Source organism: Gallaecimonas pentaromativorans, from assembly GCF_003751625.1.
In the GTDB taxonomy this organism is placed as follows: domain Bacteria; phylum Pseudomonadota; class Gammaproteobacteria; order Enterobacterales; family Gallaecimonadaceae; genus Gallaecimonas; species Gallaecimonas pentaromativorans.
The window spans coordinates 284,888-341,589 of sequence record NZ_RJUL01000006.1; the positions used below are offsets into that span (position 1 = coordinate 284,888).

A 56,702-nucleotide genomic window follows, 5' to 3' on the forward strand; every position below is an offset into this window, starting at 1 on the left:
ACTATCCTTTATTAACCAACCCTAAAGTTAATGGAGAGCGATATGAAAGACCCATACCAAGGCCCGGAGCGCCGGTTTCACGAGCGTCGCTGCGGCCATGAGCGCCGCGAAGAAATGCGTTGGGAGCCCGACAAAGAAGACCGTCGGCGCAGCGAAGGCCGCCGCAGTTGCGATAAACAAAACAGTTTGTGGCAACGCTAGGGGCTTGTATTTGGTTTCGCAAAGCTCCATAACGTACTCATAGGCATTTTTGAAAGGCAGTATCTGATGTTCTCCTTCTCCCCGGCTCTTCGTAGCGTAACCTGGGTCATCCTGATGACCCAGCTCGCTTGGCTGAGCCTGGGTGAAGCGGTAGCCCAATCCCAACAAGATGGCTATCAGCAGAGCCAGTTACTGGATCAGAACGCCAGCCCCGACCTGGACTCGTCCCTCCCCGGTACCCTTTCTCTCAGCCCCTGTAATGTCTTGGCCTGGACGCTGGCAAGAGAAAGCCATACCGAGCCCATGTCTTCGGCGCGGTGCCAACTGCCCCCTCCCCGGGCACCGCCGACTGACCTCACCGGTTTTTAGTCAAGCAGTCAAAAAAACAGTTAGGTTCAGTAGAGGTAGTTATGAACAATTTCAGCGCCATTCCCACCGTCGCAATGACCGACGTAGACCATTTTGTTGATGCCGAATATCCCGCTCAATTGAGCCTGGAAAGCCCGGCCGCCTGGATCACCACCGACTTTGCCCGCCGCGCCCCTTTGGTTATCGAGCATGACGTCAAGGTTGACGACGCCCTGTACATGATGAAAAAGGCCCACGTCAAAGCCAAACTGGTGGTGGATGCCAACAACCGTTTCTTAGGCATCGTCAGTGCTTCTGACTTGCAGAGCCACAAAGTGCTGATGCATGCCACCAACAAGGCCATCCATCGCAACGAGGTCACCGTGGGTGACGTGATGGTCGACAAGGCCCACCTGCACGGTTTTGCCTACCAGGAGCTGGAAAGCGCCACCATCGGTGACGTGCTCTACACCCTGCAAGAGCTGGGCGAGCAGCACATCCTGCTGCTGGATAAAAAGATGAACAGCCTGCGCGGCATGATCTCCGCTGCCGATATCGCCCGCGCCCTGCACATCCCTATCGATATCACCCAACGCGCCTACAGCTTTGCCGAAGTATTCCATGTGCTGAAATCCGCCTGATTACGCACAAACCAACGTCTTATGTTGACCGGCCTGATGGCCGGTCTTTTTTTGGGGCGTAATAACCCATCCAGCCCAAAGCCAGGCACAAAAAAGCCGGCCTTGAGGCCGGCTTTTTGACTGCTCTCACTTAGGCATGTTCTTCGATGATTTTCTCCATCTCGTCGAAGTGGCCACGCATCGCCTCACTCGGCGCCGGCGTCACCAAGCTGACCACCACAATGGCAATTGAGCTCAGGATAAAGCCGGGCACAATTTCATAGAGGTAGGCTGACAGCGGCTTGCCGTCGATGGTAACAGGGCCGTAAATCCAGAACAGCACCGTTGCCGCGCCCACCAGCATACCGGCCAGAGCGCCCTGGCGAGTCATGCGCTTCCAAAAAAGCGCCAGGATGATCACCGGGCCAAAGGCGGCACCAAAACCGGCCCAGGCGTTACTGACCAGGCTCAAAATGCTGTTTTCCGGGTTCCAGGCCAAGACGATGGCCACCACCGAAACCAACAACACTGACAAGCGCCCTACCAACACCAGCTCCTTTTGGGTGGCGTCGCGGTGCACGAAGGCCTTGTAGAAGTCTTCGGTCAGGGAGCTGGAGGTGACCAGCAGTTGCGACGAAATGGTGCTCATGATCGCCGCCAGAATGGCCGCCAGCAAGAAGCCGCCAATCAAGGGACTGAACAGGAATTGGGAGAACACGATAAAGATGGTCTCCGGGTCATCCAGGGTCATCTTCGTCTTGGCCACATAGGCAATGCCCACAAAACCGGTTGCCAGGGCGCCGATGATGGACACCACCATCCAGCTGATACCGATGCGGCGGGCAGTTTTGATGTCGCTCACCGAGCGAATGGCCATAAAGCGCACGATGATGTGCGGCTGGCCAAAATAGCCAAGGCCCCAGGCCAGCAGGGAAATGATCCCCAAGGTCGACACGTCTTGAAGCACACCGGATTTGGCGGCGTCTTTGAAGAAATCAAGATACAGCGGGTTAAGCCCTTCAACCTTGTGCACCGTCGCGCTCACGCCACCCAAATCGGTAAAGGCAACAATGGGCACCAGCACCAGGGCGATAAGCATAATGCAGCCCTGCACAAAGTCGGTCATGGAGACCGCCAAAAAGCCGCCAAAGAGGGTATAGGCGCACACCACGGCAGCAGTAACGATAAGGCCGGTGCCGTAAGACATGCCAAAGGAGCTATCGAACAGCTTGCCGCCGGCGACCAAGGAAGCCGAGGTATAGAGGGTAAAGAAGATGATGATCACCACCGAGGACAACAGCCGCAAATGGCGTTTGTGGTCTTCAAAGCGGTTACCGAAGAAATCGGGAATGGTGATGGAGTCATGGGCGACTTCGGTATAGGTGCGAAGCCGCGGCGCCACGATGATGTAGTTAAGAAACGCGCCGATGACCAAACCCACTGCAATCCACAACTGGGAGACACCGGAGACATAAATGGCACCGGGTAGACCCATCAGCATCCAGCCGCTCATATCAGAAGCGCCGGCAGAAAGCGCCGTTACCGCAGGGCCAAGGCCGCGACCGCCCAACATGTAGCCTGACACATCGTCCGTTGATTTTTTATAGGCATACAAACCAATGCCCAGCATGGCAATAAAGTAGGTTGCCAGCGAAATAAGCGTGCCTGTTTCCACTCTGCACTCCTGTTTTTATTGGGTGAGTGTTGTGCTTACGTCTCGGCAAAAACGACAATATCGGCCGACAAACGCGCACATTTCATTCGAGTTCAAACAAATACCTTAACATGGTGGAAGAATAATTTCTCCCCCGCATCCGGGCCGCTGCCGGGGCTATGGCAAGCACCCCAGTGGTGGCGGCAAAGATTATGGTGTCAAAGCCTCAAAATGCGCAGTTACCACCAGCAAGGCAATAAAAACCCCGGCGACAACATGACGCCAGGGCATATAAAAGGCAAGGGCACTGGGCCCTGTCAGGCCGGTAAAGCCATTAAATGCGGATACCTCCGTCAATTTCCAGTACCCGAGCGGTGAAATAATCATTTTCAAAGATGAATTTCACGCCATGGGCAATTTCGTCGGGCAAACCCATTCGCCTTAAAGGTATTACCGACTCCATCCGCTCTATGGCTTCGGGCTTCATTTGGTCGGTCATGGCGGTTTTAACAACCCCAGGCGCGATGGCGCCGGTGCGAATACCAAAACGGGCCAGCTCCTTGCCCCAGGTCACCGCCATGGTGGCCACAGCCGCCTTGGAGGCCGAGTAGTTGGTCTGGCCCATGTTGCCAGCTCGGGACACGCTGGAGATGTTGACTATCACCCCTTGGGCGCCATTGGCCACCATGGTGGCTGCGGCTTCACGGCCACACAGAAACGTGCCCACCACGTTGACATTGATGACCGACTGGAACTGCTCCAGGCTCATCTTGCTCACCTGGCCGTCACGGACCTTGAGCAGCATACCGTCGCGCATTACCCCGGCGTTGTTGATAAGGCCGTTAAGGGTGCCAAAATCGTCACCGATGCGTTTGAAGGTGGCCTCAACAGCCGCCTCTTCGGTGATATTGCAGCCGTAGGCCAGGCCCTGGCTGCCGGCTTTTTCAACCAGACCCAGGGTCTGGGCTAGGTCAGCCTCGTTGATGTCAATCAGCGCCAGCTTGGCGCCCTGCTCGGCCAGCATTACTGCCATGGCCTGGCCCAGGCCGCGTCCGGCACCGGTAACGGCAATCACCGCGTCGTTCAACTTCATGGTTACTCCTCGAAAAGCGCCAGCAGGGACGAAAAGTCCTTGGCGCCATTACCTTTCTTGTTATGCATTTGATAGAGGGAGCGGGCCAGGCTGCCCATGGGCACCGGTGCGGCCACTTCACCGGCCGCCCCCATGGCCAGTTCCAGATCCTTGCTCATCAGCTGGCTCATAAAGCCGCCCTGATAACCGTTGGACGCCGGGGCGTTGTCCATGACCCCGGGCACCGGGTTGTATTTTTCCAGCACCCAGTTGCCGCCGGAGCTGACCTTCATGATGTTGGAGAGCACCAAAGGGTCCAGGCCGTGAGCCATGCCCAGCTTCAGCGCCTCGCAGGTACCGGCCATCAGCACCGACAGCAGCATGTTGTTGCAGATCTTGGCCACCTGCCCTGCCCCGCCGAGGCCGGCGTGAAAGATGTTGGCGCCCATGGCATCCAGTACCGTTTTGGCCCGTTCAAAGGCCTGGTCGCTGCCACCGACGATAAAAGTGAGAGTGCCAGCATTGGCGCCAGCGGTGCCGCCGGAGACCGGCGCATCGACAAAATCGATACCCTTCTCGGCCGCAGCTTGATGCACCTTCTTGGCGGTGGCGGCGTCGATGGTGGAAGAGTCGATAACCAGGGTGCCGGCTTCCAGTTTGGCCAGCAGCCCGTTATCGCCAAGGTAAATACCGGCCACCTGGTGCCCTGCCTGCAACATGGTCACCACCACCGGGCAGCGGCAGGCACTGGCCAGGTCGCCGGCTTCGGCGCCGGCTGCCACTAGTTCGGCCACCGCCTTGGCATTGAGATCCACGGCCAGCACTTCATGGCCGGCCTTGAGCAGGTTTTTGGCCATGGGGCCGCCCATGTTGCCAAGACCGATAAAGGCAATTTTCATAACCACTCCTTAGATATCTGCCAGGGGGTGCTGCCCCCAGGGACTCTCGAAGAATCGCGCCAGCACCTTGGGGTCCACTTCGGCAACGCTGCCAAAACGCCAGCGCGGCGCCTTGTCTTTATCCACCAAGAGCGCCCGTACCCCTTCCAAAAACTCGCCAAATTCGCCGCAGCGCCAAGAGAGCCCCGCCTCCATGCGAAACACCTCGGCAAGGCTCATGTCTTTGCCGCGCTTGAGCTGCTCGAACACCACCGCCGCCGACAGCGGGCTGCCGTTTCGCAGGGTGTCGCGGGCGCGGGTAAGCCAGGGGTCGTCGGTTTCAAGACCGGTAATGGCCTGGACGATGGCGGCAAGGTCACCGCCCTTGCAGAGGCGGTCGATGGTGTCCTGGTGGGCTTTAACCTGGCCACGGGGCAACTTAGCCCGGGCCGGCATCTCCAGGGTTTTAAGGGCCTGGGTGAGCTTTTCGTGATTGAGGCTCAAGGTCTCGCCCCAATTGACATGGCAAAGGGCGTCAAAGAGCCGGCCTTTGTCTTCGGCGGGAATAAAGTGGTCTGCCAAGTCCACATAGAGGGCGTCGGCGGCGTTGATGTTGGCACCGGTCAGGCCCAAAAAGAGCCCGCTTTTACCCGGCATGCGCGACAAAAAGTAACTGCCGCCCACATCGGGATAAAGGCCGATGGTGATCTCCGGCATGGCGATGCGGGCGGTCTGGGTCACCACCCGGTGGGAGGCGCCGCTCATCAACCCCAGGCCGCCGCCCATGATGATGCCGTGGCCCCACACCAGTACCGGTTTTTTCAAACAATGGATTTGATAATCAAGGCGATATTCTTTGACAAAGAACCCCTCCACCGCCTTGCCGCCGTCGTCACTGCCGTTCATGGCGTTATACAAGGCCACCACGTCACCGCCGGCGCAAAAGGCTTTGTCCCCTGCCCCTTCCAGCACCACCATGGCGATGCGCGGGTCCGCATCCCAGGCCGCCAGCTGCGGCCCCAGGGCGTCAATCATGGCCTCGCTGAGGGCATTGAGGGATTTTTCACTGTTCAGGCGGGCCACACCGATGGCTTTGCCGTTGGCGGTGTCCAGTTCTTCGATTTGCAGGAATTCGGTCATGAGTTTTGCCACTTGGGTTGTCTTTTTTCCAAGAAAGCCTGCACACCTTCGCGTTGATCTTCGCCGTCAAAGAGTTTGACGAAGTATTCGCGCTCAAGAGCGCGACCCTTTTCCAGGGGCGCATGGCGGCAGGTCTGCACCAGCTTCTTGCAGTAGGCAACAGCCATGGGGCTCTGGTTCCCCACTTCTTGGGCCAAGGTCATGGCGGCGGCAAAGCTGTCGCCGGTGGCCACCACTTCTTCGACCAAACCGATCTCCAGCGCTTTGCGGGCCGTGACCTGCTCCCCGCAAAGGATAATGCGTTTTGCCCAGCCCTCCCCTACCAGGTGGGTGAGCAGTTGGGTGCCGCCAGCGCAGGGCAACAGCCCCACCCGAGCCTCGGGCAGCGCCATCAGCGCTTGCTCTTCGGCCACTCGCAAGTCGCAGGCCAGGGCCACTTCCAGGCCGCCGCCCATGGCATAACCGTTGATGGCGGCGATGGACACCCCGCGAAAATCGGCAAGGGTTTCAAAGGCGCGGCCAAAAAGGTGGGCCATCTCGCCCGCCACGTCTTTATCGCCGTCGGCAAAGACCTTGAGATCGGCGCCGGCGCTGAAGAACTTTTCGCTGACCGAGCGCACTACCAGCGCATAGACGCTGCGGTTGGCGTTGAGCTCTTCTACCGTGGCGGCAAGGCCGCGCAGGCTCTCGGCTGTCCAGGTATTGGCCGGCGGGTTGTTGAGGGTCAGCACGGCAACGTGGCCGTCTATCTGCAAATCCAGTGGCGATTTCACGATGGCTCCTTAGACGATGGGGTGGCGGTGCTCGGCGAGCAGGCGCCGGCCGATGATAAGACGCATGATCTCGTTGGTCCCTTCGAGGATCTGGTGCACCCGCACATCCCGAAGATGGCGCTCCAGCGGGTACTCACGGATATAACCGTAGCCGCCGTGCAGTTGCAGCGCCTGGTTGCACACCTCAAAACCCACGTCGGTAGCAAACCGCTTGGCCATGGCGCAATAGGCGGTGCGTTCTGGGTCTTTCACGTCCAGCTTATAGGCCGCCAGGCGCACCAGTTGCCGGGCCGCCACCAGTTCGGTGGCCATGTCCGCCAATTTAAATTGCAGCGCCTGGAAGGCGGCCAGGGGTTTGCCGAACTGGCTGCGCTCGGTCATGTAGCGGGTGGCCGTGTCCAGCGCCTGCTGGGCGGTGCCCACCGAGCAGGTGGCGATGTTAATGCGGCCGCCATCGAGCCCCATCATGGCGAATTTAAAGCCCTCGCCCTCTTCGCCCAGGCGATAGTGTTTGGGTACCCGCACCTTGTCGAAGGTAACCATCCGGGTGGGCTGGGCGTTCCAGCCCATTTTTTCCTCGGCCTTGCCGTATTCGATACCGGCGGCATCGGCCGGTACCACAAAGGCGCTAATGCCCGACGGGCCGGCCTCACCGGTACGGGCCATCACCACTAGCACCTGGGTGCTGCCGGCGCCGCTGATAAAGACCTTGGCCCCGGACAGCAGGTAGTCGTCACCGTCTTTGTCGGCGCGAGTACTGAGGTTGGCCGCATCGGAGCCGGCGCCCGGCTCGGTCAGGCAGTAAGAGGCGAGTTTTTCGCCGGTGACCAGCGCTGGGCAAAACTCGTCAATCGCCTCCTTGGTGCCAAAGCTTGCCACCATCCAGGTGGCCATGTTGTGGATGGTCATAAAGGCAGTGGTGCTGGTGCAGCCCATGGCCAGTTGCTCGAACACGATGCTGGCATCGAGCCGGCTAAGGCCAAGGCCGCCGGCGGCTTCCGGGGTGTAGAGGCTTAAAAAGCCCAGCTCACCGGCCTGCCTTATCACCTCAACCGGGAAATAATGTTCTTTGTCCCAGCGGGCAGCATGGGGCGCCAGCTCACTGCTGGCAAACTGACGGGCGGTATCTTCAAAGGCCTGCTGATCGTCGGTCAGATGAAAGTTCATGGCTCACACTCTTTTACTTCAGGTGGATGGTCATGTTGGGGCCAGCCGGGATGTCTCCTTCGAACCAGCGGGCGGTAACGGTTTTGGTTTCTGTGTAAAAACGCACCGCTTGCTTGCCGTAGGCGTGCTGGTCGCCATAGAAGGAGCCCTTCCAGCCGGTGAAGCTGAAAAACGGCAGCGGTACCGGGATAGGCACGTTGATCCCCACCTGGCCGACGCTGATTTTGTGCTGATACTTGCGGGCGGCAGCGCCGCTGGCGGTAAAGATGGAGGTGCCGTTGCCATAGGGGTTGGCGTTGACCACCTCAATGGCCTCATCCAGCGAGTCGACGTTCATCAGGCACAATACCGGCCCGAAAATCTCTTCGTTGTAGATGCGCATGTCGGTGGTTACGTCGGCAAAGAGGGTCGGGCCAACCCAGTTGCCCTGCTCATAGCCCTTGACGGTAAAGGCCGAGCCGTCCAGCAGGCAGCGTGCGCCCTCTTCTTTACCGGCCTTGATGAGTTCCAGCACCCGCTCTTTGGCCTTGGGAGAAATCAGCGGGCCGTAGGCCGCCTGGTTATCGTTCCAAAGGCCAGGGGTCACCTCGCCTAGGGCTTGTTGGATGTCTTCGGCCCAGGCCTGGGTTTCACCCACCAGCACCACCACCGAGATGGCCATGCAGCGCTGGCCGGCGGCCCCGACCGAGGCACCGACGATGTTGCTGATCACCTGCTCTTTATTGGCATCGGGCATCACCACCATGTGGTTTTTGGCGCCGGCAAAGGCTTGTACCCGCTTGAGGTTCTCGGTGCCGCGCCGATAAATATATTGGCCAACCGGCACCGACCCCACGAAGGACAGCGCCTTAACGGCCTGGTGGTCGAGCAGGAAGTCTACCTGCTCCTTGCCGCCGTGAATCACTTGCAGCACCCCTTCAGGCGCGCCGGCTTCCACAAAGAGCTCCACCAACCGGGTTGGGGTCATGGGATCTTGCTCTGAGGGCTTAAGGATAAAAGTGTTACCGCAGGCGATGGCCAGCGGGAACATCCACAGCGGGATCATGGCCGGGAAGTTAAACGGCGTGATACCGGCGCACACCCCAAGAGGCTGGGTGAGACTGTAGCAGTCGATGCTGCGAGCTACGTTCTCCACCGTTTCGCCCATCATCAGGCTGGCGATGTTGGCGGCATGCTCCACCACCTCAATGCCGCGCCACACGTCGCCTTTGGCATCTTCAAAGGTTTTGCCGGTCTCAAGGGAGAGAATTTCGGCGATTTCATCGTGGTGGGTTTTCAAAAGGTGCTGGTAGCGCAACATCAACCGGGCCCGCTCCGACACCGGCGTCTCCCGCCAACTCTCAAAGGCGCGCTGGGCGCTATCCACCGCGGCCTGCATCTCGCTTTGGGTGGCACAGGGCACCCGGGCGATAACGCTGTTATCCGCCGGGTTGGTTACGTCGATAAAGGTGTCAGCCTGGCTCTGGGTGAAGTGGCCATCAATAAAAAGCGGAAGGGTTTTCATCGTGCCGGTCCTTAGATGAGTTCGATGGCAACGGCCGTGGCTTCACCACCGCCGATACAAAGGGAAGCAACGCCGCGTTTGAGGCCGCGCTGCTTAAGAGCATGGATAAGGGTTACCAGCAGCCGCGCGCCGGTACAGCCTATGGGGTGGCCTAGGGCACAGGCGCCGCCGTTAACGTTGACCTTGCTGTGGGGCAGCCCCAGTTCGTTGATGGCCAGCATCGCCACCATGGCAAAGGCTTCGTTTATCTCGAAAAGATCCACCTCGTCCTTGTGCCAGCCCACCTTATCGAGGAGCTTTTGAATGGCACCAACCGGCGCAATGGTAAATTCGCTGGGGTGCTGGGCGTGCTGCACTTGGCCCTTGATGCGGGCAAGCGGGCTAAGGCCTCGGCGCTCGGCGTCTTCTTCGCGCATCAGCACCAAGGCGGCGGCGCCGTCAGAAATAGAAGAGGCGTTGGCGGCGGTGATGGAGCCGTCTTTGGCAAAAGCCGGGCGCAGGGTGGGTATTTTTTCAGGCGCGGCCTTACCCGGTTGCTCGTCCACCTCAACCTGCACTTCGCCCTTGCGGGTTTTAACGGTGACCGGGGTGATTTCGTCGGCAAAGTAACCGTTGGCGATGGCAGCCTTGGCACGGGTTAGGGACTCAATGGCAAAGGTGTCCATGGCCTCGCGGCTAAGCTGATACTCATCGGCGGTGTCCTGGGCAAAAGAGCCCATCAGGCGGCCACTGTAGGCATCTTCGAGGCCATCTAAGAACATGTGATCTTTGATTTCGCCATGGCCCATTCGAAGGCCGCCCCGGGCTTTTGGCATTAGGTAAGGGGCGTTGGTCATGGACTCCATGCCGCCAGCCACCACCGCATCGGCGCTGCCGGCCAAGAGCAGGTCGTGGGCCAGCATCACGGTTTTCATCCCCGAGCCACACACCTTGTTGACGGTGGTGGCGCCGCAGCTGTCGGGCAGCCCGGCATGGCGGCTGGCCTGGCGGGCCGGCGCCTGACCAAGCCCGGCGGGTAGCACGCAGCCCATCAGGGTTTCGCTGATATCGGCAGGTTTAAGACCGGCGCGGCTCACCGCCGCCTTGATGGCCGCCGCCCCAAGCAATGGGGCCGGCATATCACTCAGGGCACCTTGAAAAGCCCCCATGGCGGTGCGGGCCGCCCCCAGGATCACGATAGACATGACTTAACTCCTTAAAGCATTGGTCACAGCCTATCGCATGATTAACGTTTACGGCAACGTAAAGATAAAATTCACAAGACCCGCTTAAATAGACTCTCAACCGGTGAGAGCCATTCCTTTTAGCCGCTCTCGCTAGCGGCTAAAAAAACACCTGCCGTTCTCCCTCTTCCTCTGCCTCCACTGGAAGGTCTTTTGCACAAAAAAGCGGCCGTCAGCGTTAAAGGCAAGCTTTAGACTAAGGTCGAATTTATAAATTATCGTAAACAGTGATTTGCCTCCGAGGTAAGCGGTATACAAAGGGGCATTTTTATGCCTTATATGGTAGTGTTGTTAACTTACAACAGCACTGACACCCCTTGATGAGGCTTGCCTTTTCAAGGCGAGAAAGCCAGTCTAGACAGTAGTTTGCGTGTTAATTTCCCCCGAGCACCGCAGACTTTACCTTTACGTAAACTTCCAGTAAGGTAGTAGCATCGACGATGAGCCAAGACACCATGTCCAACATCACTTACAGCATCAGCGAGCTGGCAAAAGAATTCGATATCACCACCCGGTCGATTCGATTCTATGAAGATCAAGGTTTGATCACCCCAGAGCGTAAAGGACAAACCCGTATCTACAATCGCCAGGACAGAGTGCGTTTGAAGCTGACCCTGCGCGGTAAAAGGTTGGGCTTTTCCCTGGCTGAGATCCGTAAGTTGTTCGATCTGTATGATGCCGACAAATCCTCGCTCACCCAGCTACACACCATGCTGGAGCTGGTTTCCGAGAAGAAAGCGGCATTGGAGCAGCAGATGGAAGACATCAAAGTGGTGCTCATGGAACTGACGTCGGCAGAAACCCGCTGCCGTAGCGCCTTGGACGAGATCAACAACAAGAAAAAGGCCAGCGGCAGCTAAACACCACGCATCTCGGGGGAGACGCTGATGATTAGCCCGTTCAAGAGCCTGAACTTCGGTTTGGGCGATACCGCGGACATGCTCCGCGAACACGTCAACCATTTCGCCCGCGAGGTCATTGCACCCCGCGCCGCGCAAATCGACCACGACAACCTTTTTCCCAACGAACTGTGGCCCCGTTTCGGTGAAATGGGCCTGCTGGGCGTAACCGTCTCGGAAGAATACGGTGGCGCCGGCATGGGCTATCTCGAACATGTGCTGGCCATGGAAGAAATCTCCCGGGCCAGCGCCTCGGTGGGGCTTTCTTACGGCGCCCACTCCAATCTCTGCGTCAACCAGATCTACCGCAACGGCTCTGCCGAGCAAAAGCAAAAATATCTGCCCAAACTCATCAGCGGCGAGCATATCGGCGCCCTGGCCATGTCTGAGCCCAATGCTGGCTCTGACGTCGTATCCATGAAGCTCAGCGCCCGCGACGCCGGTGACCATTTTGTGCTGAACGGCACCAAGATGTGGATCACCAACGGCCCCGACGCCCACACCTATGTGGTGTACGCCAAGACCGACACCAGCAAGGGCCCCCACGGCATTACCGCCTTTATTATCGAGCGCGGCTTCAAGGGCTTCTCCCAGGCCCAAAAGCTCGACAAGCTGGGCATGCGCGGCTCCAACACCTGCGAGCTGGTGTTTGAAGACTGCATTGTGCCCAAGGAAAACATCCTTGGTGAGCTGAACCAGGGGGTGCGGGTGCTGATGAGCGGCCTCGATTACGAGCGGGTGGTGCTGTCTGGCGGCCCTCTTGGCATCATGCAGGCCTGCATGGATGTGGTGGTGCCCTACGTCAACGAGCGCGAGCAGTTTGGCCAGGCCATCGGCAGCTTCCAACTGGTACAGGGCAAGCTGGCCGACATGTATACCCGCATGAACGCCGCCCGCGCCTACGTCTATACCGTGGCCCGCGCCTGCGACAGGGGTGAGACCACCCGCAAGGACGCCGCCGGCGTTATTTTGTATTCCGCGGAACTGGCCACCCAAATGGCGCTGGATGCCATCCAACTGCTGGGCGGTAACGGTTACATCAACGAATATCCCACCGGCCGGTTGCTGCGCGACGCTAAGCTCTATGAGATTGGCGCCGGCACCTCCGAGATCCGCCGCATGCTCATTGGCCGTGAACTCGTAAACGAGTCCCGCTGAGTCGTTGTGACAGGCGGCCTTGAGCCGCCTTGAAAAAGGGCCTGTCGATGATCCTGTCATCCAATATCAACACCAAAAGTGACACCTTCTTGCAAAAAGACGCCGCCATGCGCGCCTTGGTGGCCGATCTGCAGGAAAAAATTACCACCCTCACCCAAGGCGGCGGTGCCAAGGCCTGTGAGCGGCACAAGTCGCGCGGCAAGCTGCTGGCCAGGGAGCGTATCGATTTATTGCTCGATGCCGGTTCGGCATTTTTGGAAATCGCCCAATTGGCCGCTTTTAATGTCTATGAAGACTATGTGCCCTGTGCCGGCGTGGTGGCCGGTATTGGCCGGGTCAGTGGCGTCGAGTGCATGATTGTGGCCAACGACGCCACCGTCAAAGGCGGTACCTATTACCCGCTGACGGTCAAAAAACATCTGCGCGCCCAGGAGATAGCCGCCCGCTGTCACCTGCCCTGCCTTTATCTGGTGGACTCCGGCGGCGCCTTCTTGCCTCGCCAGGACGAAGTGTTCCCCGACCGGGACCATTTCGGCCGCATCTTCTTTAACCAGGCACAGATGTCTGCCAAAGGCATACCGCAGGTGGCGGTGGTGATGGGGCTTTGTACCGCCGGCGGCGCCTATGTGCCGGCCATGGCCGACGAGTCCATCATAGTGCGGGGCCAAGGCACCATCTTTCTGGCCGGGCCGCCGCTGGTTAAAGCCGCCACCGGTGAAGAAGTGAGCGCCGAAGACTTAGGGGGCGCCGATGTGCACTGCAAGGTGAGCGGCGTAGCCGACCACTACGCCCAGGATGACGCCCATGCCCTGGCCATGGCCCGTGACGCCATCGCCAACCTCAACTGGCAAAAGCCCCAGCGGTTGGCCCTCAAGGCGCCCAAGCCGCCCCGTTTCCGGGCCGAAGAGCTGTACGGCATTGTCGGCACCGACCTTAAAAAGCCCTTTGATGTCAAAGAGGTTATTGCAAGGCTGGTAGACGACTCCGAATTTCACGAATTCAAGGCGCTGTACGGCCCTACCCTGGTGTGCGGCTTTGCCCATATTCAGGGCTACCCGGTGGGCATTGTCGCCAACAACGGCATCCTCTTTAGTGAAAGCGCCCAAAAAGGCGCCCACTTCATCGAGCTTTGCTGCCAGCGCAAGGTGCCGCTGGTGTTCTTGCAGAACATCACCGGCTTTATGGTGGGCCAGAAATACGAGGCCGAGGGCATTGCCAAGCACGGCGCCAAGATGGTCACCGCAGTAAGCTGCGCCAGCGTGCCCAAGTTCACCTTGGTGATTGGCGGCTCCTATGGCGCCGGTAACTACGGCATGTGTGGCCGCGCTTACGACCCCACCCTGATGTGGATGTGGCCCAATGCCCGGGTATCGGTCATGGGCGGCGAGCAGGCTGCCGGGGTGCTGGCCACCGTCACCCGCGACAACAAGGCCAAGCAGGGTGAAAGCTGGAGCGACGAGCAGGAAAAAGCCTTCAAGGCGCCTATCATCGAACAGTACGAGCAGCAGGGGCACCCCTACTATGCCTCGGCCCGGCTTTGGGACGACGGCATTATCGATCCGGCCCAAAGCCGCGAGGTATTGGCCCTGGCCCTGGCTGCCTCCCTCAACGCACCGATAGCCGAGACACGCTTTGGCGTGTTCCGCATGTAAGGAGAGATCATGGATTGGTTAATCACCGACATCGACCCGCGCGGGGTAGCCACCCTTTGCCTGAACCGGCCGGACAAATTCAACGCCTTTGACGACGCCCTCATAGGCGAGCTGGTACAAGCCCTGGCGGAACTGGCCGAAGAGCCCAAGCTGCGGCTACTGGTGCTAAAAGCCGAGGGCAAGCACTTCTCCGCCGGCGCCGACCTTAACTGGATGCAGCGCCAGGTGACCCAGAGTTTTGACCAAAACCTGGCCGAGGCCGAGGCCCTGGCCGAGTTGATGATGCGCTTAGACAGCTTCCCTCACCCCACGGTGTGCCGCGTGCAAGGCAGCGCCTTTGGCGGCGCCTTGGGCCTCATCGCCTGTTGCGACGTGGCGGTGGCCAGTGACGATGCCAAGTTCTGTCTGTCCGAAGTAAAGCTCGGCCTGGTGCCGGCGGTGATCAGCCCCTATATGGTGCGCAGCATCGGTTATCGCCAAACCCGCCGCTACGCGCTGACAGCCGAGCGCTTCGATGCCGCTACGGCCCTTGATTTATCCTTGGTGCACGACGTGGTGCCGGCCGCCAGCCTTGACGACAAGGTCGAGCAGTTCGTCAACCAACTGCTGGCCAACGGCCCACAGGCGCTGACCGCCTGCAAGCTGCTCCTTGAGCATGTGGCCACCCAGCCCCTGGACAACGAGCTACGCCACTTTACCGCCAATGAAATCGCCCGCATTCGCATCAGCCCCGAAGGCCAGGAAGGTCTGAAAGCCTTCTTTGACAAGCGCCCGCCGGGCTGGCAGGGGAAACGCCGTGTTTAAAAGCCTGCTTATTGCCAACCGCGGCGAAATTGCCTGTCGGGTGATCCGCACCGCCCATCGCATGGGCCTGCGCTGCATTGCCGTATATTCCGACGCCGACAAAGACGCCCGCCACGTGCAACTGGCCGACGAAGCCTGGCATCTGGGGCCAAGCGACGCGGCCCAGTCTTACCTGCGGGCCGATAAAATTCTCGCCATTGCCAAGGCTGCCGGCGCCGATGCCGTGCACCCAGGCTACGGCTTTTTGTCTGAAAACAGCCACTTTGCCAAAGCCTGCCTGGATGCCGGTATCGCCTTTGTTGGCCCACCGGTGGGCGCCATCGAAGCCATGGGCTCCAAATCGGCAGCCAAGGCCATCATGGCCGATGCCGGGGTGCCGCTGGTGCCGGGCTATCACGGCAGCGACCAACATGACGCCACCTTGCTGCGCGAAGCCATCGACATCGGCTTTCCGCTGCTGATCAAGGCGGCCATGGGCGGCGGCGGCAAGGGCATGCGGGTAGTTGAAGGCCCCGAGCAGTTAAAAGACGCCATCAACAGCGCCCGGCGCGAGGCCCTAAGCGCCTTTGGCGACGACACCCTGCTGCTGGAGCGCTACCTCACCACCCCACGCCATGTGGAGGTGCAAGTCTTTGCCGACACAAAAGGCAACTGCATTTATCTGGGGGACCGCGACTGCTCGGCCCAGCGCCGCCACCAAAAGGTCATCGAAGAAGCGCCTGCCCCGGGGCTTAGCCCCCGGCTCAGGGCCGCCATGGGCGACGCGGCGGTCAAGGCCGCCAAGGCTATCGATTATGTCGGCGCCGGTACCGTGGAGTTTTTGCTCGACGGCAACGATTTCTACTTTATGGAAATGAACACCCGGCTGCAGGTGGAGCACCCGGTTACCGAGATGGTGACAGGCCAGGATTTGGTGGAATGGCAGCTCAATGTGGCCGCCGGCCAGCCCTTGGCCCTCACCCAAGACCAGGTGCGCTGCCAAGGCCACAGCGTCGAAGTGCGGATTTACGCCGAAGATCCCTTCAAAGGCTTCTTGCCTCAAAGCGGCCAGATAGCCCTGCTGCGCGAGCCGCAGTCGGACGTGCGCATCGACACCGGGGTGCGCCAGGGGGACGAAATAAGCCCCTATTACGATCCGATGATCGCCAAGCTCATCGTCCACGGCGAGAACCGCAGCAGCGCCCTTGGCAAGATGGCCAGAGCCCTGGACAACTACTGTCTGGCCGGTATCCAAAGCAACGTCGGCTTCTTGCGCCGCCTGGCCAGCCACCCGGCTTTTATCGAAGGTGATTTAACCACCCGCTTTATCGAGCGCCACAGTGAGCAGCTTACCAGCGAGCCGCAATGGACAGAGCATCGCCTGGCCCTGGCGGCACTGACGGTGCTCTGTTATCGCCGCCAGGACGCCCGAGAACAGCGTCAGCAAAGCGCTGAGCCCGGCTCGCTCTGGCACCGCGCCGACGGCTGGCGCCTCAACGGCAAAGCCGGCACCACTTTGCACCTGGATATCGGTAACAGCGAGCCGCTGCGGGTCGAGGCCCAAAGCAGCGGCCAGGGTTGGCAGCTGCGCTTTCACGGCCACCAGTTGCTGGCCGAAGGGGAGCTACAAGGCGAGCAGCTCAATGCCAGCCTCGATGGCCACCAGCTGCACCTGCCGGTGTGGCGCCATGGCGACTGTGTGGTGCTGTTCGACCAGGGCCAACCTTTTGAAGTGCGTAACCACCAGCGTGATACCCAGCTCGATACCGGCCTTGAGAGCGATCTTTGCGCGCCGATGAACGGCACCATCGTCGCGGTACCCATTGAGGCTGGCGCCAAGGTAAAAAGCGGTGAGGTGCTGGTGGTGATGGAAGCCATGAAGATGGAATACGCCATCACCGCCCCACGGGACGGCCAGGTGGCCGAGGTGTTCTTCAAGCCCGGCGAGCGGGTCAGCGATGGCGCAGAGCTGGTGCGTCTGGAGGAGGCTTGATGGCACTGCCGAGCAAGGTCCGCATTGTCGAGGTAGGCCCCCGCGATGGCCTGCAAAACGAGCCGGGGCAACTGAGCCTTGAGGATAAAAAGCAGCTTATCGAGATGCTGGCCGGCGCCGGCCTTAGCCACATCGAGGTGGGTAGCTTTGTCTCGCCGCGCTGGGTGCCGCAAATGGCCGACACCGGCGAGCTTTTTGCAAAGCTTGCCCGCAAGGAAGGGGTGCTGTACTCGGCGCTGACTCCCAATCTCAAGGGCCTGGAAGGGGCCCTGGCCGCCAAGGCCGGTGAAGTGGCGGTGTTTGGCGCGGCGTCCGAGACCTTCAGCCAGACCAACATCAACTGCTCCATTGTTGAGAGCATGGAGCGCTTTGCCCCGGTGGTGGACAAAGCCCGCGCGGCCGGGCTCAAGGTGCGGGGCTACGTGTCTTGCGTGCTGGGCTGCCCTTACGAGGGCGACATTGCCCCGGCCCAGGTGGCGAGAGTTGCACAAGACTTGTGGGACATGGGCTGCGACGAAATTTCCCTTGGCGACACCATCGGGGTGGGCACGCCCCTTCGCACCCAGGCACTTATCGAGGCGGTGGCGGCGGTGGTGCCGGTTGAAAAGCTCGCCGTGCATTTTCACGACACCTACGGCATGGCCATCGCCAATATTCACCAGGCGCTCTTGCTTGGGGTTGCGGTGGTTGATGCCGCCGTTGCCGGCCTTGGCGGCTGCCCCTATGCCAAAGGCGCCAGCGGCAACGTGGCCACCGAAGATCTGGTGTATCTCCTCAATGGCCTGGGAGTTGAACACGGGGTTGACTTGGGGCGCCTGTGTGAAGCTGGCTGGTTTATCAGCGAGCGCCTTGGCCGTCAGCCCACCTCCAAGGTCTCGCAGGCCCTCAAGGGCCGGGAAAAGGACTGCCTACTGACCCACCTTTGAAAAAGGCCGCTTTGGCGGCCTTTTTTATCGCATGCTGGCAAAAAGCGCCTTAACCCGCTGATGAACCTCAGGAAGCTCGTGCGGCGCCACCGGCTTGCTGAACAAAAAGCCCTGACCAAAGCCACCGCCAAGGGACAACACCTGCAGGAACTCCTCTTGGGTCTCGATACCTTCGACTATGACCTTAAGGCCAAGCTTGGCCGAGAGGTTCAGCACCATCTCCAAAATGGCGTATTTGTCTGGATGGCTGTCCAGGCCCGACACCAGGCTGCGGTCGACTTTCAAGATATCGAGCGGCAACTGGCGAAGGTACGCAAGAGACGAGTAACCGGTACCAAAATCGTCCAGGGCGACTTTCATGCCGAGCTGGCGCAGCCGGGTGATAATGTCGATGGCGCTTTTGGGGTCGGCCATCACCGCCGACTCGGTCAGCTCCAGTTTGAAACAGCTAGGCTCTACCCCTTCTCTTTCAAGAAGCGCAGCGATACGGTCCGGCAGGGCCGGGTCGTGCAGTTGCAGCGCCGACAGGTTTACCCCCAAGCTAAAGCCCGTTGGGTGCAGCGCCTTGAGGCCTTCATCGGCAGCCAGCGCCACCGCCTGGGCCATTACCACGTCGCTGAGCTGGCGAATAAGGCCGGTTTCTTCGGCCACCGGAATAAAGCGGCCAGGGCTGATGGTGCCTTTGGTGGGGTGCTCAATGCGGGCCAGGGCCTCGTAACCACTTACCTCGCCTCGTTCAAAATCGACAATGGGTTGGAGCTTAACCTTGACCCAGTTTTGGCGAAGGGCCATGCGCAGCAGCTGCTCGGTGTCCATGCGCTCCAGGCTGGAGGCGCGCATGCAATCTTCAAAGAGCCGGTAATCGCTGCCCTGGTGGGAGCGCATGTCCCGAAGGGCAAGCTGGGCCGCGTAGATACCCTCTTCGGCGCTAAGGGCCTCCATGCTTTGCAGGTCACAAGCCCCGATATGGCAAGACAGCCACAACCGCTGCTCGCCTAGCGCAAAGGGCTCGTCAAACAGCGCCATCAACTCGCGCACGAACTGTTCCAGTTTGCGCGGCTCGCCAATGGGCAGCAAAAAGCCGTACAGCCCCGTCCCCAGCAGCGCCAGCAAGGAGTGGTGATCGGTCTTGGTCATCAACCTTTCGACCACCGCCTGCACCAAAAACAGCACATCGCGGCGGCTGAGGTTTTCCACCACCAGGCCGCGGTTGGCAATATTGAGTATGACGATGGACAGCGGCTCGCCTCGGCTTAAGCGCTCGTTGGTCATCAGCTCAAAATACTGACTGTTCACCAGACCGCTTTCCTTGTCGTGAAAGCGCACTTTGGTGATATCCGAAACGGTACCGGACATCCAGGTAACCTTGCCGGTGTCGGGGGAGCGGTCACAGACCCCACGGCATAACACCCAGCGATAACCGCCGGCGCCGTCGCTGATGCGATATTCCACCTGCAACCGTTCGCTGACCCCGTTCATATGAAGATGCAGGGCCTTTTTAAAGTTGCCCACATCCTCGGGGTGCATTTGCGCCAGCCAGTGATTAAGGCCAAAGGTGCTGTCGCCATTGTTGGACACCAGGGAGCCCAGCCATTGGGTGGACACGGTCACCAAGTCTTGCTCCGGGTCCCATTCCCAGATGCCGACCCCGGCGCCTTTAACGATGAGGTCGAGGCGCTTGGTGCGCTCCAATACCCGTTGTTCCAGTTCCTGGCGGCTCTCCTCCAACGATTGCAGGTTCTCTTCCATAGACTCGAGCAGAAAGTTGGTGAGGATGGCCAGTTTTTGCAGATCGACATCGGCACTGTCGGTACTGACCCGAAAGGAGAAATCCTGGTCCACGGCCCGGCAAAGCTGGTCGGCAATACTGTTAATGCCTTCTCGAAGTAACTGCTGGCTCATGGGCGCTTTCCGTCAAAAAACAGTTCGAACTGGCATAACTCGTCGCCGCGGTGCACGCAGCGCCGGTGCTCGAGGCGACCGGTTTCCCCGTAATGTTCAAGTAAGCGGTAAAAAAGGGCCTCATAAAGGCCGCAAAGGGCATTTTCTGAGCGGTAATTCACCCAAAACCGGCCTTCATCCTCGATAAGTTCAAACTTGCTGGCCACCGCTTTTTTGGTGGAGTGGTCCACCACGCTGGACGCCAACGTCTGGTGAATGCGGGGCTGGCGCCGCAAAAAGTCGTAGGCAGACTCGGCCATGTCGTAGAAAAGCGGAAATTGCTGGCGCGACGCTTTGATAAAGCGCTCGGCATAGAGGGCAAAAAGGGCCTTATCGTCGAGGCCAAAATGCTCGCCAGTGGCCTTTATCAAGGCCAGGCACTGGGCATTGTCGTAATCGGTGTCGATACGAAAGGATGGCAGCGCTTTGAGGCCGGCCTTTTCGGCTACGGCCACCAGGGCCTCTTCGCCCCCCAACTCGCGCACACTGTTAACCAGCACATACTGGATATAGCCAAGCATTCTGTACCCCTTAACCAAGACATCACGTACTCGTCCCTGATCTCAGGCCATTTGCCCGGCAAACCCCTTTAACGGCTGGGGAGCGCCAAAATTTAGTCCAGCAGCACCAGATCGTCCCTGTGAATAACGACAGGCCCCCTGTCGTACCCCAGTGCCATGGCGATGGCGTCGGAATGTATGCCAAGGATAGCTGCCATTTCAGCGGCGCTGTACCGGCATAACCCCACCGCCAGGGTATTACCATCGGGACCGAGCAGTTTTACCGCATCGCCCCGTTCAAACTGCCCGGACACCGCCTTTACCCCTTTGGGCAGCAGGCTGGCGCCCTTGCTGAGCAGGGCGTTGACCGCACCGGCATCAAGCTGGAGTTGTCCTACGGGCGGCGGCCCGGCAAGGATCCATTGCTTGCGATTTTCCAGCGGATCGTCGATGGCGCTAAAGCGGGTGCCAACCCGTTCGCCCTGTACCAGGCGGCGGATCACATCCGGCCCCTGGCCACTGGCGATCACCACGGTAATACCGGCCCGGCGCGCTACATCGGCCGCTTGCAGCTTGGTGGCCATGCCGCCGGTTCCCAGCCCCGATACGCTCCCCCCGGCCAGCCGGTGCAAGGTGGCGTCGATGGTCTTCACCTCTTGTATCAGCTCGGCATCGGGGTTGGCACGGGGGTCTGCGGTAAAGAGACCCGGCTGGTCGGTAAGCAGCATCAGCAGCTCCGCCTTGGCCAAAATAGCCACCCTGGCCGACAGGTTGTCGTTGTCGCCCACCTTTATCTCGTTGGTGGCAACCGCATCGTTCTCGTTGATAAGGGGAATAACGCCGTGGCTAAGCAAGGTGCCGAGGGTATCGCGGGCATTTAAAAAGCGCTCGCGGTCTTCGAGATCGGCCCGGGTCAGCAGCATCTGGCCAACGTTAAGGCCATAGAGCCCAAAGAGGTGTTGCCACAGATGTACCAGTTGGCCCTGGCCGATGGCGGCCAGCATCTGCTTGTGGGGAAGATCGGCCGGCAAATCCGGAAACCCCAGCAGCTCGCGGCCGGCAGCCACGGCGCCGGAAGTAACCACAATCAGCTTGTGGCCGGCCTTTTGCAGCAGGGCGCATTGGCGCACCAGCTCCACCATGTGGGCCCTGTCCAGGTGCTGGGCACCGGCGGTCAGGACACTGGTTCCCAGTTTGACAACAACGATCATCAGGCAGCTTCCGAGACATTAAAGCCCCGTTATACCTGCGCCTCAGGGCCTTGCCAATGCCTCGATATAGTGTTTTCGGCACACCGAGACATAACGGTCGTTGCCGCCTATCTCCACCTGGGCCCCTTCCTTGATGGGCTGGCCGTCAATGCCGACCCTAAGCACCCGGTTGGCCTTGCGGCCACAGTGGCAAACGGTCTTGAGCTCTACCAGCTTGTCGGCCCAGGCCAGCAGGTACTGGGCGCCTTCGAAAAGCTCGGCCCGAAAATCGGTACGAAGGCCAAAGGCCAGCACCGGAATACCGAGCTCGTCGACAATGCGGCAAAGCTGCGCCACCTGGGCTTTGGTCAGAAACTGGGCTTCGTCCAGCAGCAAGCAGTGAAAGCGTTGGGTATGGGAAAGCCCCAGCACCTCGGCAAAGAGATCGCTCTTGTCGTCAAAGACCTGGGCTTCGCTTTCCAGACCGATGCGAGAGCTGATAATGCCCTTGCCGCTGCGGTCGTCCACGGCGGCGGTGTAGAGGAGCACGTTCATGCCGCGCTCCTTGTAGTTGTACGCCGACTGCAGCAGGGACGTGGATTTCCCGGCATTCATCGCCGAGTAATAAAAATAAAGCTGGGCCATTTAGACTTCCTGTTTTTTGGGCGCCAGTGTACCCCATCCCCCCAGCAGCGTCACCGCTACCACCAGGGCGGCCAGCAGCGCACCCCACAGTGCCCAAAGGGGTAGCGCCAGGGCGCTAAGGCCATAACCGAGAACACAAAGCCCGGCAGCAAGGCCAGCGTAGGGCAGCTGGGTCAGCACATGGTCCATGTGCTCACACTCGGCCCCAGCCGACGACAAAATGGTGGTGTCGGAGGCCGGTGAGCAGTGGTCGCCAAAAACGGCGCCGGAAATAACGGCGCCAAGCGCCATGGGCAGCATAGCAGGCTCCACCAACTGGCCGGCCAGCGGCAGCATGATGCCAAAGGTGCCCCAGCTCGAGCCGGTGGCAAGGGCCATGACCATGGCCACCACAAAGAGCGCCAGGGGCATCCAGGGGCCGACCGAGGCCGCCTCGATAAGAGAGGCAAGGTAGCGGCCCACCGCCACGTCCTTCATCACCGCCGCCAGCAGCCAAGCGCTCAGCAACAGGTAAATGGCCGGCAGCATGGTCTTGGCCCCTTCCCAGGCGGTGGCAAGGCGCTGGGTCTTTTGCTTGAAAAAGCTCCAGGCAAGTGCCGGCACGGCGCCGAGCACCAGCGACAAACCCACGTTGGTGTTTTCAAGGGCGGCAATGGCCGAGAAGGGCCCACTGCTGGCAAAGGCGCCGGTGATAAAAAGCGCGGCCAGGGTTACCAGTATCAAGGCCAGTAGCGGCCCCAACAGCGGCATCAGCTGGCCCTTGGCTGCCTTTAGCTCGGCAGCGGCACTCGGCCTTGCCTTGGCCTTTTTCATGGCACCAAGATCCCAGTCAAACCAAGCGGTGATCAGCACAATGGTCAGCGCCAGCCAGGGGTAAAAAGCGGCTTGGCTCATGTCCACAAAAAGCCCCATGGGGCTCGCTGCCATGGGCGCCAACAAGGAGAGCATAAAAGCGCCCCAGGACGAGAGCGGCATCAGGGCGCAGACCGGCGCTGCGGTCGAATCAATGTAGTAGGCCAGGCGCTCGCGGCTCAGCCGGTAGCGGTCGGCCAGTGGCCGGGTGGCCTGCCCTACCGCCAGGGCGTTGAAATAATCGTCGATGAAAATCGCCAGGCCCAGGCCAACGCTCATCAAGCTGACCCCACGGCGAGTGGCGATACGGCTGGCGCAGGCTTCGGCAAAGGCCTGGGCGGCGCCGCTTGCCTGCAGCAGCCGGGACAGCGCCCCAAGCATCAGCAAAAAGCCCACGACTTGCAGCGTCCACCAGCTGATGCCGCCGTCGTAAAACAGCGCCAGGGCCTTGCCGGCAAGATAGCGAGGGGCATCGAAGCTACCGGCCAACAGCCAGGCACCGGTGGCCGAGCCCAGCAGCAGCGACAGCAAAATGCGCCGGGTGGCCAGGGCCAGCCCCAGGGTCAGTAAGGTGGGTAACAGCGCGAGGGAGGATTGGGAGAGATCGTTTAAGTCCATGGAATTTCCAAAAATTCCCATGGAGAACCACAAAAGGAGCCAGGGCCTTCGGTAGCGCTCCATAGTGATTGTTCAAACTATGGCAGTGGCGCAGCTTTCGCTTACGGCACCAGCCGGGCGGCTTGATATCGGCCCGACTTCGGCGTACTGACCTTTTGCCGGGGATCTTGGGCATCACCCTCCCCCCGGCGACTCTTCCAGGACGCACCTCTACTTGGCGGCGCGTACTCTGGCAGGGGTGGTAAGTGATTGCAAACAAAAAGTGCGCCACCAGGGCGCACTTTTTAGCCGAAGGCGCGGGCTCAGAGCTTGCTGGTCAGCTCCGGCACCAGCTCGAACAAATCCCCCACCAGGCCATAGTCGGCCACCTGGAAGATGGGCGCTTCCGGATCTTTATTGATGGCGACAATAACCTTGGAATCTTTCATGCCGGCCAGGTGCTGGATAGCGCCACTGATGCCCACGGCGATGTACAGATCCGGCGCCACTATCTTGCCGGTCTGGCCCACCTGCCAGTCGTTGGGCACAAAGCCGGCGTCAACCGCGGCCCGCGAAGCGCCGATGGCGCCGCCCAGTTTATCGGCCAGGGCTTCGAGCATTTTGAAGTTGTCGCCGCTTTGCAAGCCACGGCCGCCAGACACCACCACCCGGGCGCTGGCCAGCTCAGGGCGCTCGCTTTCGGTAAGCTCGGCGCTGACAAAGCGGCTGCGGCTGTTGTCCTGGCCAGCGGCCAGGTTCTCAACCGGGGCGCTATTGGCGCTGCCGGTGCCCTCAAAGGCGGCCGGGCGCACCGTAACCACTTTAATGGGGTCCAGCGCCTGGACAGTGGCAATGGCGTTACCGGCGTAGATGGGGCGGCAGAAGGTATCGGCGCTTTCTACGGCGACGATATCGGAGATCTGCGCCACATCCAGCAAGGCGGCAATGCGCGGCATCAGGTTCTTGCCGGTGGTGGAGCTGGCCGCCACCAAGTGGCTGTAAGCCGGCGCCAGGGCTACCAGGGTTTGACTCAGGCCTTCTGGCAGCGGATGCGCAAAACGCGCCTCATCCAGCACCAGGACTTTGGCGACACCATCAAGTTCAGTTGCAGCACGGATAACCTCCTGACACTGATGGCCGGCCACCAGCAAATGAATATCGTCGCCCATGGCCAGGGCAGCGCTCAGCACCCGCGCCGTTTCAGGCTTGAGGTGTTTGTTGTCGTGTTCGGCAATGACCAGAATGCTCATCAGATCACCTTCGCTTGGTTACGCAGTTTATCCACCAGGGCATCGACCCCATCTAGGATCTCCCCGCCTTGGCGCGCCGCTGGCGCCGCGACTTTAAGCACCTTCACCCGAGGCGCCAAATCCACCCCAAGGGCGGCGCCGTCCAGCACGTCCAGGGGTTTGCGCTTGGCCTTCATGATGTTGGGCAAGGTGGCGTAACGAGGCTCGTTCAGGCGAAGGTCGGTGGTCACTACTGCTGGCAGAGCCACGGCGATGGTTTCCAGGCCGCCGTCCACTTCCCGGGTGACCAGCAGCTCGCGCCCCTCGACCACCAACTTGGAGGCAAAGGTGGCCTGGGGCCAGTCGCTTAGGGCCGCCAGCATCTGGCCGGTTTGGTTGTTGTCAGAATCGATGGCTTGTTTACCGAGGATCGCTAAATCCGGGCTTTCCTGCTCGCACACCTTGGCCAGCAGTTTGGCCACCAGCAAGGAGTCGAGGCCGTCTTCGGTTTTAACCAGCACGGCGCGGTCGGCGCCCAGGGCCAGCGCGGTACGCAGCTGCTCCTGGCAGGCATCAGAGCCCACAGAGACCGCCACCACTTCGGTGGCAACGCCTTGTTCTTTAAGACGTACCGCCTCTTCTACCGCGATTTCACAAAAGGGGTTGATGGCCATTTTCACGTTGGCCAGGTCAACGGCGCTGTTGTCGGATTTGACCCGCACCTTGACGTTGTAATCGATGACGCGTTTGACGGCGACCAGTACCTTCATGGGTTGTACCTCTGGGCTCATCCAAGCCGGCCACTGGACCGGCGCAACCTTTACCGTCAAAATACTTACTGTTAACGTAAACGTCAACCTGACAAGTCACAGATAAGAGCAGCCCCCAAGGCTACCGAGGAGCCCTTATGGAACGCGAAACCATGGAATTTGATGTCGTCATCGTCGGCGCCGGCCCAGCCGGGCTGAGTGCCGCCTGTCGCTTAAAGCAGTTGGCGCCAGAGCTGATGGTTTGTGTGGTGGAAAAAGGCTCGGAGGTGGGGGCCCATATTCTGAGCGGCGCCCTGTTCGAGCCCCGCGCCTTAAATGAGTTGTTTCCCGATTGGCAGCAGCGCCAGGCGCCCCTCACCACGGCCGTCAATAAAGACGCCCTGTACCTTTTAAAAGAAAACGGCGAAGTGGAATTGCCAGGCTGGGCCATCCCCCCTTCCATGCACAACAACGGCAATTACATCATCAGTCTTGGCAACCTGTGCCGCTGGCTGGCCGAACAGGCCGAAGCCCTGGGGGTGGAGATTTACCCGGGCTTTCCCGCCGCCGACATCCTCTATGGCGCCGACAACCAGGTCATCGGCATTCAAACCGGCGATATGGGCCGCTTAAAAGACGGCAGTGAAGGCCCGCAGTTTCAGCCCGGCATGCAGCTTTTGGCCAAATACACCCTCTTTGCCGAGGGTTGCCGGGGCCACCTTGGCAAGGAGCTTATCGAGCGCTTTGCGCTCGACAAAGGTAAAGATCCCCAGCACTACGCCCTGGGGTTCAAGGAGCTGTGGCGTATTCCCAAGGCCCAGCACCAGCCTGGCCTGGTGGTCCACGGCGCCGGTTGGCCCTTGGACGACACCGCCAGCGGCGGCAGCTTTCTCTACCACCTTGACGACGACTTGGTGTCGGTGGGGCTGATCGTCGATTTGAACTACCGCGACCCTTACCTCTCGCCCTTTGACGAATTCCAGCGCCTAAAGCACCACCCGCTTTTTGCAAAGTATTTAAGCGGCGGCGAACGGCTCAGCTATGGCGCCCGCGCCATCGCCAAGGGCGGCTTTAACGCCCTGCCCCAGACGGTGTTCCCCGGCGGCCTCTTGATAGGCTGCGACGCCGGCACCCTGAACTTTGCCAAGATAAAAGGCAGCCACACCGCCATGAAGTCCGGCATGCTGGCCGCCGAAGCGGTAGCGGCGACACTGACTGGCAGCCAGCCGCTGACTCCACAGAGCTTTGATGAACGCTTTACTCAATCCTGGCTTTATCAGGAGCTTTACCAGCACCGTAATTTCGGGGCGGCGCTCCATAAATGGGGGCCGCTGTGGGGCGGCGCCTTTAACTGGTTCGAACAAAAATGCCTGGCCAATAAAGCGCCCTGGACCCTTTCCGACGCCATTGCCGACCACCAGCAATTGGAAACCATTGATTCCCACAGGCCGCGTGAATATCCCAAACCCGATGGAAAATTAAGCTTCGACAGGTTGAGTTCAGTTTTTATTTCCAACACCAACCACGAAGAAAACCAGCCTTGCCATTTAAAACTCAAGGATCCCTCGCTGCCGGTAAGCTACAACTTGCCAAATTTTGCCGAACCGGCGCAGCGTTACTGCCCGGCTGGAGTTTATGAGATTGTTGATGAAGGGGACGCAAGACGTTTACAAATCAATGCACAAAACTGCATCCACTGTAAAACCTGCGATATAAAAGACCCCTCATTGAATATTCGCTGGTGCCCTCCGGAAGGGGGTGGCGGGCCAAATTACCCCAATATGTAAGAAAAAAAGCAGCAAAAGCTGCTTTTTTTCTTTTAAGGGCTTGCAAGAAAGGCAATCCTTTTTTAAAAATAGAGTATCTTCATTCCTTGCTAATCTCTTAAGGGAACTTCAATGTCAGATTTTCTGCAAATTCTGGGCAACCAACGTCGCCTGAACGCCGCCACTAAAGAACTCACCCTGGCCGAGCTCGAAGAAATCAAAGGCAAACTGGACGCGATCATCGCGTCTCGCGCCGAAGAAGAAGCCGAGCGTCAAAAAGAAGAAGCCGAGCGCACCGCTAAAATCGACGAGCTGCGTAAAGCCATGGCTGAAGCCGGCATTTCTGCAGAAGACATCCTGGGCGGCGCTGCCGCTGCTCCTTCTCGCCGCGGCGGCAAAGGCGCCAAGCGTCCTGCCAAATACCGCCTGGAAAAAGACGGTGAAGAGCACCAGTGGACCGGCATTGGCCGTATGCCCAAAGTATTCAAGGAAATCGTCGACAACGGCGGTAGCCTGGACAAGTACCTGATCAAATAAGTTTCAGGTATTTGCAAAAAAGGGCCTTAAGGCCCTTTTTTATTTTCCGCTTATTCCTGTTTTGCCGTAGCAATAGCACGCCGTTACTGCGCTCAAAAAAACACCACTTCAAAAGGCCGCTGAAATTTCCTCCGCCAGCACCACCGCATTTACCGCGCCAGCAGCAGCTGAGCCGTCCTTAAAGCCCAGCTTGCTAAACCTTGACTGAAATAGCCCACAAGGCCAGACATCAGCCACCAGCAACAATCATTTACAAAATCTCAGGTAGTTGATTTTAAATTAAATTAGCTATGCCGCCTTGGGCTTTCGGCAAAGCCTGGCAACAAAAAGGCCGCTTGCGCGGCCTTTGGTATCAGAATTTACTGTGGGCAGGGCAACAACTTTCGTCGTCGCTTTCCAGGGCATGGTGCCCTTCTTCTTTTTTCGCTGCCAGGTAACGGGCGTTATGAGCGTTACGGTAAACCCGGGTGCCGACTCTGTCGTCCACATGAATACCGTTGGCTTGCAATTGGGCAATTTTGCGCGGGTTGTTGGTCAACAGCCGAATATGGTCAATCCCAAGGGCTTTTAACATTTCGGCCGCGACAGTGAAATCGCGCTGGTCGTCTTCAAACCCTAAGGCGCGATTGGCCTCGTAGGTATTCATGCCTTCGTCTTGCAGGGCATAGGCGTCCAATTTATTGATAAGGCCAATACCGCGGCCTTCTTGGCGCAGGTAAAGAATAAGGCCACCTTCGGCACTGATGCGCACTATGGCTTCTTCCAATTGCGGGCCGCAATCGCAGCGGGCAGACATAAACACATCGCCGGTTACGCACTCGGAGTGCATCCGCACCAGCGGCTCGCTGCGCTGCCAGTCGCCAAGGGCCAGGGCAAAGTGCTCCTTGCCGTCAGCCAGATTATCGAAGGTGATGAAGGTCGCCAGGTAACGGCCTCCAAGAACAGGGATCTCTACCTGACGTCGTACCTTGACTGCCATATCGCCAGTATCAGCTGTCATCGCTTCACCTATACATCACGATTTATCGCAAGGTTGCCCCTGCTCTTAAGAAAATGCTTTTTAAGCTTAGCCCCAACACCTTTGGGGGTGCCATGATAGATCAGTCGCGCCATTTAAAAACCCCTGAAAAAGGAATGACTTTGTTCGCTTTCCTGCAAAGCCGATCACAAGGGCCATTTCACTGGATGCATCCCGGTGCCGACTTGGCTAGAATGTGGCGCCTTTTTGGCGGCATTTTTTCATTTGAGGTAGAGCATGAGTAACCAGACCGTCGGCTTTGTCAGCCTGGGCTGCCCCAAGAACCTGGTGGATTCCGAGCGGATCCTGACCCAACTGCGGGTTGAGGGCTATAACATTGTGCCCAGCTACAACGATGCCGATCTGGTGATCGTCAACACCTGCGGCTTTATCGACAGCGCCGTGCAAGAATCCCTGGACGCTATCGGCGAAGCCCTCAATGAAAACGGCAAGGTTATCGTTACCGGCTGCCTGGGCGCCAAGGAAGATGAAATTCGTGAAATTCACCCCCATGTGCTGGGCATCACCGGCCCCCACGCCTATGAAGCGGTGCTGGACAAGGTTCACGAGCACCTGCCGGTGCCCAAACAGCACAATCCCTTTTTGGATTTGGTGCCGCCGCAAGGGGTTAAGCTGACTCCGCGCCACTACGCCTACCTGAAGATCTCCGAAGGCTGTAACCACCGCTGCAGTTTCTGCATCATCCCCAGCATGCGCGGCGATCTGGTATCCCGCCCGGTGGGCCAGGTGCTGAGCGAGGCCGAGCGCTTGGTGGGTGCCGGCGTCAAAGAGCTGCTGGTGATAAGCCAAGACACCTCCGCCTACGGCGTGGATACCAAACACCGCACCGATTTTTGGAACGGCCGCCCGGTGAAATCCGACATGTACCAGCTCACCGAAGCCCTTGGCGAGCTGGGGGTCTGGACCCGCCTGCACTATGTGTACCCCTACCCGCACGTGGACAACATCATTCCGCTGATGGCCGAAGGCAAGGTATTGCCTTACTTGGATATGCCGCTGCAACACGCCAGCCCTGCCATCCTCAAGCAGATGAAGCGCCCCGGCCAGGTGGAGCGCACCCTTGAGCGCATCCAGCGCTGGCGCCGCGACGTGCCGGACTTGACCCTGCGTTCCACCTTTATCGTCGGCTTCCCCGGTGAAACCGAGGACGACTTCCAGATGCTGCTCGATTTCATCAACGAAGCCGAGCTGGACCGGGTGGGCTGCTTTAAATACAGCCCAGTGGAAGGCGCCGCCGCCAATGCTCTGGCCAATCCGGTGGACGAAGCCGTTAAAGAAGAACGCTTCGCCCGCTTTATGGAAGCCCAGCAGCGCATCAGCGCCGCCAAGCTGCAGCGCAAGGTTGGCACAGTGCAAGAGGTGCTGATTGACGAAGTGGACGAAGAAGGCGCCATCGGCCGCACCAAGGGTGATGCCCCCGAGATTGACGGCGTGGTGTATCTCAACGGTGAAAGCGGCGTGAAGCCCGGCGACATCGTCAAGGTCAATATCGACAACGCCGACGAGTACGACCTCTGGGGCAGCAAGCTCTAAGCAATAAGCCGGCGCAAGCCGGCTTTTTTATCAGGCCCGTTCGGGCTAAGCCAGGCGGGCGCAAATGCCGCCAGCCATGTCATCGTCATTTGTCCTCCCTAGAGTAAAAGCGGTTTTACCTCACTACCCTAAGGGACAAGGACAATGAAAAAACTGCTGTTAGCCGCTCTGCCCTGCCTGCTGGCCAGCCAGGCCCAGGCCTTTACCCAGGAAACCCACAAACGCATCGTGCTCGATGCCGTGGCCTACATGAAAGCCCACCCCGCCGCCACCCAATACGCCCGGCTTGCCCAATACGCCACCCAGGCCGGCCTGAGCGTGGACCAACTGGCCGAACGCCTGGGCCAGGGCGCCTATGACGTGGACGACTTCGAAGACACCTACCTGTGCGGCGCCGTCACCGGCGATTGTGTCAGGGCGCCGCTGTGGGGCACCTTGAGCAGCATCGTCTCCTACAGCTCCTACTGGCACTTTCAAAACCACACCCAGGGCCCCGACGCCCACGGCAACGACTTTGGCGGCTACAACTACGCCAAGCTCACCGTGTCTGGCGATGTCGACAACCTGGCTGCCGCCTGGCTGAGCGGCGATCACTTAGACGATGGCCCCGGCGGCCAGGGCGGCTGGTTTGGTGACGACTCCGAGTACAACAGCTACGGCATCACCGAAGCCCACTACCGCCAGGGCTCCACTTCCAGCTACAGCATGTACAAAGACTTCGAGACCATGCCATTCCAGCCCATCGATAACCTGGCCCAGTACTGGTACGGCCGTTATCTGGCCAACCACAGCGTTGACGCCTTGGGCTACAGCCTGCACGCCACCGACCTCCTCCAGCCCCACCATACCTGGACCACCTCGGCCCTGAATCACTCGGGCTGGGAAACCTGGGTGCGGGATTATTACGACAGCGAGCAGCTCTCCAGCGACAGTCTAGTCACCGAGGCCCTGGCGGACTTTGACACCATCAGCCCAAGCGAAGACGACATTCGCCCCCTGCTCACCGAAGGCGGCGATATCTCCTACAGCCAGGGGGGCCTGGTGCTGAACTCCCAGGACCACAATGAGCGGGTGATGATTGGCCGCATCGTCATTCCCCACGCCATCGCCATGGTGGTCAAGGTGCTGAACCATGCGATGCAGCGTTAACCTGCTTGGCGCCTTGGCGCTGATATTGAGCGGCCCCCTGTGGGCCGCTTGCCCCACGGCGGATCTGCTGGCGCGCCTGGCACGGATGAGCAAATTGCCGCAACAGGTTGTGGCGGCGCAGCTCGCCGACGACGCCCTGCTTGGCCCTTATGCCAGGGGCCATTTTGACGATACCGTGCACCAGCCCAGCCGCGTGGGCAGCAGCCACCAGCGCCAGTTGGACGAGCAGTGGCTGGGGCTCATTACCCCGGATATTGAAAATCGCGCCAGCCGCGCCCGCCAAGCGGCCCGTTTTGACGATGACGGCCTGCACCTTAAAGGCCAAAGCTGGGGCCCGGCCAGCCTTAGCGGCCTTAACCTGCAGCAGCGCCTGGCGCTAAAGGATGGCGACAACGCCACCTTAGAGCACCTTCTTTGGCAGCAGGCGCTAGTCACACTCGCCCCCAACTGGCTCAAAGAAGCCGGCTGGCCAGAGGAGAAAATAGCCTGCTCCAAAGCCTTGGTGGAAAACCGCCTCGACAGGGTCTGGCTGATGCAGCGCCTGGGGGTATCAACCGACCCGCATCACCCCAGCCCCGCCCTCGATGCCCTGGCCAAGGCGGTAAGCAGCGATGATATTGCCGCCTACTACCAAGCCCACCAAGGGGATTTTCGGCAATTGGCCGCGGTGGACGCGCGCCTTTTTGAGGCGGACAGCGCGGCGAACATTAACCACCGGCAGCCTGAGATAACCCACCTCACCCGGCAAGAGGCCCAGGGCCAGGTGCTAAAAACCTTGGCCTTTGTGACCCCGGAGCTGGGCCGCTCGGCGGTTATCCGCCTGCCTTCTGGCCGCTATGGCCAGGTGGAAGTGCTAAAGCGCCACTACCAGCAGCTTGCGCCAGATTCGGAATCAGTGGCCTTTGTGGCCCGCCAGGCCATCGCCAAGGCACAAGCCAAGGCCAACTGGCAGGCGCTGCTGGTTAAGCTTCGCCAGGAGGCGCAATGAAGGTTGCCATCGCCCTTTTTAGCTTGCTGGCCGCCCTTGGCTGGTTGTTCTGGCCCAAGGCACAGCTCGCCTTGCCGCCGCCAGCAACAAAGCCTCAGCCAAGGGTTATTACCCCCGCGCCAGTTATCACTGCTGCGCCTTTGCCAAAGGCCGCCCAAAAGGCGCAGCAGCCACCGATAACAGCCAAACCATCGGTGCCTCTTAGGGACCCGCTGGCGCCCGGCATCAAAGCCCATCAGCCGGTGGCGCCGCAGCCCCTTGGCGACCCGGAGCAATACCTTGAGGCGGAAAATGCCCGCCACCAGGCGCTGCTGGCCGACTTTGCCAAAGCCGCCCGCCCCAAGATAGCCGAGTTGGAAAGGCTCATTGCCAAAGGGCGGGCCGAGGGCATCAGCGCCGGGCAGCTTGCGAAGGGAGAGCGCAAGCTTGCCGCCCTCAAGGCAGCTCTGGCGGCGGTGGAGGCAAAAGCGCCCATTCCCCGGCTGGCGCTGCCTTAGCAGGCAGGCGCGCGGCTAACTCGTTGTACCGGCACGGCATTTGCTTAAGTACGGTTTCTGGTGTCAAGTTCCCGCCGCAGAGGAACACGGCGCCCAATAAGCCGTACTTTTAAGGAATGTTATGCGCGAAGTGAAATTCAGATGGGTCGATAAATACCTGGTCCATCTTAAACTCCAGGAAAAGCTCTTTTTGCTGTTCGGGCTGCCGATGCTGATGATGGTTATCCTCGCCGCCATTGGCATCAGCCGCGATTTCACCGCTTTTGAGAACGAGCAGCGCCACCAGGCCCGCTCCGAAGTGGCGGTACTGGCCCGGGTGCTTACCAGCCTTGACCAGCAACAGGCCATAAAGGCCGTTAAGGACGCCGGCAGCAACCTGGCGCTTTTTGACGGCAGTGGCCGCCCCTTTGGCGGCTTTTCCGGCGCCATGGCCGGCGAGCTTGACCGGCTGGAAGGGAAAACCCGGATTGAACAGGGGCAAGTGCTCGCCGCCGCCTCGGTACCGGGCAAAAACTGGCAACTGGCCATGGCCCAGCCCCTGCAAAAAGCCGCGTTTTGGGACACCAGCAAGGATTACTTCATTCTGATGGCCATTGCCCTGGTGGTGCTGGCCTTCATCACCTACTACGTATCCACCTTTATCGGCGGGGCGCTGTTTAGCCAGGTACAGGCGCTGACCAAAGTGGCCGAAGGAGACCTGACCTTTCGCCTTAACTTCTTGCCGGTGCGAGACGAGTTCTCGGCCCTTGCCATTGCCATCGACAAGCTGGCCGAGCGCCAGCACCGGTTGGTAAAACTGGTCAAAGAAAGCTCCGATGCCCTGGCAGGCTCTGCCGACCTGTTCGGCACCGAAGCGGCCAATACCGACCGCCTGGCCCAGTCCCAGCGCCAAAGCCTGGATTCTCTGGCCACCGCCATGGAAGAGATGAGCGCCACCGTCAAGGAAGTGGCGCGCCATGCCGAAGACGCCTCCGGCGAAACCCAGCGCGCCTCCAACGAGTCGCAAAAGGGTACCCACAACATTCAGCAGACCATCGGCGCCATCGAGGCCCTGTCGCGGGAAATTTTTGATGCCAGCAGCGCCGTGGCCAAGGTTAACGACAACGCCAGTCACATCGACGAAGTGGTGACCACCATCAAGGCCATTTCCGAGCAAACCAACCTACTGGCGCTAAATGCCGCCATCGAGGCGGCCCGCGCCGGCGAGCAGGGCCGAGGCTTTGCGGTGGTGGCCGATGAAGTGCGCACACTGGCGGCCCGCACCCAGCAGGCGACGGTGGAAATTCAAAAGATGATTGAGTCCTTGCAAAGCGGCACCGGCGAGGCCATTCGCATCATGGACAAAACCGTGCAGCAGGCCGAGCACAGCGGCACCTTGATTGCCCAGGCCGGACAAGATCTCAGCACCATCAATCGCCACTCCGAGCAGGTGTTCTCGATGATGGCGCAAATTGCCGCCAGCGCCGAAGAGCAAAGCGCCGTGGCCGAAGACATTGCCCACAACATCTCCTCGGTGCGCCAGCAGTCTTTGGAGGTGGAAAAGGCCGCCAAGGACAACGCCGACGGCACCCGTGAGCTCAACCGGCTGTCGGGTTCCTTGGCCGACATCCTCAAAGGCCTGAAGATCTAAGCAAAGCCGGGCACTGCCCGGCTTTTTATTTGCTACAATCTGCGCCCCAAAATCGTCAACAAGGCAGCCTTATGCCCCGCAATGCCCTGGTTCTGGCCGAAGGCCGTGAAAAGTCCGTAAAACGCCGCCACCCCTGGATCTTTGCCGGTGCCGTGCACCACAGCAAAGGCAAACCCAAGGCCGGCGACACCGTGGAGATTTACAGCCACGACGGCACCTGGCTGGCACGGGCCGCCTACTCCCCGGCCTCGCAAATTCGCGCCAGGGTCTGGACCTTCGATAAAAACGAAGAGGTAGACGCCGATTTCTTTGCCCGTCGCATCAATGCCGCCGACCAGCGCCGCCGGCCCATGGTGGAGCGTGAAGGCATCACCGGTTACCGGGTGGTAGCGGCTGAATCCGACGGCCTGCCCGGCATCACCATCGACCGTTACGACAACGTGCTGGTCTGCCAGCTGTTGTCCATCGGCGCCGACAAATGGCGCGATGCCATCGTTGCCGCCTTGAAGGCCCGCTTCCCCGGCTGCGTTATTCATGAACGCTCCGACGTGGAAGTGCGCCGCAAAGAAGAGCTGGTGCCCCTGGTGCAAACCCTGGCAGGGGAACTGCCCGGCAAAGTGGCTATCGTGGAAAACGGCATCAAGCTGTGGGTGGACCTTATCCAGGGCCACAAAACCGGCTATTACCTCGACCAGCGCGATAACCGCGCCGCCGTGCTGCCCTATGTGGAAGGCAAAGAGGTACTGAACTGCTTTTCCTACACCGGCGGTTTTGGCACCTACGCCCTTAAAGGCGGCGCCAAGCATGTGACCCAGGTGGACGTGTCAGAATCGGCCCTGGCCCTTGCCCGCGACAACCTCAAGCTCAATGGCCTGGATGAAAGCCGCTGCGACCTTATCAAGGAAGACGTGTTTGCCCTGCTGCGCCGCTACGCCAGCGAGGGCCGCCAGTTTGACGTTATCGTGCTGGACCCGCCCAAGTTTGTGGACTCCAAGTCCAGCCTTAAAGGCGCGGCCCGCGGCTACAAGGACATCAACCTGCACGCCCTGAAATTGCTGCGCCCCGGCGGCATTTTGCTGACCTTCTCCTGCTCGGGCCTGATGGAGCAAAGCCTGTTTCAAAAAATTGTCGCCGACGCTGCCTTGGATGCCGGCCGCGACGCGCAAATTCTGCGCTTTTTAAGCCAGTCTGCCGACCACCCGGTCAATGTCCACTACCCCGAAGGCCTCTACCTGAAAGGCCTTGTGGTACAAGCCAGCTAAGAAAAAGCCCCGCGACGCGGGGCTTTTTACTCTTGAGGCTCGAAGTTCACAGCCAACATGATGGCGTCTACATAACTCGCCATACTTATCCTTTCATATGCACCTTCCACTCTCTCCTTCAAGGAGAATGCAAAGTGATCTTTATATAAAGGAACGTTAAAATGAGGCTTTATCTCGTAAAAAGACGGTGATTGGCGACACAAGCAAAGCAATATTATCTCTTTGATTTTCTTTGGGTATATCTGGTCTCCAAACGCGATATCTTTGTTAAGGCTTTTTTCATTTATATCTAATAACACATCAGCGTATGTCCTTGGCAGAGCTCTAACGGCTGCTGTTTCCTGAGCAATTATCAGCATTAACAACATAAAGTGATCAAACTCGGGATTAAACCTTAAGCATGCAACAAACCTCTCTAGGACAGCTGTTTTTTTACGCATCTCCCAGTTGATGCTCGATAGCAATTTGCTAAGCAGCTCCAAATCCCCTGAATTCTTATCTACTGTTACGCGATGGTTCTCCATGAAGCGCTTGAGCAACGGTTCTGGGAACGCCGTCGCCGCCAAGTGGTAGGTCTTATCAAAGAAGCGTTCAAAGTAGTGTTCAGCATCAAAGCCAGCCCCATAGAGGCCCTGAACCGTGTGCTGTAGCTGGTTGGTATTGGTGGCCAGCACAAAGACCCAGTTGGGAATATTGAAAAGATGCTTGATAACTTCCAGCATCTCGACCGCGTAGGTAGGGCGGCAGCGGTCCAACTCGTCAATAAAGACGAATACCGGGACTGTCATGCCCTCTTGTTGAACCAGTTTATCGGTTAGCTCAGTCATGGCTTTGCCAAAGACGTCGATGGCTTCCACTCTTTCTTTTTGATCTTCAAGCAAACGCTCGGCCACACTTTCAGTGGCATCCCCAGCCCCGTCGGCAAGAATGTCCTGCACTTTGTCAGCAAAGTCATCCGCTGCTTTTCCCGCCGCCAAGCGGGCCAGCATCTTCAGCAGGAAGGGTAAACCGGCCTTTAATAAAGGCCCCAGCTTGGAAGTGGCCTGCTTTAAAGAAGTTTTCACCCCTTCATCCGTTAGCTGCGCAGATAACTGACGCTCAATATCTGAAAGCAGCACCGGCAAGGGATCGGCAATAAAGTCATGCCGCCAAGCATCCACGTAAACCACAGGGTGGCTTCGGGCTTTGACCAAACTTCGCCAGCATTTTAGAAATGTCGTTTTACCAGCACCCCATTCGGCATTGAGGTTGAGAACAAAGCCCTTTGATAGCCCCTTTCTTGCTGTATTAGTTCTGGCATTCGCTTCGCCAACCAGATAGCTGGTGAGAAAAAAGGCGGTTTGCTCCCTGTCGAGAAAACAATCTTCCTCAAAACACCAATCTTCCAGTTCCTTATCAAAATCTGCCATTTTCGCGTCGTCCCTGGCCATGCTTTGCCCTCAAGAAGTATTAGTTCATGCTGCCACGCTCGCCCCTTAGTAAAAAGCCCCGCGATGCGGGGCTTTTTACTAACCCAAATCCTTGGGCACTCGGCCATCATCAGCTTGGGCCTCGGGGTCGGCGCCAAAGGCCAGTAGCAGGGCCACCAGCTCCGGGTGTTGTTGGTGGTAGGCGCTGTGCAGCGCGCTAAAGCCGCCGGCCTGGCGGGCGTTGACCTCGGCGCCAGCTTCTAACAATGCCTGGGTGCAGTTAAGGCGGCTTTCGCGGTCGCTACCGGCTACCGCCGAGTGCAGCGGCTGCACCTGTGAGTCATTGGCCGCGCTTTGGTTGACCTCGGCGCCAGCGCCCAGCAGCTCCTTTAGCGCTTCAAATGCGCCGAAAAAGGCGGCCAGATGCAGCGGGCTAAAGCCATCGCGGGCCAGTAAAGACACCAGGGCGCCGTTTTCGGCCAGCACCCGCTGGATGGCCCCGACGTCGTTAAGGGCCGCCGCTTCCCAGATATCTAAATCGACCCTTGCCGCCAGCTCTTTGGCCAGCAGCGGCTGGCCCTGGTAGCTGGCATAGAGCACCGGGCTGACGCCCTCTTGGCGGCAAGCAATAAGCCCGGGGCTTTGCTTTAACAGCTCGAAGACCTTGATCTCGTTGCCCTGCCCTATGGCGTTAAAAAAGCTGGCTTTGTCCACAGAGACTCCTTTTATTCGGCTTTTCATAACCTTAGCTGCAAATAGAAAAGGCGCCGCAAAGGGCGCCTTTTCGTCAGCCAGCTTTGGCCTTCTCTTCCATAAAGTTCCAGATGCGCTTGTCGGAGATGGGGTAAGGGGTGCCCAGCTGCTGGGCAAAATAACTGACCCTCAGCTCCTCTATCATCCAGCGCGCTTCTACCAGCCAGCTAGGCTCGCTAAGGCCCTTGGGCACCTTGGCGCGATATTGGCCCAGTTTGTCCTGCACGTTCTCTACCTTGCCCTGGTGTACCCGGTCACGGTTGGGGTCGATGGGCAGTTTTTCCAGGCGCCGCTCTATGGCGTCAAGGTAGCGGGTAACGTCTTTTAAGCGCGCCGCGCCGGTGGCGGCAACAAAGCCCTTGAACACCAGGCCGTCGAGCTGGGCCTGGATATCGGCCTGGGCCCGCACCATGGTGAGATCGGTCTTGCCCTTGAGGCGCTTTTTAATGGCGTTATGGCGCACCAGGATTTGCTCCACCAGCTTGGCGATGTCCACCACGGTGTCATTCAGCTCGGCCCGCACTTTGTCTTTAAGGGCCACAAAGGCGGCTGCGTCGCGGCAATCAATGCCTTGGATAAGGCTGTCGACGGCGGCGCTGATGCAGTCATCAATCAAGTCGCCAATCTTGCCAAAGGGGTTGAAGTAGAGCCCCAGCTTGGCCTTGTTGGGCAGGGTGTCCTGCAGGTGCTTGATAGGCGACGGCACGTTCAACAGCAGCAGGCGGCGCAGGCCCTTTTGCTGGGCATCGAGCTGCGCGGCAGGGCTGTCAAAGAGCTTGACCGCGACGCTGTCTTTTTCGTCCACCAGCGCCGGGTAGGCTTTGATTTCCAGGCCCTGGCGCTTTTCTACAAAGACCTCAGGCAAGGCGCCAAAGCTCCATTCGGTGAGCTTGGCTTTCTCGATACCGGGGGTGGCCACTTGCGCCAGGGTTTCTTTGACCGCGCCCTTGAGCTTGGCTTTAAGCGCCAGCAAGTCGCGCCCTGCCGCCAGCTCTTTGCCGGTCTCGTCCAGTACCGAAAAACGCATTTTAAGGTGCTCGGCAATGGCCGATTGCTCCCAAAGCTCTACCTCGGTGCGCACCCCGGTCATTTGCCGCAAGGTGTCGCTGAGCTTTTCAATCAGCCGCCCTTCCAGCGGCGCCATGCGGCCAAGGGCGGCCTGGGCGTAGTTGGGAGCTGGCACAAAGTTGCGGCGCACCGGCTTGGGCAGGCCCTTAATCAGGGCAATCACCAGCTCTTCGCGAAGGCCCGGCACCTGCCAGTCAAAACCTTGGGGCTCCACCTGGTTAAGGGCCGCCAGCGGCAGCTGCACCGTCACGCCGTCGTCGTCCTGGCCCGGCTCAAAACGGTATTTGAGGGGGAAACGCAGGTTGCCCTGGGCCCAGCTGTTGGGGAAGGCGTTTTCGGTAACGTGGTCGGTGTCCTGGGCCAGAAGGTCTGCTTCGGTAAACAGCAGCGCCTGTTGGGCCTTCTCATCGGTGCGGCGCCACCAATGGTCCAGGGTGCGGCCGTCAAAGACGTTTTGGGGCAATCTGGCGTCGTACAGTGCGAACAGGGTGTCGTCTTCCACCAGGATGTCGCGGCGCCGGGATTTATCCTCCAGGGCCTCCAGGCTCTTGATGAGCTGCTGGTTGTGCTTGAAGAACGGCAACCGGCAACGAAACTCCCCTTCCACCAGGGCGCTGCGGATAAAAATAGTGCGCGCCTCAATGGGGTTAATGCGGCCAAAGTCGATGCGCCGGCGGGGGATAAGCACCAGGCCGTAGAGGCTGACCTGCTCGTAGGCCACCACGTTGGCGCGGTTTTTCTCCCAGTGGGGCTCAAAGTAGCTGCGGTTGACCCGCTCCCCGGCCAGCTGTTCGGCCCATTCCGGCTCGACCCTTGCCAGGGTGCGGGCAAAAAGGCGCGAGGTCTCGGTAAGCTCGGCGGCCATCAGCCACTTGGGCTTTTTGTCGATGGTAGAGCCCGGGAACGGCAAAAATCGGCTTTGGCGGGCGCCAAAATATTCCCGTTCTTTGTCTTTAAAGCCGAGGTTGGACAGGTGCCCGGCCAGCAAGGACTGGTGAATGGCCTCGTAACTGGCCGGCTCGCTGTTTTCTTTAAAGCCCAGCTCGTCGCAGAATTCGCGCAGCTGTTCGGTCAAGTCCTGCCACTCGCGCATGCGCACGTAGTTTAAGAATTCCTTCTGGCAAAGGCGCCGCCACTGGCTGCTCGACAGCGCCTGCTGCTGGGCCTCGGAATAAGCCCAAAGGTTCACAAAGGCATAGAAATCGGACTCGGGATGGGCAAAGCGCCGGTGCTGCTCGTCGGCCTTTTGCTGGGCGTCCAGGGGGCGCTCGCGCGGGTCCTGGATGGCAAGGGCCGCGCTGATAATAAGCAGCTCTTTTAGCGCGCCCCGTTTGGCACCTTCCACCAAACAGCGGGCCAGGCGGGTGTCTACCGGCAATTTGGCCAACTGGCGGCCGATGTCGGTAAGCTCGCGCCCGTCAATGGCGCCCAGCTCGTCCAAGAGGTTTAGGCCGTCTTTAACAAAGCGGCTGTCCGGCGCTTCCACAAAGGGGAAGGCTTCGATGTCCCCCAGGCCCAAAGACAGCATTTGCAGGATAACGGCGCCGAGGTTGGTGCGCAGGATCTCCGGCTCGGTAAATTCCGGGCGGCCGGTAAAATCCTCTTCGCTGTAAAGGCGGATACAGATGCCGGGCTCGGTACGGCCGCAGCGGCCCTTACGCTGGTTGGCGCTGGCCTGGCTGATGGCCTCGATAGGCAGGCGCTGCACCTTGGTGCGGTAGCTGTAGCGGCTGATGCGGGCCGTGCCCGGGTCAATCACGTACTTGATGCCGGGCACCGTCAAGGAGGTTTCGGCGACGTTGGTGGCCAGCACAATGCGCCGCCCGCCGTGGGAGGCAAAAATGCGGTTTTGCTCGGCGGCAGAAAGCCTTGAGAACAGCGGCAAGATCTCGGTGTGGCGCAGCTTTCGCTTCTCAAGGGCATCGGCGGTGTCGCGAATTTCCCGCTCACCGTTCATGAAGATCAGGATGTCGCCCCGAGGGCCTTCGCGGAACAGCTCGTCCACGGCGTCAAAGATGGCCTGGAGCTGGTCCTTTTCTTTTTCTTCGTCAGTAATGGGGCGATAGCGCACCTCCACCGGGTAGGTGCGGCCAGAGACTTCCAGCATGGGAGCGTCATTGAAATGCCGGGAAAAACGCTCAGGGTCTATGGTGGCGGAGGTGATGATCACCTTGAGATCGGGGCGCTTGGGCAAAATGGTGCGAAGGTAACCCAGCAGGAAATCGATATTAAGGCTGCGCTCGTGGGCCTCGTCGATGATCAGGGTGTCGTAGCGGCGAAGCAGCTTATCCTTTTGAATTTCGGCCAAAAGGATACCGTCTGTCATCAGCTTGACGCAGGTTTGGGCGCGGGTGTGGTCGGTAAAGCGCACCTGGTAGCCCACCAGACCGCCCAGCTCGCTTTGCAGCTCTTCGGCAAGGCGGGTGGCCACGGCGCGGGCCGCCAGCCGCCGGGGCTGGGTGTGGCCAATCAGGCCGTCCACGCCCCGGCCCAGTTCCAGGCAAATTTTCGGCAACTGGGTGGTTTTACCCGAGCCGGTTTCGCCAGCGATGATCACCACCTGGTTCTCGCTGATGGCTTTTTTGATGTCTTCTCTTGCCGCCACCACCGGCAGCTGCGCCGGGTAATCTAAGTGCAGGCTGCGGTTTTTACGGGCCAGCAGGCGCTCGCGGGCTTTATCCACTTCCTTTTGCAACATGGCAAGGGTAGCAGCGCGCTTTTGCTCGTCCTTTACCTTATAGGCGCCTTCAATACGGCGGCGCAGGCGGCTGCGGTCAAGACTGGGCACATCTTCAAGGGAAATTTGCGGGGCAGAGTCAGACATCAAGTTCGCTTGTGGCTAAATAGAAACCGCACAATGCTACTGGATTGTCGCCCGTTGAGAAAGGTAAAGGCCAGCCTGGTTGGGCAGGCTGGCCTCGGCAACCAGGGTTAGCTGGCTTTGTAGCAGTCGTGCATGTTCTTATCGATGGCCAGCAGCACCTGGCGGCGGTTGATGATGCCTACCAGCACCCCTTGCTCTACCACCGGGTAGATCTTCGGTTTTTGGGCGGTCATCTGCTGGGCCAGCTCAAAGACCGAATCATTGGGGCCAACGGTGAGCACCTGCGTGCGCATGATGTCGGACACCTTGGCCACGGTCTCGCAGTGGTAACTGCACTCGATGAGCTTGGCGAGAAAGTCTTGCTCGGACACAAAGCCCACCAGGCGATTGCCGCTGTCCACCACCGGCGCGCCGGTTTGCTGGCCAGCCAGCAGTTTTTCAACGGCGGTGGCGATGGGCATTTCCGGGTGTAGACTCAGTGGCCGGTGCTGCATGTGGTCTCTGATAATGAGTGATTGCATAGTGAGCCTCTTGTGTTGTCTCCCCTAATACCTAAAGCATAGGCCCGTATCGTTGCTGCGGTTGTAATTTAGCCGGGCCGTCCCCACCTTGGTAAAAAGACCAGAACGGAATCCTCCATGGCGATACTGACCCTCATTGTGCTTGGCCTGCTGCTGATCGCCTGGTGGCTTTACGGCGACACCTTCAAGCAGCGTTATTACCGGCAAAAAGAGCGCCCGCTAGACCAAAACCAGCGCCGCCAGCTGGCCTATGACATGCCCCTCTACCCTCGCCTACCCAAAGCCCAGCGCGACAAGCTCGACACCCTGATGCGCGCCTTTTTAAGCCGGGTGGAATTTATCGGTTGCGACGGTTTGGTGGTAAGCGATCGCATGCGGTATCTGGTTGCGGCCCAGGCTTGCCTGCTACTGATTGGCCGCGACGAACCGGCCTACCCCAACGTGCACAGCGTTTATCTCTTTGAGGGGGATTTTATCAACAAGATGCCCCAGTACCTGCCGGGCGGCATTGTCGATACCCAAGGCAAGCACCTGGCAGGAGAATCCTGGGGCAATGGCCGGGTGCTACTGAGCTGGCAGGGCTGCCTGCGCTCGGCGGCCCACCCTTTTGATGGCGAGAACCTTATCGTGCACGAATTTGCCCACCAGTTGGACCAGGCCAAGGGCCTTGCCACCGGGGCGCCCTTGCAGCGCTCAGTGCCAGATGCTGCCCGCTGGCAGCAGGTGTTTCGTGAGGCTTTTATCCGCCACTGCGAGGCGACCTTTCATGGCCACCGTGGCCTGATTGACCCTTACGGCGCCACCAACCCGGCGGAGTTTTTTGCGGTGGTGTCAGAGGTGTACTTCGAGCAGGGCCTAGCCCTCAGCGAGCAAGAACCGGCCATGTATGAGCTGCTGGAGCATTTTTACGGCATCAACACCCGGCTCTGGCATTAAAAAAGCCGCCCCGGTGGGCGGCTTTTTTAGTCGTGGCTGCAGTGCTCGTCGCACTCGTGTTCGTCGGCTTCCAGGGTTTGCACCAGTTTGCCTTTGTAGAACACCCGCACCCGGCGCAGCGGCGACTCGTCGCTTTCCAGGGCGCTGATAAGGCCACGGGCTTCGCGGTTAAAGCGAGCCAGGGCTACGTCGCGCTGGGACAGGTTGGTTACCAACAGGCTGCCGCCTTCGGTGCTGACCAGCAGCTGGTCGCCATCCTGCCAGCCGAAATCGGCGATAACGTCCGGTGCCAGTGCCAGCTCGTCCTTGCCCAGAACTTTGAGTTCCGGGATCAGGTATAGCTGGGGGCGATTGACAACGGTTTTGGCCTGCTGACGCGGCTTAAGCATGGGTAACTCCCCTGAATGTAAAAATCGCGCCATGATAACGGCTTAACCGGCGTTAGGAAACAGCGGCCGTTAAAACCAGCGCCGCCACCACATCACCAGCCCCGAGATCCCAAGGCAGCCGCCCATCAACATGGAGACCCACAGCCAGCCGTCTTTGTCTTCCACCCAGGGCAAGCCGCCAACGTTCATGCCAAAGTAACCGGTAATAACCGACAGCGGCAGGAACAGCGCGGTGATGATGGACAACAGATACAGGGTCTTGTTCATCTGGGCGTCGCGCTCGGCGTTCATGTCGTCGCGCAGCAGTTTGACCCGCTCGCGCAGGATGTTAAGGCTCTCCAAAAGCCGGGTCATGCGGTCTTGCACTTCCAAAAGCAGGCGCAGGGCGTCGGCTTCTAAGTCGTCTTCGAGGTCGTCGGTCAGCTCTTCGAGCATCTCCTGCTGGGGCTCGATGTAACGGCGCAGGCTCAAAAGACGCCGGTCGAGGTTCAAGATGGGGCTGCGAAGCTCGGGCTTACTCTCAAGCCAGGCCATTTCCATATCCAGCAAGCCTTCGGTTAGGCGCTTTAAGTGCTCATCTGCGCCACGCACCAGGTTTCGAAGAATATCCCCCAGCACCGCCCAGGTGGAGGTGCCTTCCGAGGCCCGGCACAGTTTGTCGCTGGCCTCTGATACCGATTTAAGGCTCTGCCCGGCCAGGGTAACCAGGTTACGGTCATTGACCAGGCAGCGGATGGACACCATATCCTCGGCTTCCTTGCCGGGATTGAAGTTGATGCCGCGCATGATCAGCAGCAAGGTGCCATCGGTGTCGTATTGCCAGCGCGGCCGGGTTTCCTCGGCTAGGGCCGCTTCCACCAGGTAACGGGGGAAGCATTTTTTCAGCAGCTTGCGGCTTTGGTCCTGGTTGCGATCCAGGTGCAACCAGGCCGGTATATCGTCGCCCACAGCATTAACGCGGGCGCTTTCATCCAAGGGTTGGCGGCTGTCGAGCCAGTATCCGTATTCATTCATCCTGTGGCCTGCAAAGCTTCCTTGGGTCCAGTAAGTCTTTGAGCTGGGCTTCGCCCAGGTCGGTTTCTTCCTTGGCCACCTCCAAGATAGGGCGCCCTTCGGCATAAGCCTTCTTGGCGATGGCCGCGGCCTTAAGGTAGCCGATCTCGCTGTTGAGCGCTGTTACCAAAATGGGGTTTTTATCAAGGCTCTCGTTGACCCGCTCTTGGTTGACGCTAAAGCCGGCAATGGCTTTGTCGGCCAGGTGTTCGCAGCCTTTGGCAAGGATATCCACCATCTGGTTGAGGTTATGGGCCAGCAGCGGCAACATCACGTTGAGCTGGAAATTCCCGCTTTGGGCGGCGATGGTATTGGCGCTATCAAGGCCGATAATTTGGGCGCTGATCATGGCCAGGGCCTCGGGAATAACCGGGTTGACCTTGCCGGGCATGATGCTTGAGCCCGGCTGCAACGCGGTGAGGCTGATTTCCCCAAGCCCGGCCAGGGGGCCTGAGTTCATCCAGCGCAGGTCGTTGCTGATCTTGGTGAGCGCTACCGCCAGTTGGCGCATGGCAGCCGAGGCCGCCAGGGGCGCTTCTACCGCCGCCATGTGGGCAAAGGGCCAGTCGTGAGCTTCCACATGGATGTGCATCCGCTCGCTAAGGCGCACACAGACGCCGCCCGCCAGTTTGGGGTGGGCATTGATACCGGTGCCGACCGCGGTGCCCCCTAAAGGCAATTTTGCCAGCCGCTTAATGGCGTGGCGGATGTCTTCTTCCACCTCTTCGAGCTGCACCTGCCAGGTGGTGAGCTCCTGGCCGAAGGTGAGCGGCATGGCGTCCATCAGGTGGGTACGGCCGGTTTTTACTACGTGCTCAAGGCTCGCCGCCTTTTTCTCGATGGTTTTGATGAGGTGATTGAGCTTTACCAGCAGCACCTTCTCAAGCCCGGCCAGCACCGAGATTTGCAGCGCCGAGGGCACGGTGTCGTTGGAACTCTGGCCCATGTTGACGTCGTCATTGGGCTGCACGCCATTGCCGGCAAGGCTTGCTATCACTTCGTTGACGTTCATGTTGCTGGAGGTGCCGGAGCCGGTCTGGAACACCTCCACCGGGAAGGCCGCCAGGGGTTTATCGGCCAGCAGCTGGTCGGCCGCCTTGATAATGGCCTGGGCCTTGGTGTCGTCCAGCAGCCCCAAGGTCAGGTGGGTTTGGGCGGCGGCGCGCTTGATCTCGATAAGGGCGGCTAAAAAGCGCCAGGGCATGGTTTGCCCGGAGAGCTGGAAATTGTCGACCGCACGCTGGGTTTGCGGGCCGTAGAGGGCATCGTCAGGCAGGCTGACTTCACCCAGTGAGTCTTTCATTACTTTTGCCATGTCATTCCTCCGTTTTCAGTCACCCTGCCACGATGCCAAGGTGTTGTCATCTAAGAGATTTATCAGCATTAAGGTGGTTTGGGCCGCACCGGCCAGAAACACAGGGTTCAGGCGGTCTGCGGTATCGGTGCGATTGTGCCAATCGCTGTGGGTGTCATTGCCAAGGTACAGATAAGGAATGTGGGCCTGCCGAAAGGGGGCATGGTCAGAGGCTTGACGCCAGTCAGTGTAAAGGCTCGAGCCCTGCTGTTGCTGGCGCCGGTCGTGGCCCGGCTTGAAACACAGCGGTGCCGTGGCGGCAACAGCCGCCACCAGCGGCGCCAGCATGGGGTTGTCTTTGGTGCCGGCGCCAAAGAGCACCGGGCCGCGCCCAACCATGTCGAGGTTTATCACCAGCTTGGGTAGCGTAAGAGGCGGCGCGGCCAGCAGCGCCTTGGCCCCGAATAGGCCCCGCTCTTCGCTGTCGGTGGCGATAAGGGCAATATCACGCGCGGGCAGAGCCCGGGCCAGTGCCAGCAGCACTGCAACCCCCGAGGCGTTGTCGTCGGCGCCGGGGTAGCCCGGCCCCAGGTGATCGTAATGGGCCAGCACCCAAAGCTTGGGCTGGCCACGCCAGGCAATGATGTTATGCTCGCCTTCGGCAATAGCCTGGCGCTTGACCCAAAAGCCCTGGCGCAAAAATCCGGCAATGATGTACTGCTGCGCCAACTGGTGCCCTGGCGTTCCCGGGCGGCGCCCGGCCATGCTGGGCGCACTCAAAGCCTCGACATCGGCCATCAACGGGGCTGGGTCCAGACTTGGCTGTAACGGGCGGCAAGGCTGAGACTGGCAGCCGGCCAGTAGCAGCAGCCCCAAGATGGCAAGGCGCATTCATTAAAAAAGGGCCCGAAGGCCCTTTTTGTCAATGCTCGCGATACCCCACCGTCAGCGGCTGGCTGCGGTTTTCCGCCAGCAGGCTGTTGAGGCGGTCGGGGTAGTCGGTTTCGATGCCATCGACCCCCAGGCTCAGCATGCTTTGCAGCGCCTGGCGTGAATGGGCGCCCCAGGCAATCACCTTGAAGCCCTGGCCGTGGGCCTGGGTGAGGAACTCGGGGGTCAGCAGGCTGTAGTAAACCTGCAGGTAACTGACCTTCATGGCCAGGGGATTGACCCGGCGAATTTCGTCGTCCAGCAACAAGTTAAAGCGGGGAGACCAGCCAAAAAAGCCGTAAAGACGCGGAATATCGGGGGCAAGAGCGGCGAACCGGTCGAGAATGTCTGGATCAAAGGATTTGATGATCACCCTGTCTTGCATCTGGTAGGTGCGAATATGGGCCAGCACCTCCTCTTCCATGCCTGGCTCTTTGAGCTCGAGGATAAGCCGCGGCGTGCGGCTGGCAAGGGCTTGCATGACTTCGGCCAGGGTGGGGATCCACTCGTCCTGGTATTGAGGGCCAAACCAGGCGCCGGCATCCAGGGCGTTAAGTTGGGCCAGGGTAAGATTGCTGACTTTGCCGTGGCCGTTGGTGGTTCTGTCGACGCTGTCGTCATGAAACACCACCAGGGCGCCGTCTTTGGCCCGGCGCACATCCACTTCGATGGCATCAACCCCCAGATGCACCGCTTTTTCAACGGCAGCCAGGGTGTTTTCAGGGGCCAGGCCCGCCACCCCGCGGTGGCTGATGACCATGACCTTGGCCATGGCCGGCATGGCAAGCAACAGGACACTGGCCAGCAAGGCGGCTTTGTATTGTCTTCCCACGTTGATCCCTCAAACCGGGGTTAAGCCCCGTTTATTTTTTTGTTATTAAATTTGAAGGCGCTATCTTACGCAGTTTGTAACAGGCCGACAACAAAGAAGGGGCGCCAGGCCCCTTCTTGTCAGACGTTCAAAAAGTGTTGCGGCGGGTTGGGGTTAACGTCGGCCTCGTAGTCGACCTCATCCAGCCCAAAACCGAACAGCTTCAAGAACTCTTCCTTGTAACCGTCGTAGTCGGTCAGCTCGCGCAGGTTCTGGGTGGTCACCTGGCTCCACAGGGCTTTACAGGCGTTCTGCACGTCTTCTTGCAGCTCCCAGTCGTCCATGCGGATACGGTCCATGTCGTCGGTGTCGCAAGCGCTGCCATCGGCTTTGTAAAGCTGCTGACTGAACAGGCGGAACACGTGCTCCATGGTGCCTTCGTGCAGGCCTTTTTCCTTCATCACCTTGTAAACAATGGCGATATACAGCGGCATCACCGGAATGGCGGAGCTGGCCTGGGTAACCACGGATTTGAGCACGGCCACGTGGGCTTCACCGCCGGTGCCTTTGAGGAGCGCATCGATAGCGGCTGCGGCGCGGTCCAAGTCTTCCTTGGCTTTGCCGATGGTGCCGTGCCAGTAGATGGGCCAGGTGATCTCGGTACCAATGTAGCTGTAGGCAATGGATTTACAGCCATCGGCCAGCACGCCGGCCTCATGGAGGGCCTTGATCCAAAGCTCCCAGTCCTGGCCGCCCATCACGGTGATGGTGTCCTGAATTTCCTGCTCGACAGCCGGCTCCACATCGACGGAGATGATTTCGTCTTTGTTGGTGTCAACCGCAGTGGCGCTGTAGGGCTTGCCAATGGGCTTGAGGGTGGATCGCACCAACTCACCGGTATCAGGCAGTTTACGCACCGGCGAGGCGATGGAGTAAACCACCAGATCAACCTGGCCAAGGTCGGCCTTGATGGTGTCGATGGCTTGTTGCTTCACCTCGTTAGAGAAGGCGTCGCCATTGATGGACTTGGCATAGTAACCCGCTTCGGTCGCCAGCTTGTCAAAGGCAACGGCATTGTAGAAACCGGCGGTACCCGGCTTGGTATCGCTACCCGGTTTCTCGAAGAAAACCCCCAGGGTATCGGCACCGGCACCGAAGGTGGCTGCTATACGGGACGGCATGCCGTAACCGCTGGAGCTACCAATTACCAGCACCCGTTTGGGGCCATTTTCGATGGCGGGATGCTCTTTGGTGTAATTGATCTGTTCCAGAATGTTGGCTTCACAGCCCGCAGGGTGGGCAGTAGTACAGATGAAGCCACGGATCTTGGGCTTGATAATCATGTGGGGGTCCGTGTGTGTGTTTCACAATCAGCGCTGATGGTAGCCCATTTTTAGCAAGACAAACATCCGATCACCTTCCCGCCCTGCACTTTCCTTCTCCTTGCTAACCGCTGCCACAGGCTAAAAAAAGCACAACAGCAACAGTCAGTTAGCATTCATGTTGGATCTTTTTTTAACCAACCGGCTTGCCAGGTGGCGCCCCAGCAATTACTGTATGCCCATACACTGTATATGATTACAGTACTCAGGAGAGCCCCATGGACCCGCGTTTGAATCAACTGCTGCAAAACAACACCGTATGGACCGGTCGTCATTGGCAACAGCAAGTGCCAGCCCATGGCACCGGTTATCAGGAACTGGACCAACACCTGCCGGGCCAGGGGCTCCCCAAAGGCGCCATCACCGAGATCCACTATCACCAAGACGGTATCGGCGAGCTGCGCCTGCTAATGCCCATGCTGGCCAAGCTGTCCCAGGAAAAGCGCTGGATAATCTTTATTGCCCCGCCCCACATCCCCTACGGGCCAGCTCTGGCCGCCATGGGCGTAGATCTGTCCAAAGTGCTGGTGGTGCATCCTTCCAAGATAAAAGACGAACTGTGGACCTTGGAGCAGGCCCTGAAAAGCGGCGCCTGCAGCGCCGTACTGGCCTGGCCAAAAGACGTGACAGATCCACAGATCCGCCGCCTGCAACTGGCCGCCCAAAAAGGTGATGCCATGGGCATTTTCTTTTATCGCCGCCAGCGCGCTCAAAGCCCGGCCGCCCTGCGCCTGGCGCTGAGCAGCCAGCAGAACGTGGTCAATATCGGCATTGAAAAACGCAAAGGCGGCTGGCCCCTGCCCGCCCAACCGATGGACCTTGGCAACAATGCCATTACCGGCCAACACAGTGCCAACGTGCTCAAGGGCCCCTGGGAACACTGACATGCGCTGGCTTTACCTGCACTTCCCCGACTTGGCACTGGAGCTTGGCAATGGCGGCCTCGTAGCCGAGCAGCCCCAGGCTTGCCTTGATAAAGAAAACCTTATCAGCAGCCTCAACAAGGCCGCCGCCGATGCAGGATTGCAACAAGGCATGCGCCTCAGTACCGCCCTGGCCCTGTGCCCGGTACTGGAGCAAGTCTCGGTTTCGCCCCTGCAATTGCACCAGGGCCTGCAAGCCCTGGCCCAGGCCGCTTATGACCTGGCTGGCCCCTTAAGCCTGGCCCCCCCTAGCGGCCTGTTGATTGAGCTTTCCTCCATGCAGCGTCTCTACGGTAGCGACCAAGCCCTGCTGGCCTGCCTGCATGACAATTTTCAAAAGCTTGGCCACCAGCTTTGCAGCGGCATTGGCGCCACGCCTCTGGCCGCCCGCCTGTTGGCTGAGGTGGATATGGGCCCGCTGCCCCTTGAAAGCGGCTGGGAAATGCTGCGCAGCCTGTCCCTTTGCGCTTTGGGTTTGCCGGTTAACCTCAACGCCCGCCTGCAAAGGGCCGGGTTGCGGCAAATTGGCCAGTTGCTGGACCTGCCGCGCATGGAGCTGGGTAAACGCTACGGCGCCACCTTGTTGTCGGTACTGGGCCGCCTGGAAGGCAGCCTTAAAGAAGCCCGCCAGCTTTATCACCCCCCTGAAGGCTTTGAGCGTCAATTGATCTTTAACCACGAAGTCAGCCAGGCACAGGCCTTGCTGTTCCCACTCAGTGCCCAGCTGCAAGCCCTGGCCCTGTTCTTGGAAAAACGCCAACTAGCCTGTAGCCAACTGCAATTGACCCTGTATTTTCGCGCCCAGGAGCCTTTGGAGCTCACCCTAAGAGGCGCCGAGCCCCTGTGGCGCCACCATGACTGGCGTGATATTGCCCAGCTGCAGTTAGAGAAGCTGCGGCTGGACGCCCCGGCGGTGGCCATCGCCCTTCAAGCCCAGCAATTTAGCCCCAGGGCCCCGGGCAACAACGCCTTGTTCGAACCCTCAAGGCCCAACGAGCCCTTGCTTGGCCGCCTTATTACTCGCTTGGGCGAACAGGCCATACAGGGTATCTGCCTTAACGAAAACCACTGCCCGGAAGAGGCCTTTTTATGGGTAAGGCCCGGGGAGAATTGCGCGGTAAAACCGCAAAAGGCGCTACGACCCCTTTGGCTATTGCCCAGCCCCGAGCCCTTGGATGATGCCCCCGACATTATTCGCGGCCCTGAGAGACTGGCCAGCGGCTGGTGGCAAAACAGCATTAGCCGAGACTATTTCATTGCCCGCCATCCCCAAGGGGGGCTTTGCTGGACATTTAAAGACAAGGAAGAGCGCTGGTATCTGCACGGCTGGTTTGGCTGATGTTTGCCCAGCTGTGTACCCGCAGCAATTTTACCTTCCTGACCGGGGCCTCTCACCCGGAAGAACTGGTCACCCAGGCCCATGCTCTTAGCTACCAGGCCATTGCCATTACCGATGAATGCTCGGTAGCCGGGGTGGTGCGGGCCTTCAGCACTGCCAAAGAGTTGAGCATCAAATTGCTGGTTGGCAGCCTTATCCAGGTGGAAGACAACCTGGAGCTGACTTTGCTGGCCCCAAGCCTTGCCGCCTACCAAGAGCTTTGCGCCCTGATAAGTGATGCCCGCCGCCAAGCGCCCAAAGGCCAGTACCGGCTGGCCCGCGAGCGCCTCCGCCAGTTGCGCCACTGCCTGCTGCTTTGGCACGCCAACCAGCCAGACGATACCCTGGCCGACTGGCTGGCCCGCCATTTTGCCGGGCGCCTGTGGCTGGCGCTCGGGCGCTACTACCACAGTGGTGAAGATGAACATATCAGCCACCTTGAAAGGTGGGCCAAGGCCCGCCAGCTGCCCATTGTCGCCGCCCCCCAGATACTGATGCACAGCCGCGATCGCCAGCCGCTGCTGGACTGCCTGAGCGCCCTTCGCCACCACACCACCGTCCAAGAAGCCGGCTGGCGCCTGAGCTGTAACCAAGAAGCGGTGCTGCACAACCTACCCACGCTCGGCCAGCGCTATCCACAGGCTTGGCTAACCGAAACCCTTGCCATTGCCAAGCGCTGCCAGTTCAGCCTGGAAGAGCTTAAATACCGCTACCCGGATGAATGGCTGCCGCCAGGGCTCAGCGCCAGCCAGTACCTGGCCCAGGAAGTGGAAAGAGGCCTGCACCGGCACTTCCCCGAAGGCCCCTCAGCCAAGGTACAAGGCCTTATCGCCAAGGAGCTGGCCCTGATTGGCGAACTGGGTTACGAGCATTATTTTTTGACCCTCTATGACATCGTCAATTTTGCCCGCAGCCAAGACATTCTTTGCCAGGGCCGCGGCTCGGCGGCCAACTCGGCGATCTGCTTTTGCCTGGGTATCACCTCGGTCAACCCCGAGCAGGGCAACCTGCTGTTTGAACGCTTTGTCTCCAAGGAGCGCAAAGAGCCACCGGATATCGATGTGGATTTCGAGCACGAACGCCGGGAAGAAGTGATCCAGTACATCTATCGCCGCTACGGCCGGGCCCGCACCGCCCTGACCGCCACGGTAGTGAGCTACCGGCGTAAAAGCGCCATCCGCGATATCGGCAAGGCCTTAGGGCTAGAACTGCCGGTGATTGAAAGCCTGCTCAGCCAACTGGACTGGCGAGACAAGCTGGACCCTTGGCGTGAGCAGCTCAAACGGCTTTGCCAGGCCAGAGGCGGCGTTTGGCCGCATTTTCTGGCGCTGGTCGATAGCCTTATCGGCTTTCCACGGCATCTGTCCCAACACGTGGGGGGCTTTGTGATAAGCCAGGTTCCCCTGGATAACCTGGTGCCCCAGGAAAATGCCGCCATGGAAGGGCGTACCGTCATTCAGTGGGACAAGGACGACTTGGAAAGCCTGGGGCTGATGAAGGTGGATATCCTGGCCCTTGGCATGCTCACCGCCATCCAAAAATGCCTGGCGATGATTCAGGAGCAAGGGGGCCCTGCCCTCACCTTGGCCACCATCCCCCAGGAAGACCCTCGGGTATACGCCATGTTGCAAGAGCCCGACAACATCGGCGTGTTTCAGGTGGAGTCCCGGGCCCAGAGCAACATGCTGCCCAGGCTCAAGCCCCGCATTTTTTATGATTTGGTCATCGAAGTGGCCATAGTGCGCCCCGGCCCCATCCAGGGAGACATGGTGCACCCCTACCTCAAGCGCCGCGACGGCATCGAACCGGTTAGTTACCCCTCCCCGGCTTTACAGAAGGTGCTGGAGCGCACCCTGGGGGTGCCGCTTTTTCAAGAGCAAGTCATCGAAATTGCCATGGTGGCAGCCGGTTTTAGCGGTGGCGAGGCCGACCAACTGCGCCGGGCCATGGCCAATTGGTCTCGTAACGGCCATATCGAAGCGTTCCGGCAAAAGCTGATTCAAGGCATGCAGGCTAATGGCTACGAACCGGACTTTGCCGAACGCATCTTCGAGCAAATAAAAGGCTTTTCCGGCTATGGTTTTCCCGAGTCCCACTCGGCCAGCTTTGCATTGCTGGTTTATGTGTCGGCCTGGCTCAAGTGCCACCACAGGGCCGCCTTTTGCTGCGCTCTGCTTAACAGCCAGCCCATGGGTTTTTACACCCCCGACCAGCTGATACAGGATGCCCGCCGCCATGGGGTTGAGGTGTTGGCGGTTTCAGCGGCGCACTCCTATTTTGAGCATCGCCTTGAAGGCCAGGCACTGCGCCTGGGCTTTTGCCTGATAAAGGGCATCAACGCGGCCGCTATCGAGGCCCTTATCGCCCAAAGACAGCAAGGGTCGCTCATGGCTGCCCTTACTGCGCTGCCCGCCACCCAACAAGAACTGCTGGCCGGGTGCGGCGCCTTAGATGGGCTCTACCAACACCGCTTTGAAGCGGCTTGGCAAAGGGCCAGCTTAGGTGAACAACTGCCGCTTTTTGCCGGTATCGAAGAAAGTGCCCCTGCCCGCACGCAGCTGGCGCCCCCCAGCGACCATGAAGTCATGCAGGCCGATTACCGCCAATTGGGGCTGACTCTGGGTACCCATCCCATGGCGCTGCTGCGCCGCCAGGGCCTTTTTAGCCAATGGGTGACGGCGGCCGCTTTGCCACAATGTCGCCATGGCCAACTGGTACGAATTGCAGGATTGGTCACCGGCCGCCAACGCCCGGGCACGGCCTCGGGAGTGACCTTTGTCACCCTGGAAGACGAGACCGGCAATATCAACCTGGTGGTATGGGCCGCTACCGCCCATCATCAGCGCCAGCCCTTTCTCAAGGCCAGGTTACTGGAGGTGGCAGGCACGGTAGAAAAGGAAGGGGCAATAGTGCATGTGGTAGCCGGCAAGCTTGTCGACCACAGCCTGTTGCTCGACAAGCTGCCGGTACCGTCGCGGGATTTTCGCTGAGGTTAGCGGCTACAGCGGATCTGCCAGGTAAGCTGGTACTCGCCGTCGTCCGACACCATGGCGGCCATGTCGGCGTCGTCATCCAAGGTGGCACCGGTCATGGTGCGGTCGGAGGCGCGATTCTTGGCCAGGGTATCGTCAGGTGCCAGCAGCTCCTGCTGGACTATGGTGAAGGAGGCAAAATCATGCTCCTCGCACTGCTCAAGGGCTTTGTCCTTGGCGTCACTCAGCACCTCGGCGCGGCTGTCCCCTTTGGCGGTAATGACATAGGTGCCTTCGGGCTTTTCCATTGCAGTGGTGCTGCTGCAACCAGCCAACAGCATCAGGGTAGCGCTCGCGGTTAAAGCTAAGGTCTTCATATGACACTCCTTTTTCCTTGAAGTCCTGATTCAGGCTAGTCGTTCCCCCTTGGCTACTACCTGAACAGTGCCCCCAGAGCGCCGTTAACAAGAAAGGTGGTACAGAGTGCGTTCAGCGCCGCCAGCGGTAACAGCGCTCCGGCCGGCCAATGCTGCCGTAGGAAAGGTCGGCAACCAGTTCGTGCTGGGTCAGCAAAAACTCCAGATAACGCCTCGCGGTAGAGCGGCTGGCCCCGATAAGGGCTCCCACCTTCTCGGCGCTCAGCTGCGCCTGAGGGTCTTCTTGAAAGAGTTGCCGCACTTTGGAAAGAGTCACCGCATCAATGCCCTTGGGGAGCCGGGTGTCGCTGGCAGCGCTGGCGCCGCTGTCGGTGCCCAAGAGTTTGTCCACCAGAGATTGGGTCAGCACTTCGCCCTGCTGCAGCTGCTGGTGGCGGGCACGAAACTTGGCAAGGGCCTGGTCCAGCCGGGCCAACATGATGGGCTTGACCAGAAAATCAAAGGCCCCCAGTTGCATGGCCTTTTCCAAGGCCGCCACCTCTTTGGCGGCGGTCACCATGATCACATCGCTCCCCACACCCTGGCGGCGCAGCTCACCCAACAGCTCCAGGCCATTGCCGTCAGGCAGGTGGATATCCAGCAGTAACAGCTCCGGCTGGCCCAGCGCCACCAGCCGGCTTGCCGTGGCCTTGTCGGTGGCTATCCCCAGTACTTGGAAGTCGTCACACTGGCCGAGGTAATCGGCCAGCAGCTGGGCAACGGCAATTTCGTCTTCGACTATCACCACCGAATGGGGCATCAACGGGGCTCCTCCTGGGTTGGAGTCTTGGGCAGGTAAACACTGAAGCGGGCGCCGCCCAGTATGGATTGGCCAAGCTCCAGGCTGCCGCCCAAGGCTTGAATATAGGTTTGAACAAGGTAAAGGCCGACACCGTGCTGGCGCCCGTCTTTGCTGGAATACTCCGGCGAGCAGAGGCTGGCGAACTGGTCATCGCTGATGCCGCAGCCGCTGTCTTCCACGTCAAAGATGATGTTGTTGCCCACATCGTCCAGCATTACCGAGATCCTGGGCGGGCGCGCTCGGGTTTTGACCGCCGCTTCAATGGCGTTATCGATAAGATTGCCGAGGATGGACAGCAGTTTCTCCACCAGCGCCGCCTCCCCGACCGCTTGCATCAGGCTGTCGGGCTCCACCGTCATCTCAACGCCCAGCTCCCGAGCTTTATGGTATTTACCAAGCAGCAGGCCCACCACCATGGGCTCTTGGATATGCTCAATCAACTGATTGACCTGCTCCTGGTAGCCCTGGCTTTCAAGGCCGATAAACTCCACCGCCTTCTGATAGGCCCCCATTTGAATAAGGGCGCCCAAGGTGTTGAGCTTGTTGGAATAATCATGGGTTTGCACCCGCAGTAGCTCAGAGAAGGCCTGCACCTTGGCCAACTGCTGGCTGAGCTCTTCTATCTCGTCAACCGGGCGAAAGCTGATCAAAACGCCGTCGGTTTGATCCTTGACCTTAAGGGGCAGGCGCGACAGCACCAGCCAGCGCTCGTTGGCGAAAAGCTCCACGCCGTTAAGGGTCAGCTC

The 56,702-nt window shown here is 59.5% G+C and carries 50 protein-coding genes and 1 riboswitch (1 of these 51 cut by a window edge); of the genes, 21 read left to right on the forward strand and 29 right to left on the reverse strand.

Going from position 1 to position 56,702, the window contains the following annotated elements; all coding sequences use genetic code 11:
• Positions 1-42: 42 nt before the first annotated feature.
• The 3 genes from EDC28_RS20165 to EDC28_RS12820 all read left to right on the forward strand — a co-directional run bounded on the left by EDC28_RS20165 (position 43) and on the right by EDC28_RS12820 (position 1,190).
• Positions 43-201 (forward strand): hypothetical protein, encoded by a 159-nt coding sequence (locus tag EDC28_RS20165; RefSeq protein WP_170164107.1) that lies wholly within the window; start codon positions 43-45, stop codon positions 199-201.
• 66 nt (positions 202-267) lie between these two features.
• Entirely contained in the window at positions 268-570 is a 303-nt protein-coding gene (locus tag EDC28_RS12815; protein WP_123421871.1) for a hypothetical protein, read from the forward strand.
• A gap of 41 nt (positions 571-611) precedes the next feature.
• Positions 612-1,190: a CBS domain-containing protein gene (locus EDC28_RS12820; protein WP_050659399.1), complete on the forward strand. Its 579-nt coding sequence runs from the start codon at positions 612-614 to the stop codon at positions 1,188-1,190.
• A 130-nt stretch (positions 1,191-1,320) separates the two neighbouring features.
• Here EDC28_RS12820 and putP read toward each other — a convergent pair whose 3' ends face one another.
• From putP to EDC28_RS12860, 8 genes are all read right to left on the reverse strand, one after another.
• Entirely contained in the window at positions 1,321-2,844 is a 1,524-nt protein-coding gene (gene putP, locus EDC28_RS12825; protein ID WP_050659398.1) for a sodium/proline symporter PutP, read from the reverse strand.
• 313 nt (positions 2,845-3,157) lie between these two features.
• Complete coding sequence (locus EDC28_RS12830; protein ID WP_123421872.1) at positions 3,158-3,916, reverse strand: SDR family oxidoreductase; 759 nt, start codon at positions 3,914-3,916, stop codon at positions 3,158-3,160.
• A gap of 2 nt (positions 3,917-3,918) precedes the next feature.
• Positions 3,919-4,794, reverse strand: a complete 876-nt coding sequence (mmsB, locus tag EDC28_RS12835) for a 3-hydroxyisobutyrate dehydrogenase (protein ID WP_050659396.1) — start codon at positions 4,792-4,794, stop codon at positions 3,919-3,921.
• Positions 4,795-4,803: 9 nt separating this feature from the next.
• Complete coding sequence (locus EDC28_RS12840; RefSeq protein ID WP_332318253.1) at positions 4,804-5,925, reverse strand: enoyl-CoA hydratase/isomerase family protein; 1,122 nt, start codon at positions 5,923-5,925, stop codon at positions 4,804-4,806.
• Entirely contained in the window at positions 5,910-6,686 is a 777-nt protein-coding gene (locus tag EDC28_RS12845) for an enoyl-CoA hydratase (RefSeq protein WP_083445896.1), read from the reverse strand. Before EDC28_RS12845 ends, EDC28_RS12840 begins: the two co-directional genes overlap by 16 nt.
• A gap of 9 nt (positions 6,687-6,695) precedes the next feature.
• Positions 6,696-7,853 (reverse strand): acyl-CoA dehydrogenase family protein, encoded by a 1,158-nt coding sequence (locus EDC28_RS12850; protein WP_123421873.1) that lies wholly within the window; start codon positions 7,851-7,853, stop codon positions 6,696-6,698.
• 13 nt (positions 7,854-7,866) lie between these two features.
• Complete coding sequence (locus EDC28_RS12855; RefSeq protein WP_050659392.1) at positions 7,867-9,357, reverse strand: CoA-acylating methylmalonate-semialdehyde dehydrogenase; 1,491 nt, start codon at positions 9,355-9,357, stop codon at positions 7,867-7,869.
• Positions 9,358-9,368: 11 nt separating this feature from the next.
• On the reverse strand, positions 9,369-10,541 hold the full coding sequence (locus EDC28_RS12860) for an acetyl-CoA C-acyltransferase (RefSeq protein ID WP_050659391.1): 1,173 nt from the start codon (positions 10,539-10,541) through the stop codon (positions 9,369-9,371).
• Between the two features lie 479 nt (positions 10,542-11,020).
• On the opposite strand from EDC28_RS12860, the gene EDC28_RS12865 reads away from it, so the two are divergent.
• Genes EDC28_RS12865 through EDC28_RS12890 form a run of 6 tightly spaced genes read left to right on the forward strand, consistent with a single transcriptional unit; the run spans position 11,021 to position 17,991 of the window.
• On the forward strand, positions 11,021-11,440 hold the full coding sequence (locus tag EDC28_RS12865; protein ID WP_050659390.1) for a MerR family transcriptional regulator: 420 nt from the start codon (positions 11,021-11,023) through the stop codon (positions 11,438-11,440).
• A 27-nt stretch (positions 11,441-11,467) separates the two neighbouring features.
• Positions 11,468-12,637 carry an isovaleryl-CoA dehydrogenase gene (locus tag EDC28_RS12870; RefSeq protein ID WP_123421874.1) on the forward strand — a complete coding sequence of 390 codons (1,170 nt, stop codon included), beginning with the start codon at positions 11,468-11,470 and terminating at the stop codon, positions 12,635-12,637.
• Positions 12,638-12,684: 47 nt separating this feature from the next.
• The gene (locus EDC28_RS12875; protein WP_123421875.1) at positions 12,685-14,289 is read left to right on the forward strand and encodes a carboxyl transferase domain-containing protein; all 1,605 of its coding nucleotides are present in this window, start codon (positions 12,685-12,687) and stop codon (positions 14,287-14,289) included.
• Between the two features lie 9 nt (positions 14,290-14,298).
• The gene (locus tag EDC28_RS12880; protein WP_050659387.1) at positions 14,299-15,093 is read left to right on the forward strand and encodes an enoyl-CoA hydratase-related protein; all 795 of its coding nucleotides are present in this window, start codon (positions 14,299-14,301) and stop codon (positions 15,091-15,093) included.
• A complete protein-coding gene (locus EDC28_RS12885; protein WP_123421876.1) occupies positions 15,086-17,065 on the forward strand; it encodes an acetyl/propionyl/methylcrotonyl-CoA carboxylase subunit alpha in 1,980 nt (659 codons plus the stop codon). The genes EDC28_RS12880 and EDC28_RS12885 overlap by 8 nt, the downstream gene beginning before the upstream one ends.
• Positions 17,065-17,991 (forward strand): hydroxymethylglutaryl-CoA lyase, encoded by a 927-nt coding sequence (locus EDC28_RS12890; protein ID WP_123421877.1) that lies wholly within the window; start codon positions 17,065-17,067, stop codon positions 17,989-17,991. The genes EDC28_RS12885 and EDC28_RS12890 overlap by 1 nt, the downstream gene beginning before the upstream one ends.
• Before the next feature lie 24 nt (positions 17,992-18,015).
• Here the strand turns inward: EDC28_RS12890 and EDC28_RS12895 are convergent, their stop codons facing one another.
• The 7 genes from EDC28_RS12895 to EDC28_RS12925 form a co-directional block, all read right to left on the reverse strand.
• Positions 18,016-19,893 (reverse strand): sensor domain-containing protein, encoded by a 1,878-nt coding sequence (locus EDC28_RS12895; RefSeq protein WP_050659384.1) that lies wholly within the window; start codon positions 19,891-19,893, stop codon positions 18,016-18,018.
• Positions 19,890-20,453 (reverse strand): heme NO-binding domain-containing protein, encoded by a 564-nt coding sequence (locus EDC28_RS12900; RefSeq protein ID WP_123421878.1) that lies wholly within the window; start codon positions 20,451-20,453, stop codon positions 19,890-19,892. The genes EDC28_RS12895 and EDC28_RS12900 overlap by 4 nt, the downstream gene beginning before the upstream one ends.
• 92 nt (positions 20,454-20,545) lie before the next feature.
• Positions 20,546-21,643 carry a glutamate 5-kinase gene (proB, locus tag EDC28_RS12905; protein WP_050659382.1) on the reverse strand — a complete coding sequence of 366 codons (1,098 nt, stop codon included), beginning with the start codon at positions 21,641-21,643 and terminating at the stop codon, positions 20,546-20,548.
• 42 nt (positions 21,644-21,685) lie between these two features.
• A complete protein-coding gene (locus EDC28_RS12910) occupies positions 21,686-22,267 on the reverse strand; it encodes a thymidine kinase (protein WP_050659381.1) in 582 nt (193 codons plus the stop codon).
• A complete protein-coding gene (locus EDC28_RS12915; protein ID WP_170164120.1) occupies positions 22,268-23,737 on the reverse strand; it encodes a Na+/H+ antiporter NhaC family protein in 1,470 nt (489 codons plus the stop codon).
• Positions 23,738-23,781: 44 nt separating this feature from the next.
• Positions 23,782-23,958: riboswitch (Lysine riboswitch) on the reverse strand.
• An 81-nt stretch (positions 23,959-24,039) separates the two neighbouring features.
• Positions 24,040-24,966 carry an electron transfer flavoprotein subunit alpha/FixB family protein gene (locus EDC28_RS12920; RefSeq protein WP_123421880.1) on the reverse strand — a complete coding sequence of 309 codons (927 nt, stop codon included), beginning with the start codon at positions 24,964-24,966 and terminating at the stop codon, positions 24,040-24,042.
• Positions 24,966-25,715 (reverse strand): electron transfer flavoprotein subunit beta/FixA family protein, encoded by a 750-nt coding sequence (locus EDC28_RS12925; protein WP_050659378.1) that lies wholly within the window; start codon positions 25,713-25,715, stop codon positions 24,966-24,968. The genes EDC28_RS12920 and EDC28_RS12925 overlap by 1 nt, the downstream gene beginning before the upstream one ends.
• A gap of 137 nt (positions 25,716-25,852) precedes the next feature.
• On the opposite strand from EDC28_RS12925, the gene EDC28_RS12930 reads away from it, so the two are divergent.
• The gene (locus EDC28_RS12930; RefSeq protein WP_123421881.1) at positions 25,853-27,481 is read left to right on the forward strand and encodes an electron transfer flavoprotein-ubiquinone oxidoreductase; all 1,629 of its coding nucleotides are present in this window, start codon (positions 25,853-25,855) and stop codon (positions 27,479-27,481) included.
• A 111-nt stretch (positions 27,482-27,592) separates the two neighbouring features.
• Positions 27,593-27,997, forward strand: coding sequence for an H-NS histone family protein (locus EDC28_RS12935; protein ID WP_050659376.1), 405 nt, complete (start codon positions 27,593-27,595; stop codon positions 27,995-27,997).
• 352 nt (positions 27,998-28,349) lie between these two features.
• On the opposite strand, the gene ribA is transcribed toward EDC28_RS12935, so the two are convergent.
• Positions 28,350-28,997: a GTP cyclohydrolase II gene (gene ribA, locus EDC28_RS12940; protein WP_050659375.1), complete on the reverse strand. Its 648-nt coding sequence runs from the start codon at positions 28,995-28,997 to the stop codon at positions 28,350-28,352.
• A 255-nt stretch (positions 28,998-29,252) separates the two neighbouring features.
• On the opposite strand from ribA, the gene rimO reads away from it, so the two are divergent.
• From rimO to EDC28_RS12975, 6 genes are all read left to right on the forward strand, one after another.
• Complete coding sequence (gene rimO, locus EDC28_RS12950) at positions 29,253-30,569, forward strand: 30S ribosomal protein S12 methylthiotransferase RimO (RefSeq protein ID WP_123421883.1); 1,317 nt, start codon at positions 29,253-29,255, stop codon at positions 30,567-30,569.
• Positions 30,570-30,713: 144 nt separating this feature from the next.
• Entirely contained in the window at positions 30,714-31,718 is a 1,005-nt protein-coding gene (locus tag EDC28_RS12955) for a phospholipase C/P1 nuclease family protein (RefSeq protein WP_050659373.1), read from the forward strand.
• The gene (locus EDC28_RS12960) at positions 31,702-32,706 is read left to right on the forward strand and encodes a hypothetical protein (RefSeq protein ID WP_123421884.1); all 1,005 of its coding nucleotides are present in this window, start codon (positions 31,702-31,704) and stop codon (positions 32,704-32,706) included. Before EDC28_RS12955 ends, EDC28_RS12960 begins: the two co-directional genes overlap by 17 nt.
• Positions 32,703-33,203: a P-loop NTPase family protein gene (locus EDC28_RS12965; protein WP_050659371.1), complete on the forward strand. Its 501-nt coding sequence runs from the start codon at positions 32,703-32,705 to the stop codon at positions 33,201-33,203. Before EDC28_RS12960 ends, EDC28_RS12965 begins: the two co-directional genes overlap by 4 nt.
• Before the next feature lie 121 nt (positions 33,204-33,324).
• Positions 33,325-34,833 (forward strand): methyl-accepting chemotaxis protein, encoded by a 1,509-nt coding sequence (locus tag EDC28_RS12970; protein WP_123421885.1) that lies wholly within the window; start codon positions 33,325-33,327, stop codon positions 34,831-34,833.
• Between the two features lie 71 nt (positions 34,834-34,904).
• Complete coding sequence (locus tag EDC28_RS12975) at positions 34,905-36,095, forward strand: class I SAM-dependent rRNA methyltransferase (RefSeq protein WP_123421886.1); 1,191 nt, start codon at positions 34,905-34,907, stop codon at positions 36,093-36,095.
• Positions 36,096-36,121: 26 nt separating this feature from the next.
• Here EDC28_RS12975 and EDC28_RS12980 read toward each other — a convergent pair whose 3' ends face one another.
• From EDC28_RS12980 to EDC28_RS12995, 4 genes are all read right to left on the reverse strand, one after another.
• Positions 36,122-37,525 (reverse strand): KAP family P-loop NTPase fold protein, encoded by a 1,404-nt coding sequence (locus EDC28_RS12980; RefSeq protein ID WP_123421887.1) that lies wholly within the window; start codon positions 37,523-37,525, stop codon positions 36,122-36,124.
• Positions 37,526-37,603: 78 nt separating this feature from the next.
• Positions 37,604-38,218 carry an ankyrin repeat domain-containing protein gene (locus EDC28_RS12985; protein WP_170164121.1) on the reverse strand — a complete coding sequence of 205 codons (615 nt, stop codon included), beginning with the start codon at positions 38,216-38,218 and terminating at the stop codon, positions 37,604-37,606.
• 73 nt (positions 38,219-38,291) lie between these two features.
• Positions 38,292-42,149 (reverse strand): ATP-dependent RNA helicase HrpA, encoded by a 3,858-nt coding sequence (gene hrpA / locus EDC28_RS12990; RefSeq protein ID WP_123421889.1) that lies wholly within the window; start codon positions 42,147-42,149, stop codon positions 38,292-38,294.
• A 107-nt stretch (positions 42,150-42,256) separates the two neighbouring features.
• Entirely contained in the window at positions 42,257-42,670 is a 414-nt protein-coding gene (locus tag EDC28_RS12995; RefSeq protein ID WP_050659366.1) for a CBS domain-containing protein, read from the reverse strand.
• A 117-nt stretch (positions 42,671-42,787) separates the two neighbouring features.
• Between EDC28_RS12995 and EDC28_RS13000 the strand changes: the two genes are divergently transcribed.
• Positions 42,788-43,606, forward strand: coding sequence for a M90 family metallopeptidase (locus EDC28_RS13000; RefSeq protein ID WP_123421890.1), 819 nt, complete (start codon positions 42,788-42,790; stop codon positions 43,604-43,606).
• 26 nt (positions 43,607-43,632) lie between these two features.
• On the opposite strand, the gene EDC28_RS13005 is transcribed toward EDC28_RS13000, so the two are convergent.
• From EDC28_RS13005 to fabV, 6 genes are all read right to left on the reverse strand, one after another.
• Positions 43,633-43,995 carry a hypothetical protein gene (locus tag EDC28_RS13005; RefSeq protein WP_123421891.1) on the reverse strand — a complete coding sequence of 121 codons (363 nt, stop codon included), beginning with the start codon at positions 43,993-43,995 and terminating at the stop codon, positions 43,633-43,635.
• Positions 43,996-44,064: 69 nt separating this feature from the next.
• A complete protein-coding gene (locus EDC28_RS13010; RefSeq protein WP_050659363.1) occupies positions 44,065-45,009 on the reverse strand; it encodes a CorA family divalent cation transporter in 945 nt (314 codons plus the stop codon).
• On the reverse strand, positions 45,002-46,363 hold the full coding sequence (locus tag EDC28_RS13015) for a class II fumarate hydratase (RefSeq protein ID WP_123421893.1): 1,362 nt from the start codon (positions 46,361-46,363) through the stop codon (positions 45,002-45,004). The genes EDC28_RS13010 and EDC28_RS13015 overlap by 8 nt, the downstream gene beginning before the upstream one ends.
• A gap of 15 nt (positions 46,364-46,378) precedes the next feature.
• Complete coding sequence (locus EDC28_RS13020; protein WP_123421894.1) at positions 46,379-47,233, reverse strand: M28 family peptidase; 855 nt, start codon at positions 47,231-47,233, stop codon at positions 46,379-46,381.
• A gap of 31 nt (positions 47,234-47,264) precedes the next feature.
• Complete coding sequence (locus EDC28_RS13025; protein WP_050659360.1) at positions 47,265-48,104, reverse strand: glycerophosphodiester phosphodiesterase; 840 nt, start codon at positions 48,102-48,104, stop codon at positions 47,265-47,267.
• A gap of 119 nt (positions 48,105-48,223) precedes the next feature.
• Entirely contained in the window at positions 48,224-49,426 is a 1,203-nt protein-coding gene (fabV, locus tag EDC28_RS13030) for an enoyl-ACP reductase FabV (protein WP_050659359.1), read from the reverse strand.
• A 257-nt stretch (positions 49,427-49,683) separates the two neighbouring features.
• Between fabV and imuA the strand changes: the two genes are divergently transcribed.
• From imuA to EDC28_RS13045, 3 genes are read left to right on the forward strand one after another with little or no spacing between them, the layout of a single operon-like run.
• Positions 49,684-50,349: a translesion DNA synthesis-associated protein ImuA gene (imuA, locus tag EDC28_RS13035; RefSeq protein WP_123421895.1), complete on the forward strand. Its 666-nt coding sequence runs from the start codon at positions 49,684-49,686 to the stop codon at positions 50,347-50,349.
• A gap of 1 nt (position 50,350) precedes the next feature.
• On the forward strand, positions 50,351-51,727 hold the full coding sequence (locus EDC28_RS13040; RefSeq protein ID WP_170164122.1) for a Y-family DNA polymerase: 1,377 nt from the start codon (positions 50,351-50,353) through the stop codon (positions 51,725-51,727).
• A complete protein-coding gene (locus EDC28_RS13045; protein ID WP_123421897.1) occupies positions 51,727-54,756 on the forward strand; it encodes an error-prone DNA polymerase in 3,030 nt (1,009 codons plus the stop codon). The genes EDC28_RS13040 and EDC28_RS13045 overlap by 1 nt, the downstream gene beginning before the upstream one ends.
• A gap of 2 nt (positions 54,757-54,758) precedes the next feature.
• Here the strand turns inward: EDC28_RS13045 and EDC28_RS13050 are convergent, their stop codons facing one another.
• From EDC28_RS13050 to EDC28_RS13060, 3 genes are all read right to left on the reverse strand, one after another.
• A complete protein-coding gene (locus EDC28_RS13050; RefSeq protein ID WP_050659355.1) occupies positions 54,759-55,115 on the reverse strand; it encodes a hypothetical protein in 357 nt (118 codons plus the stop codon).
• A gap of 112 nt (positions 55,116-55,227) precedes the next feature.
• Entirely contained in the window at positions 55,228-55,914 is a 687-nt protein-coding gene (locus EDC28_RS13055) for a response regulator (RefSeq protein WP_123421898.1), read from the reverse strand.
• Positions 55,914-56,702: the 3' portion of an ATP-binding protein gene (locus tag EDC28_RS13060; RefSeq protein ID WP_123421899.1), read on the reverse strand. 819 nt of this gene lie beyond the right edge of the window; only the last 789 of its 1,608 coding nucleotides appear in the window; its start codon lies beyond the right edge, outside the window; its stop codon occupies positions 55,914-55,916. Before EDC28_RS13060 ends, EDC28_RS13055 begins: the two co-directional genes overlap by 1 nt.

What these genes read in the sequence shown, in the direction of transcription:
- EDC28_RS20165 (WP_170164107.1), top strand. Translation starts at nt 43, where the DNA reads ATGAAAGACCCATACCAAGGCCCGGAGCGCCGGTTTCACGAGCGTCGC.
- EDC28_RS12815 (WP_123421871.1), top strand. Translation starts at nt 268, where the DNA reads ATGTTCTCCTTCTCCCCGGCTCTTCGTAGCGTAACCTGGGTCATCCTG.
- EDC28_RS12820 (WP_050659399.1), top strand. Translation starts at nt 612, where the DNA reads ATGAACAATTTCAGCGCCATTCCCACCGTCGCAATGACCGACGTAGAC.
- EDC28_RS12830 (WP_123421872.1), bottom strand. Translation starts at nt 3,916, where the DNA reads ATGAAGTTGAACGACGCGGTGATTGCCGTTACCGGTGCCGGACGCGGC.
- mmsB (WP_050659396.1), bottom strand. Translation starts at nt 4,794, where the DNA reads ATGAAAATTGCCTTTATCGGTCTTGGCAACATGGGCGGCCCCATGGCC.
- EDC28_RS12850 (WP_123421873.1), bottom strand. Translation starts at nt 7,853, where the DNA reads ATGAACTTTCATCTGACCGACGATCAGCAGGCCTTTGAAGATACCGCC.
- EDC28_RS12855 (WP_050659392.1), bottom strand. Translation starts at nt 9,357, where the DNA reads ATGAAAACCCTTCCGCTTTTTATTGATGGCCACTTCACCCAGAGCCAG.
- EDC28_RS12860 (WP_050659391.1), bottom strand. Translation starts at nt 10,541, where the DNA reads ATGTCTATCGTGATCCTGGGGGCGGCCCGCACCGCCATGGGGGCTTTT.
- EDC28_RS12865 (WP_050659390.1), top strand. Translation starts at nt 11,021, where the DNA reads ATGAGCCAAGACACCATGTCCAACATCACTTACAGCATCAGCGAGCTG.
- EDC28_RS12870 (WP_123421874.1), top strand. Translation starts at nt 11,468, where the DNA reads ATGATTAGCCCGTTCAAGAGCCTGAACTTCGGTTTGGGCGATACCGCG.
- EDC28_RS12875 (WP_123421875.1), top strand. Translation starts at nt 12,685, where the DNA reads ATGATCCTGTCATCCAATATCAACACCAAAAGTGACACCTTCTTGCAA.
- EDC28_RS12880 (WP_050659387.1), top strand. Translation starts at nt 14,299, where the DNA reads ATGGATTGGTTAATCACCGACATCGACCCGCGCGGGGTAGCCACCCTT.
- EDC28_RS12890 (WP_123421877.1), top strand. Translation starts at nt 17,065, where the DNA reads ATGGCACTGCCGAGCAAGGTCCGCATTGTCGAGGTAGGCCCCCGCGAT.
- EDC28_RS12895 (WP_050659384.1), bottom strand. Translation starts at nt 19,893, where the DNA reads ATGAGCCAGCAGTTACTTCGAGAAGGCATTAACAGTATTGCCGACCAG.
- EDC28_RS12900 (WP_123421878.1), bottom strand. Translation starts at nt 20,453, where the DNA reads ATGCTTGGCTATATCCAGTATGTGCTGGTTAACAGTGTGCGCGAGTTG.
- proB (WP_050659382.1), bottom strand. Translation starts at nt 21,643, where the DNA reads ATGATCGTTGTTGTCAAACTGGGAACCAGTGTCCTGACCGCCGGTGCC.
- EDC28_RS12910 (WP_050659381.1), bottom strand. Translation starts at nt 22,267, where the DNA reads ATGGCCCAGCTTTATTTTTATTACTCGGCGATGAATGCCGGGAAATCC.
- EDC28_RS12915 (WP_170164120.1), bottom strand. Translation starts at nt 23,737, where the DNA reads ATGGACTTAAACGATCTCTCCCAATCCTCCCTCGCGCTGTTACCCACC.
- EDC28_RS12920 (WP_123421880.1), bottom strand. Translation starts at nt 24,966, where the DNA reads ATGAGCATTCTGGTCATTGCCGAACACGACAACAAACACCTCAAGCCT.
- EDC28_RS12925 (WP_050659378.1), bottom strand. Translation starts at nt 25,715, where the DNA reads ATGAAGGTACTGGTCGCCGTCAAACGCGTCATCGATTACAACGTCAAG.
- EDC28_RS12930 (WP_123421881.1), top strand. Translation starts at nt 25,853, where the DNA reads ATGGAACGCGAAACCATGGAATTTGATGTCGTCATCGTCGGCGCCGGC.
- EDC28_RS12935 (WP_050659376.1), top strand. Translation starts at nt 27,593, where the DNA reads ATGTCAGATTTTCTGCAAATTCTGGGCAACCAACGTCGCCTGAACGCC.
- ribA (WP_050659375.1), bottom strand. Translation starts at nt 28,997, where the DNA reads ATGACAGCTGATACTGGCGATATGGCAGTCAAGGTACGACGTCAGGTA.
- rimO (WP_123421883.1), top strand. Translation starts at nt 29,253, where the DNA reads ATGAGTAACCAGACCGTCGGCTTTGTCAGCCTGGGCTGCCCCAAGAAC.
- EDC28_RS12955 (WP_050659373.1), top strand. Translation starts at nt 30,714, where the DNA reads ATGAAAAAACTGCTGTTAGCCGCTCTGCCCTGCCTGCTGGCCAGCCAG.
- EDC28_RS12960 (WP_123421884.1), top strand. Translation starts at nt 31,702, where the DNA reads ATGCGATGCAGCGTTAACCTGCTTGGCGCCTTGGCGCTGATATTGAGC.
- EDC28_RS12965 (WP_050659371.1), top strand. Translation starts at nt 32,703, where the DNA reads ATGAAGGTTGCCATCGCCCTTTTTAGCTTGCTGGCCGCCCTTGGCTGG.
- EDC28_RS12970 (WP_123421885.1), top strand. Translation starts at nt 33,325, where the DNA reads ATGCGCGAAGTGAAATTCAGATGGGTCGATAAATACCTGGTCCATCTT.
- EDC28_RS12975 (WP_123421886.1), top strand. Translation starts at nt 34,905, where the DNA reads ATGCCCCGCAATGCCCTGGTTCTGGCCGAAGGCCGTGAAAAGTCCGTA.
- EDC28_RS12980 (WP_123421887.1), bottom strand. Translation starts at nt 37,525, where the DNA reads ATGGCCAGGGACGACGCGAAAATGGCAGATTTTGATAAGGAACTGGAA.
- hrpA (WP_123421889.1), bottom strand. Translation starts at nt 42,149, where the DNA reads ATGTCTGACTCTGCCCCGCAAATTTCCCTTGAAGATGTGCCCAGTCTT.
- EDC28_RS12995 (WP_050659366.1), bottom strand. Translation starts at nt 42,670, where the DNA reads ATGCAATCACTCATTATCAGAGACCACATGCAGCACCGGCCACTGAGT.
- EDC28_RS13000 (WP_123421890.1), top strand. Translation starts at nt 42,788, where the DNA reads ATGGCGATACTGACCCTCATTGTGCTTGGCCTGCTGCTGATCGCCTGG.
- EDC28_RS13005 (WP_123421891.1), bottom strand. Translation starts at nt 43,995, where the DNA reads ATGCTTAAGCCGCGTCAGCAGGCCAAAACCGTTGTCAATCGCCCCCAG.
- EDC28_RS13010 (WP_050659363.1), bottom strand. Translation starts at nt 45,009, where the DNA reads ATGAATGAATACGGATACTGGCTCGACAGCCGCCAACCCTTGGATGAA.
- EDC28_RS13015 (WP_123421893.1), bottom strand. Translation starts at nt 46,363, where the DNA reads ATGGCAAAAGTAATGAAAGACTCACTGGGTGAAGTCAGCCTGCCTGAC.
- EDC28_RS13020 (WP_123421894.1), bottom strand. Translation starts at nt 47,233, where the DNA reads ATGCGCCTTGCCATCTTGGGGCTGCTGCTACTGGCCGGCTGCCAGTCT.
- fabV (WP_050659359.1), bottom strand. Translation starts at nt 49,426, where the DNA reads ATGATTATCAAGCCCAAGATCCGTGGCTTCATCTGTACTACTGCCCAC.
- imuA (WP_123421895.1), top strand. Translation starts at nt 49,684, where the DNA reads ATGGACCCGCGTTTGAATCAACTGCTGCAAAACAACACCGTATGGACC.
- EDC28_RS13040 (WP_170164122.1), top strand. Translation starts at nt 50,351, where the DNA reads ATGCGCTGGCTTTACCTGCACTTCCCCGACTTGGCACTGGAGCTTGGC.
- EDC28_RS13045 (WP_123421897.1), top strand. Translation starts at nt 51,727, where the DNA reads ATGTTTGCCCAGCTGTGTACCCGCAGCAATTTTACCTTCCTGACCGGG.
- EDC28_RS13050 (WP_050659355.1), bottom strand. Translation starts at nt 55,115, where the DNA reads ATGAAGACCTTAGCTTTAACCGCGAGCGCTACCCTGATGCTGTTGGCT.
- EDC28_RS13055 (WP_123421898.1), bottom strand. Translation starts at nt 55,914, where the DNA reads ATGCCCCATTCGGTGGTGATAGTCGAAGACGAAATTGCCGTTGCCCAG.